Source organism: Exiguobacterium sp. S22-S28 (assembly GCF_043359615.1).
GTDB lineage: Bacteria > Bacillota > Bacilli > Exiguobacteriales > Exiguobacteriaceae > Exiguobacterium_A.
Window position 1 is genome coordinate 1 of record NZ_JBHFFC010000027.1, and the last position, 53799, is coordinate 53799.

Here is a 53799-nt window from a genome sequence, read left to right on the forward strand (position 1 = left end):
TCAGATGGGGATCGACCGTTTTTCATTTTTTAAGTTCATCAGGATCCGATTTAAAAATCTCATGATCCGTTCCTTCTTCACAATCAGTCAAGGTAAAGATGGATTGATCATTTTCAACCTGTTCCTTCAAGTTTTGACACACTTCTTTGTTCCGATCGTCCGTTTCGGAACCATACTCGTCGCGGGACGAATCAAGTGAATACTCAAACTCTTTTCCGTCAAAGGTGATGTCTTCGATAATCGCATCTCCCTCTGTCGTATAATTCGTCATTCGGATCGTATCTTTTTTCTGTGCGTCCACCTTTTTCAAAAAAATCTCGAACCGGTCGATGTTTGCCCGCTCCGGTGACATGACGATATCCCCGTTTTTGATCGCTTCTTCTGACGGGTAACTTGTTCCGCAACCGGTAAGTGTTAATAAAGAAACCGCCACCAGTCCGACGATTCGTTTCTTCATTTCAGTCCCTCCTTAGAGCGTCGTGGCAACAGTCTGTAGATCATCGGCCGTCTCCGCAATCGACTGGGCAATATGCCGTAACCCTTTAATCGTTCCTGACACTTGTTCCGTATCTTGGGACAACGTAATGATTTGCTGGGAGACATCCATCGTTTGCCTCGAAATTGTCGTAAACGCGTGCACGACACGCGTCAGTTCTTCCGTCGTCCGGACGACGGATTGTTCTGTCCCGTTCATCCGTTCTGAAACTTTTCCCATTTTCGAGGTGATTTCTTGTGCAATACTCGACGCTTCTGTCGCTGAACGTTTACTTTCTTCTGCGAGTTTCCGAATTTCTTGCGCGACGACAGTGAATCCGCGTCCCATTTCTCCTGCCCGTGCCGCTTCAATCGAAGCATTGAGGCTCAGTAAATTCGTCTGATCGGAAATCGCCGTCACCATTCCGGCAATCCGTTCAATCTCTTGCGACAAGAAGGCGAGTTGTGTCATTTGTTCCGTTGTCATCGTCATCTCGGCGACAACCTGTTCAAAACGCTTCGTTTCCGACTCAACCAAATCGACACCGGCTTCCGCTTCTTTCGCAGCACGACTCAGTTGCGTCGCAATCGTTCCCGTCGTAACCGACACCTGTTGGGCATGACGTTCCATTTCCTGAAAACTGGCGGATGACTGTTCACTCATTGCCGCCAATTCTTCCGTCGATTTTTGAACCGCTTGACCCACCCGTAATTTCGAGTCCGACACCAGTTGCCGTTCGTCCTCGACCGTATCTTCGTACATCGTCAAGACGATTTGTTGTTCAAGGTTAAACAACTTCCCGACCGACTGAACGATGCGGACTTGTTCCGATATTGGCAACGTACTTTGCTCGACTTGCCGGCTTAAGACGTTCAATACCTTCTGAAAGGCTGCGATGTACCATTTATTGTGGAGACCAATCCGGACATGACGGTCGGCGATTCGTTTTCGGACGTTGATGTAGTCCGGCGTGACCTGTCCGTCAAACATCTGGAGGATATGCTGTGCAAGCGTTCCTTTTAACCGTTCAAGTGTTGAATGTTGTTCAATCAATTGTTTCAGCTCTGGCACCCGAACTAATTCCGCATAAAACGCATCAACCATCTGCGGCATCCACTCCGCTACATCGTGACGAATCAAACGGACGACTTGTAAATCCTCGACCGTCAAATCAATTAACTGAAGTTGTTGCGTAAATGCTGCCCCCGCTTCTAAACGAACATGTTCGCGTTCCTGTTGCATCCGTTCTGAGAACGTCATCCCTTGTTGTTTCGACCACCATTTCACACTATCAATCTCCTTTTTCAATCATCTCATCTTGTATAACGGCTTCGTGCTGCTAAAGATGAAGCGTTTTCCTTTGAATTCCCAAAACGAAAGGCTTTTCTTCCAAAAGAGTGACTAATAGGGGTAGATATTAAAAAAAACAACCCGTCAGTGACGGATTGTCTGATACTTTAGGGAAGGGTTCGTTGCAAAAGCCAATGATCGAGACGATGCAATTGTGACGTAAACCCTTCTTTCATTCCCATCTCAAGGACTTGTTTTACGGCTTCCTCGGTCTTAAAGTCAGACCGGAACACCACACGGGTTTGATCACCGACTACTTCGAATATCGTCACATTTTCACTGCCCGGCAGTTCTTCGGAAATTGTACCTGACGCGTCCGAAAAATAGTCGGCGTGGGCGTAACGATGCGGCGCGTCGATCTGCCGGAAAATCGCTTTTCCCCATGACTCCATTCCGTAAAAATCGCCTTGTGCGGGATCCTTGCAACGCATGCAGTAATGCCAGATACCGCCTTCAACAAAGTCGAATGTCGTAATTTCCGTCTCCCAGCCTTCTGGTCCCCACCAGGCTTCGAGTTGTTCTTTTTGCGTAAACGCGGCGAACACCATCTCGCGCGGGGCGGCAAATGTCCATTCCATTTGTAAGACGGAACCATCCACGGTCGTTTTTAATTTATCCTCCATCTTTATTCACTCCTTCTGAATCGACTGATTTCTGCTGCTGTTCCAAGTACGCTTCAAGCCGGACCATCCGACTGACCATCTGCTGTTCAAACGATTGACTCCACGCAGTAATGCCTTGAAATACTTCCGTCCGTAAATGATAGATCCGGCGGTTCGCGACCGGCTCCATCCAGACAATGTCCGCTTCGAGCAAAACCTTTAAGTGTTTCGATGTCTGTGGTTGATTCAACTGCAGTTGCACCGCAATCTCACCGACCGGTAACGGACCCGTCTTCAACAGTTCAACGATCTTCAATCGATTGGCATCGGATAAAGCAAATAACGTTCGTGCAAGCCCATCTGACATGATTTCCACCTCTTCTGTATCTATATACCCTTTAAGGAATATTCCAAACAAGGAATATATAAAATTGAGCGGAAAAGTTGTCTTTTCGAGCTGACGTACAGTATCGTCAAGGCAGAACAACATGTAGAGAGAGTGAATTCTGATGAAAACCGAATGGCTTGAAGCCTTTCATGTCACGGCGGAAACAGCCAGCCTGACGAAAGCGAGCGAGTTGCTGCACATGACGCAACCTGCGCTCAGTAAACAAATCAAAAATCTTGAACAAGCCGTCGGAACTGCCCTGTTCACCCGGACGACGAGTGGCGTCTCCTTGACCCCGGCAGGAGAAATCATGTTCAAAGAAGGACAGCGGATCATCGAACAGCTCGACGAGATGCAACGGCAAATTGATCAATTGCAGGGTCAGACGTCGTTTACCCTCGGTTCCTGGCCGAGTGTCGCCATGTCTTACCTGCCGCAACACTTCGCCAACCATCCATCGGTGGACGGTCCGGAACTCAAGATCAAGACGGCCCATACGTACATCGAGCTGATGGCCGGGCTGGAGCAGCATCAGTACGATGCCGTGTTGCTCGATGACCGGCAGATTGACCATCCGTATCCGTCGACGCACCTGTATACGGAACCGTTTTTACTGTACTTCCACGAAGCCGACGAGCGGTTTGAAGGCTGTGTCGACGTCCGCTTTGATCAGATTGAAGCTTCGTCATTCCTGTCGTTGCCAATCGACTGTGACTCGACGAACATCTTAAAGGCGGCTTTCGCTGAGCGTAGCGCGACCTATACCATCGCGTCAGAAATGGAATTTGGCTCAAGCGTCCTCGGCTTCATCCGGGCAAAACTCGGGATTGCGATTTTACCGGCCATCTTCCAGGATGGTCTTCCTCCGGAAATCCGGACCCTGCCGATCACCGGCTTCGACGTGACACGCGAATTGTCTCTCGTGACGCGGGATGCGGAACACCATCAGACGTTACTCCGCCTGATTGGTCATCCCCGCAACCGTTGATCCAGTCGAATTCGAAGTGTATCGATATCGGCACGATCGAGTACCTGCTCGTCGATTTCACCGTATCGGACAACATGATACAGCATCGGATCAATCGTCAACCCAATCCGGTCATGCCAGTCCTTGAGGGTTTCTTCCGGGCGGCGCTTTGAGACGTCAGGCAATTGCCGGTCAAACGACAACATCAAGTGACGAACTTCGGACGCGGAGTCCGTTTGTTTTGCTTGCGGACGCCAGATAGATGGAACCGGGACCGTTCGTAAAACCTGCGAATCCCCTTCTTCCGTTGGATCAAGCGTCTGTTTACGCCAGCGGTATCTGGATAACCGGCGAAAAACAAAAACGGATAATCCGGCTGCGACCAGTGCTCCGATCGGTACCAGTATATCGGGCAGGAACAAGGAGGTTCCTTTGATCATTGGACCGCTCGGAAAATATTTAACTTTAATCGTCGCCGCCTTCAGTCCTTTACGCGGTTCGATCTGGTAATTGAATTCATAATCCGCCGGTTTATAGATGTATGTCTTATAAACATAACGTTCAAAAGCGACCAGCGATGCAGCCAGTACCAAAACAGAAAAAAGCATGAGCCCGAGCTTCCGTTGCATATCGCCCCTCCTTTTTTACCAAATAATAACATAATGTATCTTCATCCATCAGCATTTTTCTTTCTTTTCAGTCAATTTCAGCGTACAGTGAAACTACACTATCAGATGGGATGTGATCGTATGTATTTACCTTCTTTTCGGCTGGATCAAAAAACCGTTCTCGTGACCGGTGCCGGACGCGGAATTGGTCGCGCTCTCGCCATCGGGATGGCGGAAGCCGGCGCGGATGTCCTGCTTGTTGCCCGGACCGAATCCGACTTACAGGAAACAGCGAAACAAATCGAACAGCTCGGACAACGTGCCTTTGTTTTGACGTGTGACGTGACGGACCGGACGCAGGTCCAAGCGACGGTGGACCGTGCCTATACATATGTCGACCGGATCGATGTGCTCGTCAATAACGCCGGGATGAACATCCGCTCGAAAGCACTTGATGTCACGGATGATGAGTGGGAAACGATTCAACAGACGAACTTAAAGTCTGCCTTCCTGTTTTCGCAGGAAATCGGCCGCCGGATGCAGGACACAGGTGGCAGTATCCTCAACATCGCTTCGGTCGCGGGACATGTCGCGCTGCGGACCGGCGTTGTCTACGCGACGACAAAAGCAGCTTTGATTCAGATGACAAAAGTCCTCGCGCTTGAATGGGGTCCAAAAAACATTCGTGTCAATGCGATTGGTCCGTGGTATTTCAAAACGCCGCTGACGGAACCGTTACTCGCTGATCCCGCTTATTTACAGGATATCGTTGATGTGACACCGCTCGGACGGGTCGGTGAACTGACGGAACTCGTCGGACCGGCTGTCTTTCTCGCGTCGGATGCCGGAACATACGTCACCGGACAAACGTTATTCGTGGACGGCGGGATGACGATTAAAGGCTTTTAAGGCGAGACAAAAAGGACTTCCGATCTTGATCGAAAGTCTCTTTTTTCTGTCATTTCCTATTTTAAAGTAAGGTGGGAAATGTGTATGTCTTCATTAAAAGGTAAAATTGCTGTTGTCACCGGTGCTTCACGGGGTGCCGGTCGCGGCATTGCTTACGAACTCGGACGAGCCGGAGCAACCGTTTACGTCACCGGACGCAGTACGCAGGAAGGCTCCACCGACGATCGTCCGGAAACGATTGAACAGACGGCATCAGGTGTCACGGCTCGCGGCGGCAACGGAATTGCGGTCCGCTGTGACCATACGGATCCGGATGATATTAACCGGTTGGTTCAACAGATTCACGATCAGCACGGTCGGATTGATCTGCTCGTCAACAGTGTGTTCGGTGGTTCGGAAGCCTCGCTTCCTCCCGGACAGGGCAAACGGTTTTGGGAACGTCCCCCGGAACACTGGGACGCGATGATGGTCGCCGGACCAAAAGCCTATTTGTTGACGACACGGGCGGCTGTTCCGTTGCTTCAACAAAGTCCGGCTGCATTGATCGTCAATTTGACGTCGTTCAGTCCGAATCAAATGGCCGGCAACTTGTATTACGATTTGGCGATGCAGTCAATCAACCGGATGACGTGTGTGATGGGTCAAAAATTTCGAACGTCTCGCGTCACTTCGATTGCGCTCTGTCCCGGCTTTATGCGGACGGAACGGGTCGTCGACGCAGGATTCAGCAGTGATGCAACCGAGACCACCGCTTACGTCGGACGAGCTGTCGTCGCCCTGGCCCAGGATCCGGATATTCTGCAACGGACCGGGCAAGCTTTGTTCGTGTCGGACCTTGCACGCGACTACGGCTTCACGGATCAGGACGGGACGCAACCGGTATTGTTTCATGTAGAAACAAAATAAAAAAACAAGGTGGGAGTCGAGATGCCTCTTACATATATTTATAATTTGATTCACAAAGCTCTTGATCATTACGGTCTTATTTTTCAATCACTCAAAGTCGATTCCGACACTCTAACGACGTATGGTCAGCATGGTGATTTCCACTACAAAATCCTGGTCGATGAACGTCCGTATTCGATTCGTCTGTTACCAGAACAGCGTTATGCCAATTCTGATTTGTCTCAATCTACATCGGATATCCTTGCCCAACAGTTGCGATACACTGATTATTTGCGGGCACATGGTATTCCGTTCATGGAGCGTGTGAAGTTGGAACCAGATGCTCTTTTTACGACCATCACCGATTCAAATGGACAAAAGTGGACATGTTGTCTGTTTCACTGGATGGACGGACAACATGTGACGGCAAATACAGTACATACGGCCGCTCGGATGGGCACGTTAGCCCGTCGATTGCATGATGTCTCACTTCATCAAGAGGAAATCCGGTTTCCGTTCATTGACCATACGGTTGCCTATCAGCGTTGGCTCGACGATTTACAACGGCTTTCCATCTCACGGATGCCGGAACCGGTCCGAAGTTCCTTGCAAGAGTATCTGAATTTGGCACAACAACATCTCGACACCGCAAGACACCACAAATCTTCTTCCATTCAACCGGTCATCTCGACGGATTTAAATTCGCTCAACATCTTATGGAATCAAGATCAACAAATCATTGGAATCGTTGATCATGAACATATCGGCGTAACCGACCGTGTGCAGGATTTGGCCTGGCTGATCAAATGGTATGCCCGGACTGAAGGGATTGACTCGCATGACGTGTCCGGCCGTTTAGCGAAAATCTTACTTGCCCACTACAACTCTCCGACCGTCCTCGTACCGAAAGAGGATCCGCGACTGGCTTCGTTGCTGTGGCTCTCGGGCTGCTTCAATCTGCATTTCATTGAACGGACAAAACATTTGTTGCAGGAAGCCGGGCAACATCCGGAACAGTATAATCCGCTGCAGCTTCATTTGGAGACATACCATCTTCGGGGCGAGCGATTGACCGGTCTGCTTATCTAAAAAAAGAAACAAGTCGCAGGACTTGTTTCTTTACAACACACGGAACGGACTTAGGCTGTCGGATCTTTTTAAGCGGTACTCAGCAATCTTTTTAAACTTACTGTTCAACGTCATGACCCGGTAGTCATCTGTTTTCGTAGTTAGTTCAAGGACATGGTATGTTTTCGTCTTGGCGTCATACGTGTAGTCAATCAAATCATGATCATTGTCATATAGGAGACGGGCTTGTTTTGTGCGATGGTTGATTTCAAACATGCAGTCCATATTAAAAATCAGTTCGGTTCCTCTTGAAAGCATTTGTGTTTTCTCTACTCCGCCTTTTACGTACTGGTTCGATGTCATCATTTTCGTGCTACGTTGTTTCTTCGTGTCATAAGACAGGATAGTCAATTTATTATCATTTTTCAGAGAAGTACCATAAATCTTCAGCTGTGAACCGTTCTGTCGTATATGATCAGCATGAATTAACTGTTTGAAGGTTTCCTGGTGGAGAGACTTGAATGATGTTGTATCAAAAGTATGTAGTTTGATGGAGTAATCGATTCCTTTCATATGATCTGCCAGGACATATAATTTGTCACCAGTCACAATCAGGTCTCTTCCAAATCCGGTATAGCGTTTCGTCGCACCGATTTTCTTGAAATCCAATGTGTATTTCGAAAGTGAAAATTGATTAATCGCCGATAAACTCATTGCGTAATAGACATTTTTGTATTTTTTAATCCGCATCGGTCCCAGTTCGACCTGCTTGATTACTTTCTTGCTGTTCTTCAGATCGATGACACGGTCGCCGAAAGAGCTGTACAGTAATCCGTCATGCAGACGATCGACGCCACCTAATGTATAACGCACTGTCTCAATCCGTTTGCCCCCGATATAGGTCTCGAACGTTGTTAACGGTTGCCGATAGCTTGTTGATACGATTTGATATGTATCTTGTTGCGCTGATACCTGATGATTAAATCCAATTGAAGAACTGACAATCGTTGCTGCAAGCAGCAGCTTATAACCTGTCTGTATATTCTTGAACTCCTTTTTTTCAAAGCAGTATTGAGAATAAATTTCTCTATATAAATAATACCCATTTAATGTCACGTAGAAAGCCGCGAATCATTAAATGGGTCAATTCGTTTTTCATTAATCAGATCATTTTGTGACGACCGGGCGCATCGGATCAAAAACAGTTTTCGCATCAAAAAAAGGATCCAAAACGTTGGTCTTCCCGGCAATCGCTTGGCGGAGACGGATCCCGTCGACATTGATCCGCGCCTGTCGGTAATAGTCTTTCCCCGCCTGCTTCCAGGCATGCTGCGAGGCATCCACATTATAAAAATAGCGGAATCCTTTTTGCGTCAAGTACCGGTATTTGTCGCCGCTGTATCCATGCCAGTCCTGAATGTCACTGCCGTACGGATATATCAACTGACGGGTCGACCCGATCAGTGGCATGACGTCGCGGTTGTAACGGTCCGTATCCGCTTGAATGGTCGCCAGACTGACTTTACCGACTGAGATATGACCGTACGTGTGACTCGCAAACTGCCAACCGTCTTTTTTGAGCGCGGTTGCCGTTACTTTCGCTGCTTGACGCGCCCGTTCGACTTTGGCTGACTTGCCGTACTGGGCATACGATGACCGGTAACCGAGGACACCGTTGTATCCGGTGATGCCGAGCACTCCTTTGGCGCCGCGATACGAAAAATCGGGATGTTGCGCAACAAACTGATCGACGACCGGAACGAGATCGTAGGCCCCATCTGCTTTACCGGTCATCGTGTTTGTGATCTGTCCGTTGTGTTCTCGTAATGTCGTCGCAAATCCGTCACCCGTCATGTATTCATAGTAATTGACGTCATCTTGCGACAGGACGAGCGGATGCTTGCCCTTCGGAAACGCGAGTGCCGTCTCTGTCATCCGTCCGTCTTTCCACATTGCAAGATCTGTTGGTCGGACAAGGACGTAGTTCCGCTTATACAGTCCACTCAGAATTCGTTTAAATTCGCCGAGCGTCACCATGTAATCGTCATAGCCCTGCTCTTTCCGGTCTCCGTCAAAGGCATGCTTCGGCTCTGCAATCAACGAATGGAAAAACAGATGCGGCACGGCGGTTCCGGCTTTGATCGGAACGAGCTTTGCTTGTTTCGCCACGTATTCTGCCCGCTTTTGTTTCGCTTCCGCCGTCTGTAGCCGGTCAACAATCCGAATCGCCCGCCCGTAATCATACTGCGCGGCAATGCCGTCCGCCCGTTTCAGTTCCTGCTCTATGTAGGCTTCATCCGTCGCTTGCCGTTTTTTGGTCTGTTCCGTTCCCGTCTGCTTCGGTTTCGGAACCGGTTTTATGACGTCCTGCCCACACCCGCTGATCAATAAAACACTTACTACGCTTATTCCAACCCATCTGCTGTTCATTGAAACCACACTCCTTCTTATACGACTGAACACTAATACCACTTCCTTTCTTATTCCCGATTATTCAGCTGATTAACTATTTTGTCGGGGCATTCCATTTCGTTATGCCCCCCATCCAAAGCGGAAGTACACAAACCGGTCCGATGGGTGTTTAATAAGGGACGTAATGAAAACACACGGAGGTGCAACACATGATTGAACAAAACGTAATCAATGGAGTTTGGTATAACACAGAAGAAACGATTCCCGTCTTTAACCCGGCAACAAAAGAATTACTCGGACACGTCCCAAGCAGCACAGCTGACGATGCAGCACGTGCCGTCGATGCGGCAAGTACAGCTTTCGTTGACTGGTCACAGCGGACAGCCGATGACCGCGCTGATAAAATTGATGCCTGGTACCGGTTGATTCAGGAACACCGGGATGAACTGGCGGACATCATGACACGCGAACAAGGGAAACCGTTCGTCGAAGCACGCGGGGAAATCGACTACGGCAATCAATATGTCCGGTGGTACGCAGAAGAAGCGCGCCGGATTTACGGGGAAACGATTCCGGCATCTGTTCCCGGAAAACGGCTCTTCGTCGAAAAAGAACCGGTTGGTGTCGTTGCGGCAATCACACCATGGAACTTCCCGGCGGCGATGATTACACGGAAACTCGCGCCGGCCCTCGCTGCCGGCTGTACCGTCGTGCTGAAACCATCGGAAGAAACACCCTATACGGCACTTCGTCTCGTCGAACTTGCGATCGAAGCCGGTATTCCAGCTGGCGCAATCAACGTCTTGACGGGTGACGCGGCAACGATCAGCGGTGTCTGGCAAGCGGATTCGCGTGTTCGTAAAATCACCTTTACCGGCTCAACAGCTGTCGGTAAATTGATCATGCGACAAGCAGCGGATACGATGAAAAAACTGTCACTTGAACTCGGTGGACATGCCCCGTTCATCGTCACGGAAAATGCGGATCTCGATAAAGCCGTCCAAGGCGCCATCCGCTCGAAATTCCGCAACGGCGGACAAGCGTGTGTCGCAACGAACCGCTTTTATGTTCAGGCATCGGTTCTTGATGCCTTCACTGAAAAATTCGTCGCCGAAGTCAACCGTTTGAAAGTCGGCAACGGACTCGACGCGGATTCGACGATTGGACCGTTGATCAATGCGAAAGCTGTCGCCAAAGTTAAAGCACACATTGACGACGCCGTCGCAAAAGGTGCAACGATTTTAACAGGCGGAACGATTGACGACTCTGTCGGTTACTTCGTTACACCAACCGTGCTCGGTAATGTCACGGAAGATATGATCTGCATGCAGGAAGAAACGTTTGGTCCGCTCGCTCCGATCTCTGTCTTCGAAACACTCGACGAAGTCATCGAACGCGCGAACAACACACCATACGGTTTAGCGGCATATGCGTTCTCGGAAAAAATTGACGAAGCGCTTCAACTCGGTAAAAAACTCGAGTACGGCATCGTCGGCTTGAACGACGGTGCACCATCGGCTGCCCAAGCACCATTCGGCGGTTATAAAGAAAGTGGACTCGGCCGTGAAGGCGGCGTCTACGGCATCGAGGATTACCTCGAAGTCAAATACTTGTCACTCGGTTAATCACAAACAGCCCCTGTCCATTGGACAAGGGCTGCTTTTTCGTTTACTCGACGTATTCGTAGAGGACGACACTCTCAATATAGTGAATGAATCGGCGCAATTCTTTTTCTTCCTCGCCGGACAAATCGCCTTCGTTTGACATCGAAGCGATTTCTTGACGCTGGACTTCGATTGCCCGCAAACAGAGTTCTTCTTTTTGTTGATCGACGTCGGCTTTCCCGCCGACCGGTGACGACCAACGGGTATGCTTGAAGCGTAACCGTTTGTAGAATTCGAGCACGCTTTGCACGACATCGACCGGATAATCGCCGCGGCATCCTTCGAGTCGGGCGATGACTTCACCCATGACCTGTTCGTACAGTTCATGCTCGACTTGCGTCAGCCGGATCAACTGGTCGGATGACATGTTCGACCGTCTCCGTTTCCAAAGGATCTTCCGGATCGGTTGTGTCAGCCGGAAACGTGCCTCTTTGTCAATCGCTTCGCGTCGATTGTCGATTGACCGGAAAACTTCTTTTTTCAACTGGTCCGGTGTCTCATGATCGGCAAGGAACTGTTTCGTGAAGTCACGTTCCCACTGGACTGCTTCGAGACGCAGTTTTTTCAGTTGTTCATTGAAATGAGTCAATTCTTCTTCACTTTTCTCCTGTGCCCGTAACAGACGTAACATGACATGGTATTCGTTCAACAAATCAAAGGCGACGGTCGAGTTTTCTTCGTTGACGACCTGCTTGATTTCCGTGATGGCGCGAGTCACCATCCGTTGTTTAAACGAATTCAGATCCAGTTCCGGTTGGGCATCTGCCTCCCCGCGGTTGAGCAGCGGCAAGAGGACTGTCGCCAGAACGAGTGTGAAGATGATGACGCCGGCCGCAAGGAAAATGATCAGCGACCGTTCCGGGAACGCTTGTCCCGAGTTGGTCAAAAACGGTAACGACAAGACCCCGACCATCGTGATCGTTCCGCGGACGCCGACGAGTGTCGTGATGACATCCTGTTTAAAGGACGGTTTTTGATGATCCGCTTTTTTCAGGAAACGGTGGTCGAACCAATTGAAGAACATCGTCCAAACCAGACGAATCAAGAGGATGACCCCACCGATTTCAATGACAAACAACATCAAGCGCCAGTTGTTGATTGCGTCATCGGCAAAGATTTCCCGCGTCGCTTCCGGTAATGTCAAACCGAGCAACAAGAAGATGATCCCGTTTAAGATGTAGGCAATCATCGTCCAGATGTTGTCGGTCAACGTCTGCTCCTGGGCAAAAAACGTTTCTGTCCGTTCCTTGATCAAGGCGTGGAGAATCCCGCCCGTAACGACGGCGATGACACCGGAGGCATGCAAGACTTCTTCTGCGACGAAGAAGATGATGAACGGCGTCAAAATTTGCAACAAGGCATAAAAGACGACATCTTCAATCCCTGTCCGGCGTAATTTCATTTTCAACCAGTTCATTGCGATACTGATTGCCAGACCCACGACGGCTCCGACGGCGAACATGTAGATGAATTCCGTCGTCGCTTGTTGAATCGAAAAGTAACCGGTGACGACCGCTGCGACCGCATAGCTGAAGGCGACCAGTCCCGACGCGTCATTGATCAACGACTCTCCGCGGACTAAGTTGAGAATCTGTTCCGGTATCTGGACCCGTTTCGCAATCCCGTTGACGGCAATCGGATCGGTCGGCGAAAGAATCGCCGCAAGCGCAAAGGCTGCCGCGAGTGGAATCACCGGTACAAGCCAGTTGATGAAATAACCGCCGATGATCGTCGTCAGCAACACGAGGACGATTGCATTTCCGAAAATCGCAGCCCGCATCTTCCAAAGTTCTTCGCGCGGGAAATGTGAACTGTCGTTATAAAGGAGCGGTGCAATGAATAACAGCAGGAACCATTCCGATTCGACTTCAATCTTCAGCCCGCTGATTAACAACGCGGCAATCGTTCCGACGAGAATTTGAATCAAGGCGGTCGGGATGAAGCGAATGTAATGCCCGAGTACTTGCGTCAAGATGATTAAGGCAAGCATTAATAAAATCAGTGATAACGTTTCCATAGAAAACCCCTTCCATTCTTTCACTGTTTCTCTGGTTATATCGTAACATAATTTCTCACTGACTTAGGGGATTCTCCCCTTTTCAGTCGTCATATGCCGCAAGCAACGCGCGCGCTTGGTTTTGAAGATCGTCGATCAGTGACGTTGGTTCCAGCACCTTGATCTCCCGACCGAGCCCAAACAATTGCCGGCCGAGAAACGGTAATTCAGAAATGGGGACGGACCATGTGCGTTGTTCGTTCAGCGGCAGGATTCCTTCGAGCAACCGTTCTCCGAGCGTTGTCAATTCCAAGCGGACCGTCACCTGTTCCCCTGCCTGTCCGTGTTGGTCGGCCTCTTCGAACGTCATCCGGTCTGATGGGAGGGTCGTCTGTTGCACCTGCTCCACCCGGTCGACCCGGTACTGGCGCAGTCCACGGTCTGTCTGCGCGAGCAGATACCAGCGGTTGCGCTCAAACGTCAGACCGATCGGATCGATTAGAATTGTCCGTTGACCGCTTGTCGTCTGGTACGTGATTTCGCCTTTGACTTCCGCTTCCATCAAACGCAGCAAGTCACGCGTCAAGGGAGACGGTGGTGTATCCGGTCGTGCAAAGCGAACCCGTCCTTTCAAGCGGTCCATCTTGGCTTCGAGATCGGACGGCAGTTCATGCAAATACCACTCGGCAAGATTGCCCCGCAACGCACCAAACGGCAAGTCAGGAATCTGTCCGACCCAGTCGAGCATCAAAAACAGCGTGATGGCTTCCTGTTCCCGTAAGGCAAGCGGCGGCAACAACCGGTTCGGCAGGACACGGTACCCGCCGGCCGCTCCCCGTTCACTGTAAATCGGGTACCCGTTCGCTTCGAGTTCAAGCAAATCACGCTGGATCGTCCGCAAGGAAACTCCGCAGGCGTCCGCCAGTTCCCGTGCCGTCAGCAGTTGCTGCCGGTTCAGCAGACGCATGACTTTTAAATGACGACTTTTCATAAAAAATCCCCTCTTTAATTACGACATCTTTTGTCATGATTATACCGTAGACTAAGTATAGAACAAACAACAGGAGGAGTTACGATGACAAAAACCGTTTTATACATCGCCTGCAGTCTCGATGGAAAAATCGCCCGCTCAAACGATTCGCTCGATTGGCTGTTTGCCGTCGAAGGGGACGGTGACAACGGCTACGCGACGTTCATGGAGGATGTCGGAGCTGTCATCATGGGTCGGAAGACGTTTGATGAAGTGTTGATCCTCAGCGAGGACTACCCCTATCCCGAAATCGACAACTATGTCTTGACCCGGCAACACGGTAAACAGTCGGAACACGCAATATACACGAATGAACCACTCGATGCCCTAATCAACCGGATTGGTCCGACGATTGACGGTAAGATTTGGCTCGTCGGCGGCGGCGAACTGATTCAAGAAGCCTTACGCTTGCAACGGATTGATCAGATGGAACTGGCGATCGCCCCGGTCGTCCTCGGCAGCGGAATTCCGCTGTTTCCGGAAGGGACGCTTGAGACCCGATTCCGTCTGACCGGTTGCCGTCCGTCCGGACAATTCATCATGGCAACGTATGACGTCTTGAAATGACCTGCCAGACAGAAAAAAACCTTTGAAACAATGCAGTTGATTCATGCATGTGTTCAAAGGTTTTTTCTTAAAACGGTATTTCATTTTATCCGATCAGCCATGATCGTCGGCAACCGACACAATGACATTGCCGTGTTTCTGTCCGGAATCGACGTAACGGTGAGCGGCGACGATCTCCTCAAGCGGATACACCGTATCGATGACCGCTTGGATTTTCCCCGCTTCAAACCACTCATTCAGCCGGGTTAAATCGTCCTTTAGCGCCCGGGCGACACCTTGTCCGGCGACTGAACGAAACGCTCCGTCCGCCTTGACATGCTGCCGGGCTGTCCGTTTCTCCACCTTGCCGGACGCATCAAACACCGCGTCATACGTTGTCAGTTCAGTGTCGTAACCATCTGTCGTATAGTCGACGACGACATCCGCGCCAAGCCGTTTGACCAATTGCGCATTCCGCCCGCTGCAGACGGCCGTCACATGAAGACCATATTGTTTCGCAATCTGGACGGCAATTGAACCGACGGCTCCGGACGCCCCGTAAATCAAGATCGTCTTCGCCTGCTCGAGGTTCAGTTTCCGGAAAAAATGCAGGACGGTCGTTCCGCCAAACGGAAGGCTGGCTGCTTCTGCAAAGCTTGCGTTGCGCGGCATCTGCTGGACACACTTGTTTTCCTTGATGCAGGCATATTCGGCATACCCGCCAAAACGCATTCCGGTCAGGGCGTAGACCCGATCGCCGACTTTAAAGTGCTGGACACGACTGCCAGTCGCGACGACTTCACCCGCTAAGACGACTCCTAAAATCGGTTGCCGCGGTGCGTTCCATCCGACGACGAGACGCATCGGGAGCTTTCCGGCTGCCGGGACGTCGAGCGCCCGCAGACGCCGGTCCCCGGAGTGCACGGCGGAAGCATGTACCTGAATCAGCAGATCAGATTCTTTCGGGACAGGCTGTTCGACTTCTTGTAACTTCAATACATCCGGCGGACCATAAGCAGTACAAATGACGGCTTTCATTTTATCCCTCCTCGTACAGATTGGTTACTTAAAGGAATACGACAGTGGAGCCCCGAAAGCCTGCTTGATGCGGGTCTGTTTTACCTGACACCTGCCAGCCATCATGCTTTTGGTTTTGTCTTTTTCGGTTTCGGTTCCGTCCATTTAAAGATCCCGTTCATGAAGTTATAAATCCGTTTGGATTCTTTCGTCATCAGTGGTCCGAGGATTGCCAAAATCAAGACGTACAAGGCGGAGAACGGCGACAGGATGTCCATCAGTCCACCAGCGATCCCTAGATTCGCGACGATTATTGAAAACTCACCACGGGAGACGATTGTCAGACCGATGTTCGATGACGCTTTGTGCGACAGTCCGGCTCTGCGTCCGGCAATCATTCCGGCGACATAGTTCCCGACAATCGTGATGACGACGGCACCAAGTGCGAGCCACACGGCATCGAGCAGCATCGTCGGATCAATGCTCAGTCCGAAGCTGAAGAAGAAGATCGCACCAAAGAAATCACGGAACGGAACGACAAGATGTTCAATCCGTTCTCCTTGATCCGTTTCCGAAAAGACGAGTCCGAGCAGTAAGGCACCGATCGCTTCCGCGACGTGAATCGTTTCCGAGAAACCGGCAACGAAGAACAGTGACGCAAAGACGACGATGATAAAGACTTCGTCCGAGGCGATTTTCAACATCCGATTCAGAAGTGGTGTCGCTTTGCGGGCGATGATGAAGAACAACAGCATATAGCCGAGGGCAATCAGAATCGAGGTTAACGAACCGAGTAACGTGGTTCCACCGCCAAGAAGGAGTCCTGATAAGACGGACAGGTAGACGGCGAGGAAGATATCTTCAAACATAATGATGCCGAGAATCAATTCCGTTTCCGTGTTCCCGGTCCGGCGCAAGTCGACCAGGACTTTCGCCACGATGGCACTGGATGAAATCGTGATGATTCCGGCGATGATCAACACTTCATATAATGGGAATCCGGCGATGAAGCCGTACAATAGACCACCGGTAAAGTTGATCGAGAGATAAATCGTTCCGCTCGTGACGATCGATTTACCCGACCGAATCAACTTGCCGATTGAAAATTCCAATCCGAGATAAAACAAGAGGAACAGGACGCCAATTCGTCCGAGAAAACTGATGAACTCTGCACTTTCAATGAACTTGAAGTCTAGTATCCCGATTGTCGGAGCGTGCGGCCCTACGATCATTCCTAAAATGATTAAAAACGGAATGATCGAAAAATTCAATTTATTCGCAAGCAATGCTGCGATCGCCACTAAGATAAGCGCGGTACCAACTTCAAATATTAAATGATCCATCTATTATCCGCCTCCTTCGATGGAGAATAGGGCTTTCGTGATATGGCGGATATGTTGACGTTCACCGGACAAGACGATCGTATCGCCTGCTTCAAGACGTGTATCCGGTCCCGGATTCAATGATTTTGATTTATCGTGTTTCAGAACAGCGATGATCGAGATGTCATACTGATTGCGAACATCCAGTTCACCGATCGTCCGGTTATTGACGGCGGAATCTTGCCCGATCTTGAACCATTCGATGACGAGATCGTCAAACGCCAGTTCAATTTTTTCGAGATCTTTCGGTTTGTACGCAAGGCCGCCTAAAATACCGGCCATCTGACGGGCTTCGGCGTCGTTAAACGTCACGCTCGAGATGCTCTCATCAAAATCGTCGTCGTCATAATGGTGCATTTCCCGGCGACCGTCGTCATGGACGATGACGACCACCTTGTCTCCTCGAGTTGTGATGCCTTCGAACTTCCGTCCGATTCCTGGTAAATCCACTTCGCGCATATCCATCTGTAGTTCCTCCTTTAAATTGGTCAATCGATTGGTTTATAGATGATGATTCGCTTTTTGGATGAGCGACTTGAACTTTTCGTCACTCAAGATATCTTGAAGGTCATGCAGCTGTTTTAAATCCGCTTTCGCCATGATGACAAACCCGTCTTCCTCGATGAATGCAACGCGATCTCCTTCCTCTACCTGTAACGCTTGTCTGATTTTTTTCGGGATCGTAATCTGTCCCTTGGACGTCAACTTGGATAGCTCCATTCCGAACTTCCTTCTTTCTTTTTCTGATTTTCCTTACTTCCTTACTTTTCTTATTTATAGCATAACATACGTCCAAATTAATTCCGAGTATTTTGCTTTGAATTAATCAAAAGAAAATTAAGATCTGTTTTCTAGCATTTTCTTAAGCACACAAAATATATGTATTATACTGAATGTATCTGCATGGAAAGGCGGGGTTGGATGTACCGTTGGAAATTAATTTATTTACAGGCGATCGTCATCACCAGCATCATCAGTCTATGCGGTTTGGCCGGAATTGCAATCTCCGTTTTGGCAACCGGTATTCAGTCCGGCTTTACGTTCGATTTATTGACGGATAAACCGGGTTACTTGATTTTATTCGCGGGTCTTTTGGCCTGGATTCCGACGACGATTGCGTTGCTCCACGGATTAAAAATCATTCGTGTCTTAAAAAATAATGCTTTGGCTCATACGGTCCTCGTCCCCTCTTTTCAAATCATTCAACGGTGTTTTAATGTCATCAGTATCATTACCATTGGTTTGTTTCCAGTCTTATTCGTAATTGCTGATCAAGATGACGCACCCGGTATCGTCCCACTCGCATTTGTTTTGATTTTAATTCCCGTCACTTTGAGCGCCGTCAGTTCCGTTTTACAGACTCTTTTGAAAAAGTATCAGACCACCTTTCAAAAAGAACAGGATTGAACGCAAAATAAGAAGTGCATAATCAATCATACCTTCGTATAATTAATGGTAATAAATGGTTCGTAGGGGTGCAATGTCGGCCTCTTCACGAGCCTGCATGGTCTTGGTCAAAGTGTTGTACACATCCTGTTTATTTTAGCGGTCGTTTTTACAGGCGATGTGTTCCCGCTTCGGTTCAGTATCTTCGTTGAAGCCGTGCTTCTTGCCGGACTGAGTATCGTGCTGATCCATAGTATTTTGCGACCAGACAAGAGGCATTATTTTCAAGAAGACCAGACGACCGAATGGATTTCTTAATCCTTCCACTACATACAAAGGACGTGCATACATGAAAGTTTTAATCGGACAGCCGAAACAGGAAACACAACTCGAACAATTACGATATGAGATTGCTGCTCATGCTGACATCGATCTGCTGTTGTATCCGGAAGGCTATTGCCGACACACGGATCTTGAGACGCTTTGTCAACTCGCCAAACAGTATGCGACCATCATCGTCACCGGTTACCGGGACGCGGACCGGTTGGATCGAGCACTTGTCATCAATGAACAGGGAGATGTCCGGCTCGATCGGGCCAAGACACCGGAAGCCGGTCCGCTCTATACACCGTCGACTGCCGTCATTGACGGACAATCGGTCGGTTATCTCCTCTGCCGCGAGGTTTTTCTCGGACATGATGGTCTGAAGAATGACACGGTTGATATTATTTTTAATCCGATCGGCGTCGGAATGTTCAGCGAAGAACAATATACGGAATGGTCGGGGGAAGCTCAAAAAGTCAGTTGCCAGCAATCGGCGCTGTTTATCGGAACGAGCCACGCCGACGGGTCTTATCGAAACTGTGGATTCTCAATTCCGACGGCATTTGCGTTTGACGAAACCGGTGAAGCAATCTTCCTCTCAAAAGATGATCCGCGGACACGGATTCTTGATACGGTGACGCATACGGTCGAATTCGTAGATGCTTCATCCGTTGAACAGACGATTTAATTAAAATAAGCTCTCCAAACCATTAAATCGGTTAGGAGAGCTTATTTCCATCTGTAGTCAACCGTTGAAAGGCTTCATGATTGTCGTTACACTGTACTCGTTTACGTACAGTTTATGACTTAACTCTTCAATCCAGTTGCGGGTACTCATTTGATATGTTCCGCTTCTATCTTGATATACAAGGCTTTTCAGATTAATAATAATCGGATCTGAGGTTTCGATAATTCGTGTTACTCCATGACTCAAATCATGTTGATTTGAAAAATAGGCGAGCTCCACGCTGTCCCCGTCTTCTAAATACGTTTTAATATAATGTATGAATTGGTTGTGCTGAATCGTTGAAATCTCATAAATATATGGTAAAGAGAATACTTTTTTAAGTGAGTTTCTCCATTCGGGAAAAGTAACTTCACTTACCCAAAATTCGTTGATTTCCTCATTCGTCTGATGCAGTGGACTTTCAGACTCTAACGTATCGCGCATAATAATGAATGGTTTCGATGACGCCAAGAAAGTAATTTCTGACATATCTTTTCTCCCTTTATCCGTTATACCATCTATCATTCGAAACAAACCTATTTTACTGGTGTTGTTTCTTCTGTTGTGTCGACTCTTGACGCAATACGGCGTATTCGTCACGTAAGATCGAATACATCTTGACGTCATGGAATGCTTCTTTGATAAAGATCAACCGGCGCAACGTTCCCTCGTACGTCATGCCGACTTTTTCCATCACCCGGGCAGAACCGATATTCGCCTCCATGCACCGTGCTTGGATCCGCTCGAGCTTGAGTTCCTCAAAACCGAATGTCATGACGCATTCGACCGCTTCCGTGACGATGGCTTTACCCCAGAACTGACGTGATAACGCATAACCGAGCTCTGCTTGTTTATTCTCATCCAGCAACAGATGAATGAAATCGATTGTCCCGATCATCTTGCCGGTTTCCTTCCATTCGATCGCCCACGGTGCTTCTTTTCCCTGCGCGTAGTTCGACAGGACGTAGTTCAAAAACTGTTCCGCCTGTTCGATCGTCTGATTGGCATTCCAGGTCACATAACGGGCGGTTTCCTCGTCTTGTGTATATTCAAATAAGTCATCGCGATCACTTGCTTGAAGCGGCCGCAGGATCAATCGTTTGGTCTCAAGGACCGGTAAGTGCTGATAAAATTCCGTTGTCGTCATGTCAGTTCCCCCGTTTCTTTTTACCATTATACGGAAAAAATATCGGGAATGCGATATAGTGAAGACAGAATCTTTTAGGGAGTGTTTTGAAATGATCCGAAAATGCACAGCCTGTCAATCGGATATGGTTGAAGATTGTGAAGTCCATGTCAAAGGAGCCATGTATGGCTTAAAAATTAAAATACCAGGATGGCTGTTCAGCAAAGCATCAGCTGAAGCAAAAGCTGCTGTCTGCCCCCGTTGCGGTCATGTTGAGCTGTATGTCGAAAATCCCGGTGACTTCCTCATATCTTAAAGGAGATGAACTATGCCAACTACAACCCGCATCGTCAGTCTCATTACGCTGATTTCAATTTTGCTGCTTCTTTTATGGAACACAGGAACCATTTATCCGACACTATTCGTAATCGGATTTATTCCTCTTGCCTGTGCCATGTTATTTATCGGCATCTTCGAACTGAGACAAGTACTTAAGTCATAACGAGGTGAAAAAAATGAGCAAACACCATCTATCAAGTATCCGCTTGTTGGTTATTATCACGATTACTACTCTTGTCTGTGTCTATGGCTTTGATATGGAGCTCGGATACGGCATCGTCATCATTCCGGTCACGGTCGGCTACACGATTTACTTGAACTTCAAAGCAGCTCAAGCCGAAAAAATCGAGTCCGAACAGAACTAGGAGGCGGTACATATGCATCTGCAAGTCACAACCCTGACATTCGATCAGGCAACGGCAATCCTGCACTGGACCTATCCATCCCCCCATGACTTTTACAATATGGAAGTGTCGGACGAAGCGTATGCCGATTTACTCGACGGTTCCTATCAGGCGGTAGTCGATCAGGAGCAACTGGTCGGCTTCTTCTGTACCGGTCGATCCGCTCAAGTACCATCCGGTCGTCCGCTCGGACTGTATGCTGATGATTATTTGGATATCGGACTCGGCCGCCATCCAGAACTGACCGGGCAAGGAACTGGTTTTACCTTTTGTTCGTTTGTCCTCGATACCGCCAAATCCCAGACTTCCTTACCCCTTCGTTTGACGGTCGCTTCGTTTAACGAACGGGCGATTCACCTGTACGAACAGCTTGGATTTCGGCGTCAATCAACTTTCCCGACGGCTCATGCCACCTTTCTCGTCATGACGAAATTTCATACGTAAAACGCCATTCCGGTTTTATGCCGGAATGGCGTTTTTTGTTACTGCCGTTGTTTGTTCTTTACCGTTTCCACCGTTTGAAAGACATTCGAATACATGGCGGTAATGTGTCCCTTCGTTTTGACATCGTTGTATAGACCGTATGTCCAAAACGAAGTGGTTTTCCCGTTCAGATAACCTGCCGCATAGTCTGTCGATGCACCACCTGTTTTCTGATAAGGAATCCAATCTGCAATGAACGGTAACGCACCTTTGTTCGTTCCGATGAAAAATGTTGGAATTCTCATCTTCAGATAGATGTCAGCATACTCCCCTTGATCCGCTTCCAGTAACTTGTTTGGCATGATCATGACAGCATCGAACGTTGAAGCGATTTGCTTGCGATTCTTTAATTCACCGAACGAAATCTTCGTTAGACGGACGTTATCTTCCCGGACTTTCGGTGCCTTCCCGATATAGGCAATGTTCAACGGTTCGCCCGTATAATGAGGTAAGTTTGGCTCGTTTGGTTGTCCGATCCCACACCCACCGAGCATGAGGGTCAGCGGAATCGAACAAAGAAGTCGTATTTTCATTACGTCACTCCTTCATATAAATACTTTAAGATAATCGTCAAAAATCCGTGTCATGACTTTTGGTGTGTTTTCGATGTAGACATTGATCTGTTTCTGGTTCGACTGGAGCGGATCAAGATCCGTCTCATCCGTCGGAACGTCCGAAATCCCCTTGATGATAATGCATTCGACTTCATTTTTCCGACAGATGTAGGCGATGGTCCCGGCTTCCGTATCAGCAACCGTGATGCCGTTCTCCTGCAGTTCCAGATAATCGCGCCACATGACGACGGCGCGGTCCGCCGTTCCAATCGTCCCGGTCCGACAATCAATGCCGTATTTCGCGACATCGATTTCAACGATGAACGACGGTTTCAGCAACGGTTCGACTTCTTTCACCGTACAGTCATATTGAACGGCGCGATTCGGAATAATGATGTCGAGTACGTCAAACCGTTCATCGATGCCGGCGCACGTTCCGACGACGAGCACTTTCGAGATCGGAAAATGCGACAGCATGTACTGATTACCACCGACACCATTCACTTTCCGGACACCGGTGCTGTAAAAAACGACAGGTTTCCCGTTGATTGTCCGGCAAAAGTATTCTCCGTACGGGTACATAATCCGTTCCGTTTCTTGTACATGAAAGTAATCCAGCGTCGCCTCAAATTCCCATACCGTCGCGATGCTGACGCCCACCATCAAGCGATTCTTGGCAACCGTCTCCGAACTCAATCCCATTTTTCCTCTTCATCCATCCAAATCTGCCGCTTCAAATCAAACGTTTCTCCTTCGTCGTGGACATTAAAATAGGCTGGTAGTTGAACCTGCTCTCCACCTGCTTGTTGCCAACACGTGCTGAACCAATCCGTAAAGAGTTGTCGTTCCTGCTCAATCAAGATTTCTTCGTTTTCCTCGTGGAATACATCAAAGTCATCCGATGACTTTCGAGTAACGTGATAATACACCGCCTCGTCGAGCACCGATTTACTGCCGGCAAAGCCCGGTGTCCCGGCTTCTTCAAACACTTCATTGGCTTCTCGGTCCATCGAAAAGAACATGATGGATAGATCATGCCGCGACGGTTCGATGAACGCAGAAAAATCTAGCAGTTCGACATCCGGTGCAAAGGTTGCCTCTGTGATTGTCTTCAAATTGTTGACCAACACGTCTGTATGCTGCGCAAGATTCGTTTTGATTGAAGCTAAATACTCATCCACTTTAAACATGTTTATAACCTCCATTACGATTCTGAACATCCTGTATTTAGGATGCTATTCGACTATCCATACAAATATTGGATGCTATCTTCTTTATCATACGTCTTTTCGTTGTTCAAGCAAGCCTTTTTTAGACACAAACAACCTCCACCCGATTCGGATGGAGGTCTGTTTGATTAACGTTGTGCTGCTTTGTCATACGCCAAGTCTTGTCCGTTTGTCGCAATGACCTGTTTGTACCAGTCGAACGAATCCTTTTTCATCCGCTCCATTGAACCGTTGCCTTCATTGTCCCGGTCAACGTAAATCATGCCGTAGCGTTTTTTCATCTCACCCGTCGTAAACGACACGATGTCGATGATGCCCCATGGTGTGTAGCCCATCAATTCGACGCCGTCTTCCGTGACCGCTTCCGTCAACGCTTCGATATGCGTCTTCAGATAATCAATCCGCGCTGCGTCATGAATCTTACCGTCTTCAATCGTATCGACGGCCCCAAAGCCATTTTCGACGATGAAGAGCGGCAATTGGTACCGGTCATACAGACGGTTCAGGACGTAGCGGAGTCCAACCGGATCAATCGCCCAGCCCCAGTCGCTCGACTGGATGTATGGATTCTCGACACCGTTCGCGAGTCCGCCGTTGACGATGTTGCCTGTATTGTTGACCGTCGCGTCGTGTTTGACCGTCGTTGACATGTAATAACTGAAGCCGATGTAGTCGACCGTTCCGTTTTTCAGGATCTCGTCGTCACCGTCAAGAATCGGAATCTGATACCCTTCGCGTTCGAACTCTTTTAAGGCATAGTTCGGATAATAACCACGCGCCTGAACGTCCGGGAAGAAGTAGCGCTGACGCATCGATTTTTCCGCCAGCATGACATCTTCCGGATGCGACGAGTACGGATAGATCGGGACGTGTGAAATCATCGCCCCGATTTGGAAGTCGGGATTGATTGCTTTTCCTTTTGCGACGGCAAGGGCACTGGCAATCAACTCGTGGTGACCGGTCTGATACATGACTTCCATCGCGTTTTCACCCGGCTCGACTTTGACACCGGAGTTCGTCCAGAGGAACAACGGATTCTCGACATCCATCTTGTTGTTGATTTCGTTGAACGTCATCCAGTACGTCACTTTGTCTTTGTAACGCGTGAAGCAGACTTCAGCGAATCGCTCGAAGAACTCGGCGACTTTCCGGTTGCGGAACCCGCCGTATTCGCGGGCCAGGTGCAACGGCATTTCGAAGTGCGACAAGGTGATGATCGGTTCGATGCCGTGTTTCAATAACTCATCAAACACATCATCATAAAACTGCAGTCCTGCTTCATTCGGTTCCGTTTCGTCGCCGTTCGGAAAAATCCGGCTCCAGCCGATTGACGTCCGGAGACATTTCAGACCCATCTCGGCAAACAAGGCAATGTCTTCTTTATAGCGGTGATAAAAATCAATCGCTTCATGGTTCGGGTAAAACGTCCCGTCTTCAATCGTATCGGTGATCCGGCGGGCCACCCCGTGTTCACCTGCCGTCATGACGTCGACGACGCTTGGTCCTTTGCCGCCGGCGTTCCAGCCGCCTTCAAATTGATGGGCAGCCAGTGCCCCGCCCCATAAAAAATCGTTTGGTAATGTCTTCATCTTCATTTCCTCCTTGTGTCTCTCTCTTATTTAACAATCGTTAAAATCGCTGTATTGGCTTCGACCGTTTCCTGTTTCCCGATGATCACTTCCGCATAACTCGACGCGTTCGTGACGATGACCGGTGTGATGGTCTGTAAGCCGTGCTGTTCGATGGCAGATGCGTCAAACGTCAATAACGTTTGTCCGGCATCGACACTCGCCCCGTCTTCGACATGTAACGTAAATGGAGTCCCGTCTAGTCCAACTGTCTCCAAACCGACGTGAATCAAAACTTCGACACCGCTCGTTGACCGGAGACCAATCGCGTGTTTCGTCGGCGCAATCATGACGACCGTACCGGTGAACGGTGCGACGACCGTGTTTCCGGTTGGACGAATCGCGATACCTTGCCCCATCGCTCCCGATGCAAAAACTTCATCCGGTACGTCCGACAGTGGCACGACTTGTCCCGCAAGTGGTGCTTGAATCGTTTCTTCGTTCGTCAACGTTGCACTGACTTCTTGTGCCGGAGCCGGTGTTGCCGGTGTCGTCGTCACCGGGACGACTTTCTCTTCGCCAAAACCGAGAAGTTGAATCAAGACGATCGGTAAAATCAAGGCAATCGCCGTTCCGATCAATAATCCGACGATCGAAGACGGATAGTCGGAACTGATGCCGTTGACGAGCGTCAATGGTCCCGGCAGACCGGCGTAGGCGAAGTAATACGGTTTGAAGAAACTCGCGACGACGGCTCCAACCGCGCCCGAGATACAGCCGTAGATGAACGGTTTCTTAAAGCGTAACGTCACCCCGTAGATCGCCGGTTCCGTAATCCCGAAAATTCCGGTCAGACCGGCTGAGACACCAACCTTTTTCGTTTCCTTGTTCCGCGTTTTTAAAATGACACCGATGACGGCACCGACTTGAGCGATGACGGCAATCGTTTGATAGGCTTGGAACGAATCCCGCCCGTACTGTTCAAAGTTTGCCAGGACCATCGGTGTGACGCCCCAGTGAACGCCGAAGATGACGATGATTTGCCAAAAGCCGCCGATGATCAGTCCGGCGAGTGCCGGTGCATTTTCGGCCAGATAATTGTATCCGTTTGCAATTCCTTCCGCTCCGAGTGTCGTGATCGGACCGATGACGAGAATCGTCAGCGGCACCATGATGACCATACAGAAGAACGGGACGAACAACGGTTTGATGACGTCATTGATTGTCCGGTTCAGGAATTTTTCAAGATAAGACAACAACCAGACGAGGAACAACGGTGGTAAGACCGATGACGTGTAGGTTGTTCCCGATAAGGCGATGCCGATGAATGAAATTGATTCACCGGACGTGATCCGTCCTGCCATCTCGGCCCACGTCGGGCTGACGAGTGCCGCACTACAGGCGACTGCGATGAACTGATTAACTTTAAAGTGATTCGCTGCCGTGATTGCAATGAAAATCGGCAGGAACGTGAACGGTGCCCAAGAGATAAAGCTGAACACTTCATATGTTCCCGTCGCGGCAAAGTTTTTAAACACAAGTGAAATTAAGATGAGTGCCCCTTGCAGGATACCGGCTGCCGCCAAGATATAGACAAACGGTGCAAAGACGGCGGACATCGTTGCAATGATCCGGTTCAAGATGGTTCCTTTGGGTGTTTCGGTTCCCTGATCCGAATTCCCGTCCTCTAATGAAACAAGTGGTCGAAACGCTTCATAGACTTCCCCGACATGTTGCCCGATGACGACCTGAAACTGACCGCCTGATTCGACGACCGTGATGACACCCGGTAAAGCAGCGACCTGGTCTTTTGCCTTCGCATCCGATCGTTTCAACACCAGCCGTAGCCGAGTCGCACACCGCGCGACACTGATGATATTGTCCTCGCCGCCGACCGCTTCCAAAATCGAATGCGCCAGTTGCTGATAATCCCGCACTTTACTCATCCCTGAACCCCCTTTATTCTGTTGACCCCAAATCGTACATCCTCATTATAATTGTACATGTACAATTTATCAATCCATATTTAATTTAATTATTCGTATGATTTAGTTCAAATCAGTCGTATGCTATAGTAAAAAAGTAGAACAATTACTGGAAAATGAGGGTGAACCATGCTGAAATACCAACAGACGGCGACGGAAATCGAAGCCTATATCGAACAACACGCGTTACAGCAAGGCGATAAACTACCGGTCCTCGATCAACTGATCCGTCAATTTGCAGTCAGTAAAACGACGATGACAAAAGCACTGGAACTATTGGAGCGAAAAGGTACCATCTTTCAAGTCCGCGGCAGCGGGATTTTTGTTCGGAAGACGAATCGGAAAGGCTATATTGAGCTGTTTTCGACGCAAGGGTTTAAACAGAATCTCGTCGAGCACGACATCCAGTCCAAAGTCCTGTCGTTTGAGCTGATCCCCTGCCCGGAAGAAATCATCGAAAACCTGGGTAGCGCTCCCGGGGAAATGGTCTATGCCATCAAACGGATCCGCTATATCGACGGCAACATCATGTGCCTTGAAGAATCGTATTACCGTCAAACGATTGTTCCTTATCTGAACCGGGAAATCGTCGAACAATCGATTTTCGAGTACCTCGAGACGGCGCTCGGACTGAACATCGGATTCTCGGACATGTACATGCATGTCGGTAAGTTACCTGACTCGATTGCAAAACACTTGGAGCTTGAAGCCGGTGATCCGGCATTGACGGTCGAGACAATCTTCCACTTGACGAACGGTCGGCCGTTCGACTATTCCGTCATCACCTATCATTACGAGCACTCGCAATTCGTCGTGCAGGCGAACGGCTTGTATTTATGAGGGGACTTCGCACATGAATGAAGAAGTGCTTTTCTATTACGCGATTCTCGCTGGCGGTATCATCTGTATGGTGCTGAGTGTATTATTATATTTCTGGCTCCGTGAAGATAACGGAATCGAATTTTCCCTGTTTTTCCGACTCGTTTTACTGTGTTTATTCGGTGTGGGACTGGTCTGGTATTCGGCTCCGAGCCTGAAGTACGTCGTCTCTCATGACTATGCGACGACTAAAGGAATGTGTACGGTGGAATACGATGATCAATCTAGCCCGCGGACAATAGCAACGAATCGCACTTCGATTCGGGTCTTGGAGAAAATCGGATTCCAAAAAACTTGTGCATCCGATACCACCTTTCATTGGTCCCGCCATCAGACGGACGTATCCAGATGAATGCTGAAATCTTCACTTACTTTTTCATTTTTTTGTTAGGTGTTTCATTTGTTTTACCGGCCTGCTATCTTCTTGTCCTTCATTTTGACAACAAGCAGTATTCCTTTTTCAAAAAACTCAAATGGAGCGCGTTGCTTCTGCTCGGATTACTGTTACTTTGGATGACCCTGCCAAGCTTTACCGAGATGGTGTTTCGTGATTATCGTGTAATGGAAGGTTCATGCTTTCTAGAACCGTCTGAATCAAAAGGAACATCCATCGAAATTACGTTAACGGAAACCAACAACACGTTTTCCTTCCGTGACGCACCTGATCTTGATGCCTATGGTAAAAAGATTCCGTACTATTGTCAGGTAACGACGACACGAAACGGAGAATTCGAAATCAATTATCGGGTCTATGATCAAGACACGAAAAAGCTGCTCTATGCGAATTGAGGACACAAATAAGCGGAGTTCCTGTGAATAGGAACTCCGCTTATTTTACTGTTCGATACCCGCTTGCACAGCCGGTTCAAGAAACAGTTCATCATCAAATGTCGTCAGTTCGATCATTTGTCCATCTTTTTCATACCTGGCGGCCAGCCCTTCACGGTCGACCACTTTCCAACCCGCCTGACGGATTCGCGCCGCGTACAATAAACCCGGTCCGTCGACTTCTGAGACAAGCCGGGTTTTAATGTTCAGTCCATCAGGTTTTCCAAGAACTACACCTGTTCGCGGAACAGGAAATCCTTTAATCGACGGCTCAAATAAGTAAAACCAGCTCGCTCCGCAGATGAGGAGGATTCCGAATACCATCACCATTACTCTAATCATCCGTCGCTTTTTGATCATATAGACTCCATTTCTTCTCCTGTATGAGTACCTCTTTGATTTACCTGGAATCCCCTTCTCTTGTCCTCCTGCCTGAGACGGATTCTTTTGATTAAAGAAATATGAAAATAAATGAAAAACGTGTCATTTTTGTGAAAAGAACTGAAAAAAATTATTTTTTTTCCATAAATCTTTACGACAAGACGTCCTGCCTAGAGCATCAACGGTTTGACAACTCCCGGCATAGAGCCGTTTTCATTCGTTTTCAAGTCGTTAAGCCACTTAACGACTTGACTTCATTTCCTGCTATGTTACGATACGAACTTATTAAAGGGAGTGAATAGAACTTATGAAATTCAGAAAAGAAAAAGTCAATGTCGTCGACATGAAGCAAACCAAAAAAAGTGTCTACGCGACCGGAATTGGGAATGCGATGGAATGGTTCGATTTTGGTCTTTATTCGTATCTCGCAATCATCATCAGTCAAAACTTCTTTAGTGCCGTCGAGAACGATGAACTGAAGCTCGTCTTTACCTTTGCGACGTTTGCGATCGCTTTTTTAATGCGACCAATCGGCGGAATCGTCTTTGGACGCATCGGGGATCGGCTCGGTCGAAAGGTTGTCTTGACGACGACCATTGTCATGATGGCCGGTTCGACTCTCATCATCGGATTATTACCAACGTATGATCAAATCGGGATTTGGGCACCGATTTTACTGTTACTGGCCCGGATTTTACAAGGTTTTTCAACGGGCGGTGAGTATGCCGGTGCAATGGTCTACATCGCTGAATCGTCACCTGATAACAAACGGAGCGCCCTCGGAAGTGGTCTTGAAATCGGGACACTCGCTGGTTATATTCTGGCGTCAATTCTCGCAACTGTCCTGTTCGTAACGTTATCTGATGATCAAATGGCATCATGGGGTTGGCGGATTCCGTTCATTTTAGGGGCACCGCTCGGACTGTTTGGTCTGTACTTGCGCCGCCATCTCGATGAATCACCGATCTTCGAAAACGAAATCAACGAAAATACGGAAGAACCAGCGTCGTTCCGGGAAATCATCCGCGACCATAAACGCGATATCATCGTTTGTTTCATCGCTGTTGCTTTCTTCAACATTACGAACTACATGTTGCTGTCGTATATGCCGTCTTACCTGAATGAAGTCATGGGGATTTCCAGTTCAACGAGTACGATCTTGATTACCGGTGTCATGGTCATCATGATTCCACTCGCTTACTTCTTCGGGAAACTCAGCGACAAAAAAGGTAACCGGAACATCGTCTTGTTTGCCTTGGCAGGTCTGTCGATCCTATCGATTCTCTCGTTCTACCTGATTGGTCTGAAACCACTCTTGTTCGTCGGAATCGGCATCTTCATTCTTGGATTCTTCCTCGCCATTTTCGAAGGAACGATGCCAAGTCTCTTGCCGAGTATCTTTTATACAGACGTCCGTTACCGGACACTTTCTGTTACGTTTAACGTGTCCGTCTCGATTTTCGGCGGAACGACACCGCTTGTCTCGACTTGGCTCGTCCATGCGACACAAAACCCGCTCGCACCGGCTTATTATTTGACGGCGGTCAGCGTGATCGGCTTCATCACGTTCTTCTTCTTCTTCAAGAGTACGTCAGGCAAGGCCTTAAAAGGTTCGCACCCGACCGTCTCGACAGAAAAAGAATTACACGCTGTCGCGAAAAAACCGGAAGATGCCTTATGGTGGGCAGAATAATTAAAGAACGACAAAAACGGTCTCTCATTCGAGGGACCGTTTTTAGTATTAGGAAATTTGTTTCAACACAAGTTTGACTTGCTGGATTTGGTAGTTCTCGACGTGCAACAGTTCAAGATCATACGTCTCCGTCTCAAGTGTTTCACCGACTTGATAGTCCGTTCCTTGCGCCTGGATGAAACCGGCAATCGTATCGATTTCCTCGGCGTCAGCAAACGTCAGGTTAAACCGTTCTTTTAAATCTGCCAGTAATACGGTCCCCGACAGATGATATTCTGTCTTCGAAACCGTTTCGATGTCGGCTTGTTCATCTTCGTCGAATTCATCACGGATTTCACCAACGATTTCTTCAAGCAAATCTTCCATCGCAATCATACCGGCAGTTCCACCGTACTCGTCGATGACGAGCGCGATGTGGGAACGCGTCACCTTCATCTTCAGCAACGTTTCCTGAAGTGGTGTCATCTCGGACACAGCCGGGATCTCTTTCATATACTTCTGTAAGTCCCGTTGTTGATCGTTCGCTTGATCCGTCAAGACTTCCTTGACGTTGACGTACCCGAGGATTTTATCTTTATCAAAATCCTCGATGACCGGGTAACGCGTGTATTGATTGTCCGTCATGATCTGTAAGACTTCGGTCCATGTCATGCTGAGCGACAGTGTCGTTACGTTCATCCGGGGCACCATGATATCCTTTGTCACCCGCTCGTCGAACGCAAAAACGTTTTGCATCAACGCGAGTTCTGTCTGATTGATCTCACCGCTCTTGAAGCTTTGCGACATGATGATCTTCAACTCTTCTTCCGAGTGGGCTTGTTCGTGCCCTGCCGGCTGAACGCCGAACAGACGTAAGAAGATCCGTGCCGAACCGTTCATCACCCAGATGAAGGGATACATGATTTTACCGAACACATACAACGCTGGTGCGAGAAGTAATGTCATCCGTTCTGCATACTGGATCGCCAGTGTCTTTGGTGCGAGCTCTCCGATGACAACGTGTAGGAATGTGACCGAAACGAAAGCAATCGTGTACGACAGGATCGTCGACAGCGCCGCTGCGACACCAAATTCATCAAAGACCGGTCCGAGCAACTTTTCGACGGTCGGTTTCCCGAGCGCTCCAAGTCCAAGTGCCGTGATCGTGATTCCGAGCTGACAGGCTGACAAGTAGTAGTCCAAGTCACTGGCGACTTTCTTTGCCAGGACCGCGCCCTTGTTTCCTTCCTGAATCATCTGATCAAGCCGCGACATCCGAACCTTTACGACAGCAAACTCCGAGCCGACGAAAAACGCGGTTAATACGATCAACAATACAAGCAACGCCAAATTCAATACCAACAATATGTCCAATTCTTTCCCCTGAAACAGGGGGTCACCTCCGAGTAATATAATTTGAATCGTTAAAATGATTCCATAATCTAAAACCGTACAGTAAGACGTTATAGTTTATATCATAGCGGACAGGTTTCTGAATATCAACTGTTTTGCCTGTGGTAATGACGAGATTATTCTGAATAATCTAATTATAGTCTCTAAAAGGAGTACTTTTGATACTAGGTTTGTTTGAGCAATTTAGCGGCTATATAAGAGCTATGCACATCAACATCTCAAGTTAAAGCAGTTCAACACAAAGCTTCTTGAAGTCAAATGATGTTCGTAAAATCGTAAGTGGAGAGGTAGTGGATTTTTATGGAAAAAACAAGAAAAGGTTTCTCGTCGTACTTACGACCGGAAGCAGATGGTGCAGGTCGAAACATTTCCTGGAGTTCGATCATCGCCGGAGTCGTTTCATTTTTCGCACTCTTAATTACATTCAGTTTAATCGGTTCGGCAATCGGTCTCGGCGTCACCGACGTCACATCCAACAACCCGTTTGAGGGTGTCGGAATCGGTCTTGCCATCTGGGCAATTCTTTCATTACTCATTTCACTGTTTGTCGCTGGATTCGTTTCAGGTGTCACATCATCACGCGCCGGACTCGTTCATGGTTTTCTCACATGGTCAACAAGTGTCATCCTCTTGTTCGCCCTGCTGACATTCACGACAATCAACACATTCCAAACAGTTGGTTCAGTGCTCGGAACAGTCGGCGGCGCAGCCGGTCAAGGGGTCGGTGCCATTGCCAGCACGACACAAGATGCGGTCTCTAAAGGATTCGGTTCAATCACAGATAACGTCTCAAACGTTGATACAAAAGAACTTGAAGGTAATGTCGATGAGATCCTTAAAGATACGGACATTCCTGAATTGCAACCAAACTACTTGCAAGGTCAGCTCGATGCCGTTCAAGATGACGCGACGCAAGCCGGGAAAGACGCGTTAACAAAACCTGAAGACTTCGACAAAATCGTCAGCGACCTTGGCGATTCGTTAACAGCTCGTGCAGAAAAAATCGAGAAATCCGTGGATGAAGATAAAATTGCAGAAGCGGTTGCTCAAAATACCGACCTCTCACAAGCTGAGGCAGATGAAGCAACACAAAACATCGTCGATGGTCTGAATCAGGCGACAAGCGAAACAAGCAAACAAATCGAAAATGCCAAAACAACGCTTGACGAAACATCAGCTGATCTGAAGAAAACCGTTGAAGATGTTCGTCAACAAACAGAACAAGCCACACAAACAGCATCAAAAGTTTCAATCTGGGGCTTCGTCGCTCTGATTTTAACCATGATCGTCACATCAATTGCTGGTATCACTGGTTCACGTGTCGCGACACGCGGTCGGATTGCCAACAAGTAATTAAACATATTAAGCCGAAGGTACCCGCGACCTTCGGCTTTTTTGTTTGACAATCGTTTTAAATCTGTTAGGCTGTTAACTAACGACCGTTAGGAAGGTGAATCAATGAGAGCGACTTTATTACTCCAGACCGCGTTGCGCCATTTTGCCCAACATGGTTACGAAGGGGCATCCTTACAGGAGATTGCGCAAGACGTCGGGATTAAGAAACCTTCGATTTATGCCCACTACCGCGGGAAAGACGAATTGTTTTTAACTGCGATGACGTATGCGCTTGAAACCCAAAAAAAACATCTCGCCACGTACTTCATCTCGACCCGCCATCTTTCACTCGAACAGAGTCTGAAAGGTTTTTTTGATTGGTTTCTCGAAGAAAGCACCGAAAACGATCAACTGAAGTTCATTTTACGCATCGCTTATTTCCCGCCGGTCAAGCTCGAACGGGAAGTCACGAATTTAATCAATCCTTTTTTCGATACGATGCAACGTCACTTAACACGTCTCTTGCGGGAGCGTGACCGGACGGAACAAATTCTTTACTCCGACGACTACCAGAGTGCCGCCCTCGCCTACTTGACGGTGACGGAAGGAACGATGACCGAGTTCGTCTATAACGGAGTCGCCGCATATGAACGGCGTTTCACCGCCATATGGCCGATTTTTTGGCGGGGACTCGTCCGGTAACAAGTCAAAACAGAAACAGAGGATCCTATCATGCAAAACAATAAGCTCATCTTAAGTACACTTTTACTCAATCTTTTCATCGCATTTTTAGGGATTGGTCTTGTCATCCCGGTCACACCGACCATCATGAACGAACTGAATATTTCCGGTTCGACCGTCGGGTACATGGTATCGGCATTCGCCTTTGCCCAGCTCATTTTGTCGCCGCTCGCCGGGCGGGCGGTCGATAAATACGGCCGGAAACCGATGATCATCATCGGTCTGTTCATCTTCAGCATGTCGGAATTGCTGTTTGGACTCGGGCAGTCCGTTGAAGTGTTGTTTGCGTCGCGGATTCTAGGAGGCGTCAGCGCCGCCTTCATTATGCCGGCCGTCACCGCCTTCATTGCTGACATCACAACAAACGAAACCCGACCAAAGGCACTCGGCTACATGTCGGCTGCGATTTCGACCGGTTTCATCATCGGACCCGGCATCGGTGGTTTTTTGGCGGATATCGGCACCCGTGTCCCGTTTTTCTTTGCCGCTGCATTCGGTCTCTTCGCGATGATCTTGTCCGTGTTTACGTTACGTGAACCGAAACGGCATTACGAAAACACGACCATTCCGAAACAGAAAACCGGTTTCCGGAAAGTCTTTTCTCCGCTTTACTTTATCGCCTTTATGGTGTTGTTGATTTCTTCGTTCGGACTCGCTTCGTTTGAGTCGCTGTTTGCCCTGTTCGTCGACCGGAAATTCGGCTTTACGGCAAAAGACATTGCACTCGCGATTTCGCTTGGGGCAATCGTCGGTGTCATCGTCCAGGTCGGACTGTTCGAACGTCTGACGCGATGGTTCGGCGAGATTCGCCTCATCCGTTACAGTTTGATTGGTTCAACCTTGCTGGTCCTCGTCATGACCTATGTGACTAGTTACTTGGCCATCATCCTCGTCACGATGGTCGTCTTCGTCGGCTTTGACTTGATGCGCCCTGCCGTCACGACCTATTTGTCGAAGATCGCCGGAAACGAGCAAGGTTTCGTCGGCGGGATGAACTCGATGTTTACGAGCATCGGGAATATCCTCGGACCCATCATCGGCGGGATTCTGTTTGATGTCGATCTCAACTATCCGTTCTATTTTGCGACGGTCATGCTTGCAATCGGGATCGCCTTGACGTTTGTCTGGCGGGAACAGCAACCGACTGAACAAACGTTTGAACAAAAATCATCATAATAAAATAAGCCCGAACCGCTTGTGTATCCGAGTAGGCATACGCAAGTCGTTCGGGCTTTTTGGGGTTAAGTCTTAGCACACAAAAGCTCTAACAACTGATTGAACGTCTGGATGGTATAGGTCGCAACGGTCTCGTCCGGAAGTCTCTCCGTAATGAGACACGAGTCGATTCCTGCACGCTGCCCCGCTAAGACATCCAGTTCGCGGTCTCCGATCATGATCGTTTCTGCAGGAGACAGATCGTATTTTTCCATCAAATAACGAATCGCCGACGGATCCGGTTTCCGGGCAAAGGATTGCTCCGCCGTCACGACTTCCCGCAACATCTGTTGAAACACGGATGCCATGACGGGATACGTATCAAACAACGTCCCGTCAAAATCCCAAATCACATGCCGGTACATGACGCCACATCATGTTTTACGATCCAGTCCTCGACGAGCATGACAGGTGCGGTTTCAGGATTCGTCAAATACTCAAAGGCTTTTAAGACGAGCGGCGAGGCGTTGTCCGGATTGACCTGTTCTTGACTGACCCAGGACGAGCCGATGGAATCCTGTCCGTCAAATTTGTCAGGTACCGTGCGTTCACCGGAAGTTTGGATGATTTTATAAAAGATACCAATATGATGGAGATGCGACGCACGGTGCCAATCGGAATGTACGACGAACTCGAATGTCCCGAGTGCACGTTTCTGAAGAACCGTCAGACCGGTCTCTTCCTGAAACTCACGATCCAGCGCTTCCGGTATGGTCTCAAAGTCTTCCAAGCTGCCGCCTGGAAGATCAAACCGGTTCGTGTACGGTCCTCCTTTTTTATCAATCACGAGTAGTTTTCCTTCATTAAAATATAATCCATATGTACCGAATGCGCGGTGAAAGGTTTTTGCCTCAATCATGAAAGTGTATACCCCCTTTTGAATTATATCGATTGTTTCCCTAACCAACGTTCGACCGATTGTAACGCCCCTTCTAGATGTCCTCCAAATGTCGAATCACTCTCGGTTCCGAGCAGCGTCACGCCGTCGCGCCACGGCTCCTCCAACTGCATCGGGCGATACGCCGGAAAATCTGTTAATGGTGCAGCGTCAGCAACAGTCGCCGTCAACGGCTCAGCGGCCCAGTCCTGATACAACACAGCAATCGGATGCCGGGCGGCTTCTCCGAACAACACCGTCAACTGCTCGATGACCCGTCGTTTGATTTCTGTCTCTCCTAATGCTGCACGCTCCGTTGCCGTCAGACGGAAAAAACCAAATAATGCACCTAGTCCCGGTTGCGGGGAAGCATCGTGTATTTCCTGCAAAATTCCTGACCAGCTGATCGCAAACCCGGACCGGTCCATCTGTTTCCAAAATGGTGTTTTGTACACGACGACGATTTTAGCCTGTCCGGCCATCCAGGTCGGTGTCCCCTCAAGCTGACGATGTAGCTGCTCTGACAGCTCCGGACGCCAGGATACCTGTGCCGCAAGTCGTGGCGGAGTCGTCATCAGCACATGATCAACCAGTTGGCGTACGCTTGTCCCGTCCTGCTCGATCGTCAGTTCGACCTGATCGTTTTTAGTCAGAGCGGTGACACGACTCAACAGTTGAACCGTCCCCGGTGCGAGTCGGCTTGCAATCGCATCTGTCAGGCCTTGCATCCCCGTCACGAGACGATGGGAACGCACCGTTTGGTCCTCCGGCAACCGGTGTTCCTCGATTTGACCCGGTGTCCGCTCAAGTACCATCTTCCCGTTTGTTGACTGGACAAGCGTCGGAAGGCACAGTTCGTCCACTAATTGCGTTATCAGCCGTTCGGAGTCCGGCCAATACCAGGTCGGACCAACGTCAAAAGCATAATCCCGTCCTGCCTCGTTCAAGGTTTTCGTCAACACCCGTCCACCAATCCGGTCCCGTGCCTCGAAGACCGAAACGTTGTATCCTGCTTCCTGCAGACGCCAAGCGGCATACAGTCCGGTGATACCGGCACCAATAATGGCGATTCGTTGCATGGATCATCCCTTCTTTCCAGTGTTTTCCTCCTTTAGTGTACCGAAAATCATTCCGAACGCCTATTCTTGGAGACCGACGGACAAAAAAACAGAGCGTCGCCTGACACTCTGTTTCCTGCTTCTTAAGATGATTGCGCATGCTGCCAGTCGTCTTCATCAAAGACCGACTGGACCCACTCGATGGACACAAATAATGATCGGGCGATGGCATCGTCGGATTTCCCGAGTTTACGCAGCGTATGGACGATTCGAATCCTTCGCTCTAATTCACGCTCGTCAGGCAACAATTCCGGCATCATGTCGGCGCCTCCTTTCTCTCTTTAAGCCAACCATCATCGTTTTGTCTAGATTACCCGTTTATCGACTGAATATTCCGATAATTGAACAGTTTCAATGATTTTTGATAAATTGTCTAAAAAAAGTAACAGCATCTTCTCGACAAGGAACTCTGTCTCAGCTGTCGAACACCATAATTATCCGGTCAAAAAAGGAGTGTTCCGACATGTCTGCCTCTTCTCTGCGTATCGTCCGATTCGGTTTTGGTCTGCTTGGTCTTTTGGCCGTCAGCTATCAGTTTTATGCCAGCACGAGTCGACCCGGTTTCAATCCGGTCAACTACTTCAGCTATTTTACGATTTTGAGTAACTTGTTTCTCGCACTTGTCTTACTGATCACCGCCAGTTCCAACAAGATGTTTCAACGCGCAACCAGCGTCCGTGGAGCTGCGGCTTTGTACATGACCATTACCGGCATCGTTTACTTCGTATTGCTGCGCGGGCTCGAAGAAAGTTTACAAACACCGATTCCCTGGGTGAACACGGTCCTTCATTACGTCATGCCGCTTGTTGGGTTACTTGACTGGTTGCTGGTTCGATCGACGATTCGTCTTTCGCGAAACCAACTGGTCAGCTGGCTCCTCTTTCCGCTCCTGTATCTGGTCTACAGTTTGGTTCGAGGGAACTTGACCGGTTTCTATCCGTATCCCTTCCTCAATGTCTCAAAACAAGGACCGCTCATCGTGACTGTCATCTGTCTCATAATCATGTTCGCTTTCATCACAGTCGGAAGCCTAATACGCTGGTTGAACAATCGCCGTCACCACGAAATATGATTCATATTTGATAAAAGGGATGATCCGTTCTTCAGATCATCCCTTTTTTGATCAAGCCAAATGTAAAATCAACTTTACAAATTGTAAAGCAGACTATACAATTTACCTTATAATGGATGAAGGAGGTCCGAAATGAAACTGATCAACCGGGTCAAATCGTTGCGCAGCAGCAACGGGTGGACACAGGAGCAGTTTGCTCAGATGATCGGAGTTACGCGTCAAACGATCATTTCACTGGAGAAAGGGAGTTACACGCCTTCGTTACTACTCGCCATGCAAATTGCCCGTGTCTTCGAACGTCCTGTCGAATCGATTTTTTACTTAGAGGAGGAATCGGAATGAAACGTGTCATCATTCAATCGTGTTTAAATATTTGTATGTACTTTTTAGGAGCCGCACTAATCAGTTCCATTACGGATCAGATTCGTTTTTTTGATAACGATCCGGTTCAAGGAACTGGATTTAATCTCACACTTGAGCTTCCATTGGTTCTGCCTTTGATTTTCATTATCGTCACCTTAACAGTCATGGGCTACTTAAATCGGACAAATAAAGAAAGCACCTTTTCAGAATGGTCCGTCGGCATGACGGAATTCTCCGATCAAGACGAACGGGAGGAAGTCATTACCGGTAAAGCGACACGCGTCGCTTATACCACACTGTTAACTTCCTTAACCGTATCGATGATCCCATTCTCGCTGTACACGCGTTTTCCTGAGTGGTTACCGAATTTTCCGTTTTATGCGATTGCCGCCATTCTCTCACTTGGAACGTTTTCCTACATGGCGGCTTGGGTCTATCATTACCAACGTTAAATACTTTTATACGTACTTCACAAAAAAGTACTGCGTTTGACCTGCAGTCGGATGATCAGCCAGACGACCATATTCCTCAAACCCAAGCTTTTCATAAAAGCCGGGTGCCTGAAAACTGAACGTATCGAGTAAAATCTTACTGCATGATTTTTCTTCCGCAAGCGATTCGATCTGTTCCATCAGCTGCTTTCCGATACCCTCCGCCCGTTGTTCCGGGTCGACCCATAGGAAATGAACTTGCAGATGATTCCAAACATAGCTTGCGGTCACACCACCAAGGAGTTCCTCGTCTTCGTCCCATGCCAAAAAGCAAAATTGTTCCGATTCCGTGTAGAGTGCTGCCGGGACGTGTTGGCGGTTATATGTAATCAATTGTTCCCGAATCCACTGCCCGTCTTCCGTTGTGCCGATTGTGATTTCCATCTACCAAAACTCCTTTTGAAATATTTTACAAATGTGTATCGTCCTGTCATAATGATACCATTAATATTAAAGGAGCGAAAATCATGCAGACGACCCACCGACCGTTTGATGCCGACACCTATCACGTACGCTGTGCCACCGTATCCGATGCAGCCGAACTGGCACGGTTACGTGTACAGCTCGATGCGGAGACCGAACACTTTGATCGTTTTCCCGGCGAAGCAGTCCTCGACGAAGAGACGTTTCGTACGATACTTACCGGTTCATCCACTGTCCCTGATCGGATTCTCGTCGTCGAACGGTCTGGTCAACTCGTGGCCTACAGCCGGTGCACAGGCTTTTCGTTGCGTCGTTTTGCCCATAAAGCGGAATTCGGGATTGGTGTTCAAAAAGATCACTGGGGACAAGGCATCGGCAATCAGTTGCTGACGCAGACAATCGATTGGGTCAAGACTTCACAGCTCAAGAAAATCCAACTGTCTGTCATCGAGACGAATCACGGGGCGATTCGGTTGTATCAACGGCATGGCTTTCAAGAAGAAGGTCGGTTGCGGCATGACCGGTTGCTTCAAGACGGTTGCTACTATGATACCGTCTTGATGGGTTTACAATTGATCTAAATAAAGAGGTGCCGCGGCACCTCTTTTTACTTCATAAATTCTTTTTCCGTTCCGTCAGCGAACTCGATCTCGACTTCGAGTCGGGTCGCATCCTGAATATCAAACACCTTCTCGATTTCAGCAATCGCGTCATCGTTTGACGTGTTGGCATCGATGTTAAGTTCATCCAGTTTCGGATCAAGGATCTTCATCGCATCATTCCCTTGTGCACGTTCACCGTCCATTTGATAATCGGCTTCCGTTCCGTCATTGTCCCGGTCATAGCTGATATCGACAAGATCCATCGTATCCGCATCATCTGCCTCAATCGACAAACTGACGAATCCGTAGTCCTTATCTGCATTATCCGTCACCGTATCTTGATCTTGTGTATTTGACGAATCATCATTCATCGTGCTGTCATCATTCGTGGAGTTATCATCACTCATCGTGTTGTCATCCGTTGTTGTCGTTTCCTCGACCTTTTCCGTTTCTTGGTTGTCTGAATTGCCGCATCCTGCCGCAAACAAGGCAAGACCAAGAACCGGTACTAAATATGTTTTCTTCATTTAATGACCCCCTTCTTTTTTTAATATCCCCACTTCAGGACTCGATGAATCAGACCAATGTGTTCTCATGCATTACTTGACGATCAAAACCGGACTTTTGACCCGTTTGGCAATCTTATGACTGACACTGCCAAGCACCATTTCTTGCAACCCGTTTAGTCCCCGGCTGCCGATAATCGTTAAGTCGACCTGTTTTTTATTTGCATGGTCAACAATCATTGGACCCGGTTCACCCCGGAGAATCGTTACGTAATACGAGACATCGGCCGCTTCTAATCTTTCTTCGACTGGGGCGAGTTTTTTTCGACGTGCCACTTCAAGCGCTTCTTTGCCTTCCGAATGTAGAACGTCGTCTTTAACTTTCGAAAAATCAGCGACGAATACGACTTCAATCTTACTTTCTGAACTGAGAGTCGCTATTTTAATCGCTTCTTCCGTTGCCCGAATCGAGTGTTCCGAACCGTCGACGGCTAATAGGATATGTGGATACATTGTGTTCACTCCCTTATTTTAATGGGTGGAAATCTTCGGTGTTGGATCGTTATGAATCGCCAAACGATCGATTAATTTTTTACTTTCTGGATTCAATCCCATCATCTCGACATTATTCTGATTCGCCAGCAAACGAATCATTACCTTGTCAATCGCACCGACTGCAGAATCATCCCAGATTTGAGTGGATGAAAAGTCGATCAGGATATCTTGTTCGTTTAGTTCATAGTCAAATGAAGCAATGAAATGATCGACGGAAGCAAAGAACAAGGGCCCTTTCACCGTATAGATGGTTTTCCCAGACTCGAGACGTTGTTTGACGTTAATTTTCGAGACTTTCGCGACAAAGAACAAGGCGCTTAAGATGACACCGGCGATGACACCAATCGAGAGATCGTGTGTCGCGACGACGATGCTGACCGTTGCAAGCATGACGAAGGCATCAGCTTTCGGGGCTTTTCGGATATACGTAAACGACGACCAGTCAAACGTTCCAATCGAGACCATGATCATGATTCCGACGAGAACCGGCATCGGAATCTGAACGACCCAGTTGCCGAGGACGATGATCAGAAACATCAGGAACAATCCGGCAACCAGCGTCGACAGACGACCACGACCACCTGACTTGACATTGATGACCGATTGACCAATCATCGCGCAACCTGCCATACCACCAAAAAACCCGGTGATGAAGTTCGCAATCCCCTGTCCCCGTGCTTCCTTGTTTTTTTCACTTTCCGTGCCAGTCATATCGTCGACGATCGTTGCCGTCAACAAAGACTCAAGCAACCCGACGATCGCAAGGGCCAGTGAATAGGGGAAGATAATTTGAAGCGTCTCGAAATTGAACGGAACGTTCGGTAAGAAGAATGACGGTAACGACCGTTGAATGGCGCCAAGATCTCCAACCGTTCGTAAATCAAAGTTCAAGTAAATCGCGGCAATCGTCAGGACGACAATCGCAATCAGTGGTGCAGGAATTGCCTTGAAAAACCGGGGCAACAGATAGACGATCGCAAGCGTAATCGCGACGAACACATAGGTCATCGTTGAAATCCCGACAAAATGCGGGACTTGGGCCATGAAAATCAGAATGGCGAGTGCATTGACGAAACCAATCATCACGGCACGCGGAATGAATTTCATGATTTTTGCGACTTTCAAGACCCCGAATACAATTTGAATGATTCCGGTTAAAATCGTTGCGGCAAGCAGATAGTCGAGCCCGTGTTCTTTGACGAGCGGAACCATTAAGAGTGCCATCGCCCCGGTCGCTGCTGAAATCATGCCCGGTCGTCCGCCGACGAAGGCAATGATGACGGCGATACAGAACGAGGCGTACAATCCGACCATTGGATCGACACCGGCGATGATCGAGAACGCAATCGCTTCCGGAATCAACGCAAGCGCAACGACAATCCCGGCTAAAATATCTCCTCTGACATTTGAGAACCATTGTTCTCGTAAACTCATTTTCATTTGTTTCTTCCACCTTTCTGTTGAGAACTGTTCTTTTCTCAACATCCTGTCCTGTTTTGAATATCCACAGTCTAGCACCATTAGTTTCAAAAAGGAACAATTTTGGTCTTTTTATTTCAAAAAAATGTTTTGGCTCATACTCAAAAGGAGTTCATCCGAATCGATGAACTCCTTGTGTAGTAACGGATTTGGATTTGAGTGGGTCGCTTACACGTTTTGAGAAATCCTATCCTGAGAATACAGCGATAATGACCAAGAAATGATTCATTTCAGAGCGCTTGTTTGCTAAGCTGAATGTAATTTTAAAGAATCATTAGTTTGTACAGGAGGAATTTCAAATGATTGAATCCGTGCTCTCGCTCCTCTCCCCACTCTTTGCCTCTTCTCACGTCAGATGGGGCATCGGTGGTTCGGTTCTCCTCACCCACCATGGGTTGGTGGAGCATCCAAACGATTTAGATCTGCTGTTGCATCCGGACGATTTTGTTGTGGTTGAGCAGATGTTGCAGCAGCTCGGTGAACGGCAACCCTCTCAAGATAAAGGCATTTTTTTGACCCGCCGGTTTGAAGAATATACGATTGGACAGGTTGAACTGGACCTCATCGCCGATTTTAAAATTCAACATACAGCGGGGATCTTCTCATTTTTGTTTGATGAGACGGCAGTGACGGAACAGGTCAGTTTCGGAGGACAACGCTATCCGTTCATGCATCTTGAGGATTGGTACGTCTTCTATTTATTGATGCCGGGACGCGAATCCAAAGTCCGTCTCCTTGAAAACTACTGGACGTCACACCCGCTCGACGCGCCGGAACGGTTACAAACCGCACTCGCTGCTTCCTTGCCGGACAGCATCCGTCAACGGATTGAACATACTTACCGGTATGCGCAGTAAAAAAGCGGCTCTTCTGCGAAGAAGAACCGCTTTTTGTCGTCAGACGTTTACTGGGTCAGACACTTTTTACAATGTTGATAGTTTTTATTGCCGCCGGATAAGTTACAGACATCCGCAAAGCCTAGGTTTTTGAGCACGTTTTGGGCGGCGTTCCCTGTTACCCCTTTGTTGCAATAGACAATTGTCGGCAACGTCGGATCAAGCTCTTTCGCCCGTGTCCGCAGTTCACCAAGCGGGATGTGAATCGCACCGTCGACGTGATTTTTTTCGAACTGAGCTTTCGAACGGGTGTCGATGATTTGGAACGACTTGCCGCCGGCGACTTGTTCGATCAACTCATTTGGTGTCATCAAACGGGCTGTTTTTTTAATCGCATTGTCGAGTGCCATTCCGGTATAGAGCACCGGATCCTTTGTCGTCGCGAACGGCGGCGCATAGGCAAGATCCAGGTGGAACAAATCTTCTGCTTTTGCCTTAAACGTAATCGCCGTCGCGAGGACATCAATTCGTTTGTCGACTCCTTGTGGACCAACGATTTGTGCGCCAAGGACCCGTCCTGTCGCCCGGTCGGCAATCGCCTTGATGACCATTTCTTTTCCGCCCATATATTCCGGACGATCCGGTTTAATATTGTGGAGAATTTCGATGTCGTATCCGGCTTCCCATGCTTCTTTTTCCGTCAAACCGGTCTGTGCGACCGTCAGATCAAAAGCTTTGAAGATCCCGGTTCCAAGAATCCCGCGGTGTTCCGCTTCTTCCCCGGTGATGACCATCCCGGCAATCCGACCCATCTTGTTGGCGGTTGAGCCAAGCGGACGATAAATGGCTTCTCCGGTAATGACAGAGAAACTTTCCGCGACGTCACCGACGGCATAGACATCAGTCAGATTCGTCTGCATCTTCCGGTTGACGGCAATCGCACCTGTCTGACCAAGCTCAACGCCAATCTGTTTGGCGAGCTCCGTATTCGGTTTAACCCCAACGGACAGAATGACGAGGTCTGTTTCAATCGACTTGCCACTCTCAAGAGCAACTTCCGTCACACGCTCCGTCCCGTTGAATGCCGTCACTGATTCACCGAGTAACAGTTTAACGCCTTTATCTCTTAAATGATCAGCAACCCGTTCTGCCATATCACGGTCAAGCGGCGGCATGACTTGCGGCAGGCGTTCGACGAGCGTCACCTGAATTCCGCGGTACGTCAACTGCTCAGCCATTTCAAGACCAATGAAACCGCCGCCGACAATCGTTGCCGTTTTTGGCTCATGAGCGTCGATGTACGAGCGGATCGCATCGGCATTTCGGACGTTCCGGACCGTAAAGACGTTGTCGTGATCAACACCCGGCAACGGCGGGACGATGCTTGACGCACCGGTCGCAAGCACCAGCGTATCGTACGTATCCGTAAACTTGTCACCGGTCGTCAGATTAACGATTGTCGCCGTTTTCGTTGCGTGATCAATCGATTCGACTTCGTGTCTTGTGTGGATGTCGATGTTATACCGTTTTTTGAAGAATGCGGCATCGCGCGGTGTCAATTCATCGATGTCGGCAATCTCACCGCCGACGAAGTACGGAATCCCGCAACCGGAATAGGAGATGTCCTGATCGCGGTCGTAGATTGTAATCTGTAAATCTTCACTGTTCCGGCGTGCTTTTGCACCGACCGATGTTCCGGCAGCGACTGAACCGATGATCAACAATTTCATGATAGTTTCCTCCTAAAAATCAATAAAGTAACAAGCTGATGTATAACCCGAGTAACGTGATGGTCAGGGTTGGAATCGTCAGAATCGTTCCGATCTTAAAGTATTGTCCCCAACCGATTTTGACACCTTTTGTCCGGAGAACGTGTAACCAGAGTAAGGTCGCCAGACTGCCGATCGGTGTAATCTTTGGTCCAAGATCGGACCCGATGACGTTGGCATAAATCAAGGCTTCCCGAATCGTTCCGGTCGCTTGACTGAGATCAATTGCCAGCGCATCAATCATCACGGTCGGCATATTGTTCATGACCGATGACAGAATGGCGGCGAGGAAGCCCATGCCGAACGTCGCAGCGGCCAGATTCGTCGCAAAACCGTCAATGACATCGGCGAGAACTTGCGTCAATCCGGCATTTTGCAGACCATAAACGACGATATACATTCCGAGTGAGAAGAAGACGATTGCCCATGGTGCACCGGCGATGACTTTTTTCGTCGGTACGCTTGGTGAACGACGTGCCATCAACAGGAAGAACAAGGCGATGACACCGGCAACCAAACTGACCGGAATCCCGATGAGATCACTCGTGAAGTAACCGACGACAAGCAACACAAGCACGAACCACGATAACTTGAACATCCGCTGATCCTTGATTGCTGTATGTGGGGCGACAAGTTGCGAGGCGTCATAAGTCTTCGGAATACTTTTCCGGAAGTACAAATACAACACAAGCAGACTGCCGATGACGGAAAAGACGTTGACGAACACCATGCGTGACGCATACTCCGTAAAGCCGATGTCAAAGAAGTCAGCCGAGACGATATTGACGAGGTTCGAGACGACAAATGGCAGACTCGCCGTATCGGCAATGAAGCCGGAAGCAAAGACATACGCCAAGACGACATAGTCCGGTAATTTTAAGTAGCGGACGATTGCGAGAACAATCGGCGTCAAAATCAAGGCTGCGCCATCATTCGCAAACAAAGCCGCGACAATGGAACCAAGCAGTGTCAGATATACGAACAGTTTGACACCGCCGCCTTTTGCGATACGTGCCATATGAAGCGCCGCCCATTCGAAGAAGCCGATTTCATCCAAAATCAATGAGATGATGATCAGGGCGATGAAGGTAAACGTCGCGTTCCAGATGATGCCCCAAACAGTCGAGACATCATCGAGATTCACAACGCCGGTCAGTAAGGCAATCAATGCCATCCCCATGGCGGAGTAGCCGATGCCGAGACCTTTTGGTTGTTTGATGATTAAAAATAACGTGATCAAGAAAATCCCGATCGCAAGTAGATGTGTGCCGGTCAATGCGTTCACTTCATTTCTGGATTAATTTTGTTCTCTATTTTTCAACAGCTGTATACATTTTTCTTGTAAATAACATTTCTGTTATATATAGAACCTGCTCGTTTACCCAAAACTCAGCAACTCTTCGGTGCAGGAACCGGTAATGGTTCCATTGAGGTTAAGATCGTCAACAACAAGTCATGTTGCGGATGATCCGGATTCAATCGGAAGTAAATCCATTGCCGTTCACGCCGTTCCAAAATCACCTGTGCTTGACGCAACAATTTTAAGTGACGGCTGACGGCGGGTTGTGAGATATCAAACATTTCGACAAAATCACAGACACAATGTTCCCGGGCATGCAACCGACGTAACACTTCAAGACGTGTACTGTCACTGAGCAGTTTTAAGAACTGGCTCATCTCGTCAACACGGTTCGTTGTTTCTATCATGTATGTTCCTCCTTTCCGGATTGATCTTCAACGGGAAAATCGTCAGCCGACACGTTCGGACTGACGATTTTCTCTATATAACCAATTTATTATATAACCTCTTTGTTATTCAAGTCTTTTTTTAGCTGACGTCTATTAAAACGTGGATACAGTAGATTCACGATTAAAAAATAGGCAAAGAACGCGGAAAAATAAAAGGTGATGAATTTGTTCATTTCCGTTGTACTCAGCCAAATCGATTCATCATACATCAACCGTCCCGATGCCATGATGACGACAGGATGTGTCGCAAGCGTCAGACCGATCAGGACGAATAAACAAACACCAAGATCATTGAGCCAGACTTGCGTGCTGCCTTTTGAATTACGAAACATCTTTTCCCTCCTTTAGTTTAAGACGGCTTCCGCTATTTCCAATATGATGCCTTCCGGTCCCCTGACATAACAAATTCGGTACGTTTCTCCAAATTGCTCTGCCGGACTGATCGAAGTATAGCCCTGCTCGTTGACGATTGTCATCATCGCGTCAAGCGACTCGACATTGAGACAAAGATGACGAAGACCTGCCGCGTGAACTTCGTTTGATGATTGACCAGTATCGACTGGAGTCTGATATTGAACAAGTTCCAGCCACGTCTCTCCATCGGGTACGCCGAGAGCGGCACACGAAGTCGTGACGTTACGCAGACCGGTAATCCGGTCGAGTTGCGGTCCGGACGATTCCCATTCACCTTTTACGACAAATCCCAAGCTGACGAAAAAACGTGTCGCTTCCACTAAACTCAGTACGTTGATACTGACGTGATCAATCCGATTCACTTTCATACCGGTTTTCCCACTTCGTGTTGTTCCCGTACCAGCAACTGATAATCTGGTCGCAGCAACGAAAAAATCCGTCCGTCGTGCGACGTGCCGCCTTGATAAAGATAACCGCGCAAAATCCCTTCCTCTTCGAACCCGAGTCGTGTCAGCAATTGAACGGATGCCTCGTTTTCTAAAAACGTCACGGCACCCATCCGGTGTAATGCCAGTGTCTCAAACGCATATTCCAACACAGCTTGAATCGCTTCTGCTGCATAACCACGCCGCCAGTGCGCAGGATCCAGCTCAAAGCCAATCTCCGCCTTTTTGCTGTACAGGCTCAAGTGATTCAGACCAAGCGTCCCGATGAACTTCCCGCTGTCACGAATCATGATTCCCCATCGGATCCCTTGTCGTGTGTCGTACGTCTGTTTGAAAGACGCGATGATGTTTAAGGCATCGTGTTGCTCACGCAACGGATTCATTCCGTAAAAACGGGTCACGGCTTCGTTTGACAAAATGTTAAATAAAGCTGGTCCATGCTCAGGTGTCACCTCAATGAGCTGTAAACGTGTCGTTTCTAAAGTGGGAAAGGGCATCTGAATTCCTCCATTTTGATGTTTTGGTTTCTTCGTCCCGAACGGTTCAAAAAGTGCGTCCAACTTGTGTCATCAAAGTATGAAACAGCACATTTCCTAACGATTGGAACAACTTGTTCTTGCGTCCATCGCTCTATACTAGACATATAGAAGCGCGTGTTTTGTGTAATGAAGGAGTGACTGATCATGGAAGAAGTCAATTTACTCGTTCTTGCCACGCAGTATATGTTTTGGGTCGGATTCGTCGGAATGGCTGCCGGGACACTCTATTTCCTGGTCGAGCGAAACTCGCTTGCACCGGAATACCGCTCCACGGCAACTGTCGCTGCACTCGTCACCTTTGTCGCTGCCATTCATTATTACTTCATGAAGGATGCCGTCGGAACGTCCGGTCTGTTATCGGAAATCGATGGTTTCCCAACGGAAATCCGCTATATCGATTGGCTCGTCACGACACCGTTGTTGCTCGTCAAGTTTCCGTTGCTGCTCGGTCTGAAAGGTCGGCTTGGCCGGTCCTTGTTAACGAAACTGGTCATCGCCGACATTATTATGATCGTCGGCGGCTACATCGGCGAATCATCGATCAACATCGCCGGTGGGTTCACGCAACTCGGACTGTGGTCGTATCTGATTGGTTGTCTCGCCTGGATTTATATCATCTATCTGCTGTTTACGAACGTCACGAAAGCCGCTGAAAACAAACCGGCTCCGATTCGCGATGCCCTCTTAAAAATGCGGTTGTTCATCTTGATCGGTTGGGCAATCTATCCGATCGGTTACGCTGTCACGCTGTTTGCGCCGGGGGTTGAAATCCAGCTCGTCCGCGAATTGATTTACAACTTTGCCGATTTGACGAACAAGGTCGGGTTCGGTTTGATTGCCTTCTTCGCCGTCAAAACGATGTCGTCCTTATCGTCGCAAAAAGATAACACGTTAACCTCTTAACAAAAGTTTTGAACCAGTTTCGCCGTCAGGCGGAGCTGGTTTTTTTGATTGAGTACTTTCCTTTATTCAGGATCTTGACCAAGGGAGTCAACCTATCCGATATGTCTTGAAAGTAACGTACGATGGACAGGTCCGTCGAAGACTGACAGATTGGCTGGAACGTTATCAATTCTATTCATGTGGACCTTTTACAAAAATCACAAAAGCGATCCGGGACCGTAAGGAAGCGATGCGTCAACCCATCGTATCCAGGCGTATCCAGGCTATCGAACGAGAAAATGGAAGGAACGAACAATAAGATTAAGCTCGTCAAACGTCATGCTTATGGTTACCGAAACCTCGAGCGATTCTTTTTGAACTTACTCCTTGAGCCTGGTCGTAAAATAGCAACCACGTGTTATGGTGATGAACCATATTTTTGTTATATAGTTATTTTTTTGTACGCTAATTAAGAAGGTGGCCCGAGTATCGTCATCTGTCCTATGATTTACACTGCCATTTTAATTTAATTTAATCAATGGAATTACTCTGCACTAAAGTGCCAAGATGCCTAAGCTATTCACCTCTAAGCGACGCATAGGTGGAGGTAGTTCAATATTCAAAACTACTATTTTATATAAAAATGTTTTGATGCTACTACTTTGTGATAATTAAGGATTTGATTCGTTTATTGACAAAAGAAATTAAATACGGTAAATTAGTAATAAATATTTACTATCTATAAAAATTACTAATTTATTTTGGGATTTCCATAAAGAATAATTTTAAAAATCAAGTCTCTTTAAAAAGCAAAAGGAGGAACAGTAAAGTGGAAAAAAATCCAGTTAAAACAAAATTCAATCGTTTTTTGGAAAAATCCAGGTCTTTGGAAAGAATTTATGAAAATTACGCGCTTTCAAAGGGGTTAACGTATATGAGTTTTACGGTGATGAGCATTATCTACGATAACCCCGAAAGTTGTACCCAAAAGCTGATATGTGAAAGTAGCTTATACACAAAGCAAAGCGTCAACCTGATCATTAAGTCTTTTTGGAAAAATGGATATGTGGAATTGAAAGAAGATCCGATCGATCGACGTAACAAGAAGATATATTTCACTAGCAAGGGACGAATATATGCCGACGATGTCATTGGCAATCTTTTAAGTGTAGAAAAGCAAGCAATGGAACAGTTAAGCGATGACCAGTGGGAACAACTTCTACAAATGGTAGAAGTGTTCGAGAAAAATTTTTTAACCGGCATGACGGATCTTCTTCCACCTCACGAATGACACGGTTACCTATCCTTGCATCTTGAAAGGAGAACAAACAATCATGTGGCCACTCATAACGTCTGGAATCGGCTTAGGGCTAATTGACAGTCTTAACCCCTTTACTATATCAGCTCAGGCTGTTTTACAAGCACTTGTAAAAAAAACGCATCATATTTGGTATTACATTTTCGGTACTTTCATCTCCTACTTCATCGGCGGGTTATTGGTAATATATGGGATGGATAAAGTATTCTCATCCTTCTATCGTCACATTATGGCTACGTATAGTAGTGTAATCTTTTCTATAGAAATAACAGTGGGGATAGGTCTTGTGTTCCTAGGCGCTTTCTTTCTTTATAAGCGAAAAACAGCATCTCCAACGATCAAGATAAAAGAGAAAAAAATAACACCACCTAAATCGGTGACCCCTTCATTCTTGCTTATTCTCGGTGTATCGAACACCATAGGTGATTTACCAACGGCCATCCCATATCTGATTTTTATTGCACAACTTGTGGAAGCAAGTATTTCAATGACGTCAGTAATATTTTTACTTTTGATCTATAATGTCATTTATATCCTTCCTCTTGTTCTTTTATTCCTTCTGTACCTTTCCAATCGAAATAAGGTCGATGAATTTATCGAAAAATTCCGAAAAAAATCTGAAAAGATTAGTGAATGGGCGGGCATTATTGTACCAATAGTTGCAGGTTTATTTTTAGGAATTCATGGATACATCAATTTATTCTAATAGACGGGAAGATTAGGCATAGTCATTAGCTGTAATCACGGGTCTTAGACCATTTTCTATCAATTCTTAACTCTTGTATCTTCATAAGGAACATAATAAATGAAATAGGATAGCATCAATTGCTGACGTTATCCTCTCTTGCCTTGTCATTTGGTTGATGGGTGACCGGATAATCAAGGGGCAGACAATGAAATTATTCATGTTGCGCTCTTCTCCGTCTTAATGTTGGCGCAGGCGAATGATTCTCTCTCCTTTGTGCATGCATAGCATTTTCTGTGGATTTAGTAGACCTGTTGATTAAATCGGAAATACAAAACGGAATGTCAACGATTTGCCCCCTTCTTTTCATTTCATATGTTTAAACCCATCCAACCGATCATCTGGCGTGCTCGGAAATCCGCTCAATTCGACTGTTCCGTTATCCTCAACTGAATAGGTGTAGGTGGCGTCAACTTCATTCGCGAACACGACGTCAATTTTATACGGATTCAAGTGTTTGTATCCTTCTTTCCAGTACGGGACCGTCGTCAACGTAAAACGTTCATCCGGATAGGTCTTCTCGAGATACGACTCGACTTGTTTCGCATTATAGGCAACTTTCTGATCGACGAAATAAGGATGGACCATCAAGTAGACGCCATACGCGATACAGATGACACCCGCGAGAGTGAACATCATTGCGCGTCCGCGTGACTTCAACTTTATTCCGAGCAGAACGATTGGCAACACGATTGCAGACAGCATTATCCATTCAATGAGTTCATGTGGTCCCATATCCGTACCCTTCTTTTCATTCTTTCTACACTATTACGGTTTCACCTTCGAAATCCCTGCTTTTTCCATAAAAAAGCAGGCATCCATTTGGATACCTGCCTGATTCGTTATACATTAAAACGACTTGATAATCGTTTCAAATCTTCCGCCATCGTCGCCAGTGATTGCGACGCCGATGAGATTTCCTGCATCGAGGCCATTTGTTCTTCCGTCGAAGCGGAGATGTTCTCCGTTCCGGCAGCCGTACTTTCCGTCACCGATTGAATCTCCCGCATGACGGCAGCAATCTGTTCACTGCCGGCGGCCATCTCTTGGACGGCACCGGATACTTCTTCGACTTGATCTGTCACATCCCCAATCGATCGTTCAATCGCTTGGAACGAAGCCCTCGCTTCTCCGGCAACTTGAATCCCGTTCGTCATCTGTGCCGTCACTTTCTCCATCGACGTAACGGATTGCTCCGTTTCGCGCTGGATGACTTGAATCAAGCTTTCGATTTGTTTCGCAGCAAGCGCCGATTGCTCAGCGAGTGTCTTGACTTCCGCTGCGACGACTGCAAATCCACGTCCTTGTTCGCCGGCCCGGGCCGCTTCGATGGCAGCGTTAAGCGCCAACAGGTTCGTCTGCGCCGCAATCCCGGTGATTGAATCGGTAATCTGTCCGATTTCCTGCGACCGGTTGCCGAGTCCGACGATGACTTGACCCAGCTCCGTGAAATCAGTGTTGATCCGTTCCATCTGCTGACCGAGTTGGCTGACGACCTGTCCGCCGTGCATGACTTTCCCCATCGCGTCACTCGTCACGTCCGTCATTTGTTGCGCGTTGCCGGCAACTTGGTTGACACCGGACGTCAAGTCTTGCACCGTCCGTGATGCACCGGACACTTGATTCAATTGTTGACCAGCGCCACTGGCGATTTCCTCCATCGTCACGGCGACCATTTCCGTCGCTTTCGTCGTCGCTTCCGCATTGGTACTTAATTCGTCTGACGC

General features: G+C 48.1%; 65 protein-coding genes and 1 pseudogene (1 of these 66 only partly in view). 28 read left to right on the forward strand and 38 right to left on the reverse strand.

The window, feature by feature from the left end; genetic code table 11:
* Positions 1 to 22 precede the first annotated feature (22 nt).
* The 4 genes from ACHA8N_RS09945 to ACHA8N_RS09960 all read right to left on the reverse strand — a co-directional run bounded on the left by ACHA8N_RS09945 (position 23) and on the right by ACHA8N_RS09960 (position 2794).
* Entirely contained in the window at positions 23 to 457 is a 435-nt protein-coding gene (locus tag ACHA8N_RS09945) for a DUF4362 domain-containing protein (RefSeq protein WP_393965567.1), read from the reverse strand.
* Positions 458 to 469: 12 nt separating this feature from the next.
* The gene (locus ACHA8N_RS09950) at positions 470 to 1762 is read right to left on the reverse strand and encodes a protoglobin domain-containing protein (protein WP_147511311.1); all 1293 of its coding nucleotides are present in this window, start codon (positions 1760 to 1762) and stop codon (positions 470 to 472) included.
* Positions 1763 to 1932: 170 nt separating this feature from the next.
* Positions 1933 to 2448 (reverse strand): SRPBCC family protein, encoded by a 516-nt coding sequence (locus ACHA8N_RS09955; protein WP_393965568.1) that lies wholly within the window; start codon positions 2446 to 2448, stop codon positions 1933 to 1935.
* Positions 2438 to 2794: an ArsR/SmtB family transcription factor gene (locus ACHA8N_RS09960; protein ID WP_393965569.1), complete on the reverse strand. Its 357-nt coding sequence runs from the start codon at positions 2792 to 2794 to the stop codon at positions 2438 to 2440. The genes ACHA8N_RS09955 and ACHA8N_RS09960 overlap by 11 nt, the downstream gene beginning before the upstream one ends.
* 142 nt (positions 2795 to 2936) lie before the next feature.
* Between ACHA8N_RS09960 and ACHA8N_RS09965 the strand changes: the two genes are divergently transcribed.
* Positions 2937 to 3803, forward strand: a complete 867-nt coding sequence (locus tag ACHA8N_RS09965; RefSeq protein WP_393965570.1) for a LysR family transcriptional regulator — start codon at positions 2937 to 2939, stop codon at positions 3801 to 3803.
* Here ACHA8N_RS09965 and ACHA8N_RS09970 read toward each other — a convergent pair.
* Entirely contained in the window at positions 3785 to 4411 is a 627-nt protein-coding gene (locus ACHA8N_RS09970; RefSeq protein WP_393965571.1) for a hypothetical protein, read from the reverse strand. The genes ACHA8N_RS09965 and ACHA8N_RS09970 overlap by 19 nt on opposite strands.
* A gap of 120 nt (positions 4412 to 4531) precedes the next feature.
* Between ACHA8N_RS09970 and ACHA8N_RS09975 the strand changes: the two genes are divergently transcribed.
* The 3 genes from ACHA8N_RS09975 (at position 4532) to ACHA8N_RS09985 (ending at position 7273) form a co-directional block, all read left to right on the forward strand.
* Entirely contained in the window at positions 4532 to 5299 is a 768-nt protein-coding gene (locus ACHA8N_RS09975) for an SDR family NAD(P)-dependent oxidoreductase (protein WP_393965572.1), read from the forward strand.
* A gap of 84 nt (positions 5300 to 5383) precedes the next feature.
* Entirely contained in the window at positions 5384 to 6205 is an 822-nt protein-coding gene (locus tag ACHA8N_RS09980) for an SDR family NAD(P)-dependent oxidoreductase (protein WP_393965573.1), read from the forward strand.
* Between the two features lie 21 nt (positions 6206 to 6226).
* Positions 6227 to 7273: a phosphotransferase gene (locus ACHA8N_RS09985; RefSeq protein WP_393965574.1), complete on the forward strand. Its 1047-nt coding sequence runs from the start codon at positions 6227 to 6229 to the stop codon at positions 7271 to 7273.
* Positions 7274 to 7303: 30 nt separating this feature from the next.
* Here ACHA8N_RS09985 and ACHA8N_RS09990 read toward each other — a convergent pair whose 3' ends face one another.
* A complete protein-coding gene (locus ACHA8N_RS09990) occupies positions 7304 to 8368 on the reverse strand; it encodes a hypothetical protein (protein WP_393965575.1) in 1065 nt (354 codons plus the stop codon).
* A gap of 51 nt (positions 8369 to 8419) precedes the next feature.
* Positions 8420 to 9682, reverse strand: coding sequence for a polysaccharide deacetylase family protein (locus ACHA8N_RS09995; RefSeq protein ID WP_393965576.1), 1263 nt, complete (start codon positions 9680 to 9682; stop codon positions 8420 to 8422).
* 191 nt (positions 9683 to 9873) lie between these two features.
* On the opposite strand from ACHA8N_RS09995, the gene ACHA8N_RS10000 reads away from it, so the two are divergent.
* Positions 9874 to 11289 carry an NAD-dependent succinate-semialdehyde dehydrogenase gene (locus ACHA8N_RS10000; protein ID WP_028106327.1) on the forward strand — a complete coding sequence of 472 codons (1416 nt, stop codon included), beginning with the start codon at positions 9874 to 9876 and terminating at the stop codon, positions 11287 to 11289.
* A gap of 43 nt (positions 11290 to 11332) precedes the next feature.
* Here the strand turns inward: ACHA8N_RS10000 and ACHA8N_RS10005 are convergent, their stop codons facing one another.
* Positions 11333 to 13345 (reverse strand): Na+/H+ antiporter, encoded by a 2013-nt coding sequence (locus tag ACHA8N_RS10005; RefSeq protein ID WP_393965577.1) that lies wholly within the window; start codon positions 13343 to 13345, stop codon positions 11333 to 11335.
* A gap of 82 nt (positions 13346 to 13427) precedes the next feature.
* On the reverse strand, positions 13428 to 14315 hold the full coding sequence (locus ACHA8N_RS10010) for a helix-turn-helix transcriptional regulator (RefSeq protein WP_393965578.1): 888 nt from the start codon (positions 14313 to 14315) through the stop codon (positions 13428 to 13430).
* A gap of 84 nt (positions 14316 to 14399) precedes the next feature.
* On the opposite strand from ACHA8N_RS10010, the gene ACHA8N_RS10015 reads away from it, so the two are divergent.
* Positions 14400 to 14921 carry a dihydrofolate reductase family protein gene (locus tag ACHA8N_RS10015; protein WP_393965579.1) on the forward strand — a complete coding sequence of 174 codons (522 nt, stop codon included), beginning with the start codon at positions 14400 to 14402 and terminating at the stop codon, positions 14919 to 14921.
* Between the two features lie 93 nt (positions 14922 to 15014).
* Here the strand turns inward: ACHA8N_RS10015 and ACHA8N_RS10020 are convergent, their stop codons facing one another.
* The 4 genes from ACHA8N_RS10020 to ACHA8N_RS10035 all read right to left on the reverse strand — a co-directional run bounded on the left by ACHA8N_RS10020 (position 15015) and on the right by ACHA8N_RS10035 (position 18019).
* Positions 15015 to 15938, reverse strand: a complete 924-nt coding sequence (locus tag ACHA8N_RS10020) for an NAD(P)-dependent alcohol dehydrogenase (RefSeq protein WP_393965580.1) — start codon at positions 15936 to 15938, stop codon at positions 15015 to 15017.
* A gap of 101 nt (positions 15939 to 16039) precedes the next feature.
* Entirely contained in the window at positions 16040 to 17260 is a 1221-nt protein-coding gene (locus ACHA8N_RS10025) for a cation:proton antiporter (RefSeq protein ID WP_028106331.1), read from the reverse strand.
* 3 nt (positions 17261 to 17263) lie between these two features.
* On the reverse strand, positions 17264 to 17764 hold the full coding sequence (locus ACHA8N_RS10030) for a cation:proton antiporter regulatory subunit (RefSeq protein WP_026833034.1): 501 nt from the start codon (positions 17762 to 17764) through the stop codon (positions 17264 to 17266).
* A gap of 36 nt (positions 17765 to 17800) precedes the next feature.
* Positions 17801 to 18019, reverse strand: a complete 219-nt coding sequence (locus ACHA8N_RS10035) for an AbrB/MazE/SpoVT family DNA-binding domain-containing protein (RefSeq protein WP_026833035.1) — start codon at positions 18017 to 18019, stop codon at positions 17801 to 17803.
* 201 nt (positions 18020 to 18220) lie between these two features.
* On the opposite strand from ACHA8N_RS10035, the gene ACHA8N_RS10040 reads away from it, so the two are divergent.
* Together ACHA8N_RS10040 and ACHA8N_RS10045 are read left to right on the forward strand one after the other, a co-directional pair.
* Positions 18221 to 18706, forward strand: a complete 486-nt coding sequence (locus tag ACHA8N_RS10040; RefSeq protein ID WP_393965581.1) for a DUF2975 domain-containing protein — start codon at positions 18221 to 18223, stop codon at positions 18704 to 18706.
* A gap of 328 nt (positions 18707 to 19034) precedes the next feature.
* Positions 19035 to 19697 (forward strand): carbon-nitrogen hydrolase family protein, encoded by a 663-nt coding sequence (locus ACHA8N_RS10045; RefSeq protein WP_393965582.1) that lies wholly within the window; start codon positions 19035 to 19037, stop codon positions 19695 to 19697.
* A 57-nt stretch (positions 19698 to 19754) separates the two neighbouring features.
* Here the strand turns inward: ACHA8N_RS10045 and ACHA8N_RS10050 are convergent, their stop codons facing one another.
* On the reverse strand, positions 19755 to 20225 hold the full coding sequence (locus ACHA8N_RS10050) for a hypothetical protein (protein ID WP_393965583.1): 471 nt from the start codon (positions 20223 to 20225) through the stop codon (positions 19755 to 19757).
* Between the two features lie 52 nt (positions 20226 to 20277).
* Positions 20278 to 20883: a GNAT family N-acetyltransferase gene (locus ACHA8N_RS10055; protein ID WP_393965584.1), complete on the reverse strand. Its 606-nt coding sequence runs from the start codon at positions 20881 to 20883 to the stop codon at positions 20278 to 20280.
* A gap of 91 nt (positions 20884 to 20974) precedes the next feature.
* On the opposite strand from ACHA8N_RS10055, the gene ACHA8N_RS10060 reads away from it, so the two are divergent.
* The 4 genes from ACHA8N_RS10060 to ACHA8N_RS10075 are packed head-to-tail and all read left to right on the forward strand — an operon-like array spanning position 20975 to position 22049.
* Positions 20975 to 21178 (forward strand): hypothetical protein, encoded by a 204-nt coding sequence (locus ACHA8N_RS10060; RefSeq protein ID WP_051524838.1) that lies wholly within the window; start codon positions 20975 to 20977, stop codon positions 21176 to 21178.
* 12 nt (positions 21179 to 21190) lie between these two features.
* Entirely contained in the window at positions 21191 to 21364 is a 174-nt protein-coding gene (locus ACHA8N_RS10065; RefSeq protein ID WP_393965585.1) for a hypothetical protein, read from the forward strand.
* A 13-nt stretch (positions 21365 to 21377) separates the two neighbouring features.
* Positions 21378 to 21566, forward strand: coding sequence for a hypothetical protein (locus ACHA8N_RS10070; protein ID WP_393965586.1), 189 nt, complete (start codon positions 21378 to 21380; stop codon positions 21564 to 21566).
* Between the two features lie 12 nt (positions 21567 to 21578).
* A complete protein-coding gene (locus ACHA8N_RS10075) occupies positions 21579 to 22049 on the forward strand; it encodes a GNAT family N-acetyltransferase (protein ID WP_393965587.1) in 471 nt (156 codons plus the stop codon).
* A gap of 38 nt (positions 22050 to 22087) precedes the next feature.
* On the opposite strand, the gene ACHA8N_RS10080 is transcribed toward ACHA8N_RS10075, so the two are convergent.
* The 5 genes from ACHA8N_RS10080 to ACHA8N_RS10100 form a co-directional block, all read right to left on the reverse strand.
* Positions 22088 to 22621, reverse strand: a complete 534-nt coding sequence (locus ACHA8N_RS10080) for a hypothetical protein (RefSeq protein ID WP_393965588.1) — start codon at positions 22619 to 22621, stop codon at positions 22088 to 22090.
* A 12-nt stretch (positions 22622 to 22633) separates the two neighbouring features.
* Positions 22634 to 23344, reverse strand: coding sequence for a 5'-methylthioadenosine/S-adenosylhomocysteine nucleosidase family protein (locus ACHA8N_RS10085; RefSeq protein ID WP_393965589.1), 711 nt, complete (start codon positions 23342 to 23344; stop codon positions 22634 to 22636).
* Positions 23335 to 23832 carry a hypothetical protein gene (locus ACHA8N_RS10090; protein WP_393965590.1) on the reverse strand — a complete coding sequence of 166 codons (498 nt, stop codon included), beginning with the start codon at positions 23830 to 23832 and terminating at the stop codon, positions 23335 to 23337. The genes ACHA8N_RS10085 and ACHA8N_RS10090 overlap by 10 nt, the downstream gene beginning before the upstream one ends.
* 167 nt (positions 23833 to 23999) lie before the next feature.
* The gene (bglA, locus tag ACHA8N_RS10095) at positions 24000 to 25460 is read right to left on the reverse strand and encodes a 6-phospho-beta-glucosidase BglA (RefSeq protein WP_393965591.1); all 1461 of its coding nucleotides are present in this window, start codon (positions 25458 to 25460) and stop codon (positions 24000 to 24002) included.
* Between the two features lie 26 nt (positions 25461 to 25486).
* Positions 25487 to 27385 (reverse strand): beta-glucoside-specific PTS transporter subunit IIABC, encoded by a 1899-nt coding sequence (locus tag ACHA8N_RS10100; RefSeq protein ID WP_393965592.1) that lies wholly within the window; start codon positions 27383 to 27385, stop codon positions 25487 to 25489.
* A 168-nt stretch (positions 27386 to 27553) separates the two neighbouring features.
* On the opposite strand from ACHA8N_RS10100, the gene ACHA8N_RS10105 reads away from it, so the two are divergent.
* From ACHA8N_RS10105 to ACHA8N_RS10115, 3 genes are read left to right on the forward strand one after another with little or no spacing between them, the layout of a single operon-like run.
* The gene (locus tag ACHA8N_RS10105) at positions 27554 to 28264 is read left to right on the forward strand and encodes a GntR family transcriptional regulator (RefSeq protein ID WP_393965593.1); all 711 of its coding nucleotides are present in this window, start codon (positions 27554 to 27556) and stop codon (positions 28262 to 28264) included.
* A 13-nt stretch (positions 28265 to 28277) separates the two neighbouring features.
* Positions 28278 to 28655, forward strand: coding sequence for a hypothetical protein (locus ACHA8N_RS10110; protein WP_393965594.1), 378 nt, complete (start codon positions 28278 to 28280; stop codon positions 28653 to 28655).
* Positions 28652 to 29092 carry a hypothetical protein gene (locus tag ACHA8N_RS10115; protein WP_393965595.1) on the forward strand — a complete coding sequence of 147 codons (441 nt, stop codon included), beginning with the start codon at positions 28652 to 28654 and terminating at the stop codon, positions 29090 to 29092. The genes ACHA8N_RS10110 and ACHA8N_RS10115 overlap by 4 nt, the downstream gene beginning before the upstream one ends.
* 45 nt (positions 29093 to 29137) lie before the next feature.
* Here ACHA8N_RS10115 and ACHA8N_RS10120 read toward each other — a convergent pair whose 3' ends face one another.
* Entirely contained in the window at positions 29138 to 29473 is a 336-nt protein-coding gene (locus ACHA8N_RS10120) for a hypothetical protein (RefSeq protein ID WP_393965596.1), read from the reverse strand.
* Positions 29474 to 29819: 346 nt separating this feature from the next.
* Here ACHA8N_RS10120 and ACHA8N_RS10125 point away from each other — a divergent pair, with 346 nt between their 5' ends.
* The gene (locus ACHA8N_RS10125) at positions 29820 to 31205 is read left to right on the forward strand and encodes an MFS transporter (RefSeq protein ID WP_026833053.1); all 1386 of its coding nucleotides are present in this window, start codon (positions 29820 to 29822) and stop codon (positions 31203 to 31205) included.
* Positions 31206 to 31253: 48 nt separating this feature from the next.
* Here the strand turns inward: ACHA8N_RS10125 and ACHA8N_RS10130 are convergent, their stop codons facing one another.
* The gene (locus ACHA8N_RS10130) at positions 31254 to 32558 is read right to left on the reverse strand and encodes a hemolysin family protein (RefSeq protein WP_393965597.1); all 1305 of its coding nucleotides are present in this window, start codon (positions 32556 to 32558) and stop codon (positions 31254 to 31256) included.
* 339 nt (positions 32559 to 32897) lie between these two features.
* On the opposite strand from ACHA8N_RS10130, the gene ACHA8N_RS10135 reads away from it, so the two are divergent.
* The 3 genes from ACHA8N_RS10135 (at position 32898) to ACHA8N_RS10145 (ending at position 35849) form a co-directional block, all read left to right on the forward strand.
* A complete protein-coding gene (locus ACHA8N_RS10135) occupies positions 32898 to 33950 on the forward strand; it encodes a hypothetical protein (protein WP_251135406.1) in 1053 nt (350 codons plus the stop codon).
* Positions 33951 to 34055: 105 nt separating this feature from the next.
* Positions 34056 to 34634, forward strand: coding sequence for a TetR/AcrR family transcriptional regulator (locus ACHA8N_RS10140; RefSeq protein ID WP_393965598.1), 579 nt, complete (start codon positions 34056 to 34058; stop codon positions 34632 to 34634).
* Between the two features lie 30 nt (positions 34635 to 34664).
* Entirely contained in the window at positions 34665 to 35849 is a 1185-nt protein-coding gene (locus ACHA8N_RS10145; protein ID WP_393965599.1) for an MFS transporter, read from the forward strand.
* Between the two features lie 65 nt (positions 35850 to 35914).
* Here ACHA8N_RS10145 and ACHA8N_RS10150 read toward each other — a convergent pair whose 3' ends face one another.
* From ACHA8N_RS10150 to ACHA8N_RS10165, 4 genes are all read right to left on the reverse strand, one after another.
* On the reverse strand, positions 35915 to 36253 hold the full coding sequence (locus ACHA8N_RS10150; protein ID WP_393965600.1) for an HAD-IA family hydrolase: 339 nt from the start codon (positions 36251 to 36253) through the stop codon (positions 35915 to 35917).
* Positions 36238 to 36747 carry an NUDIX hydrolase gene (locus ACHA8N_RS10155; protein WP_393965601.1) on the reverse strand — a complete coding sequence of 170 codons (510 nt, stop codon included), beginning with the start codon at positions 36745 to 36747 and terminating at the stop codon, positions 36238 to 36240. Before ACHA8N_RS10155 ends, ACHA8N_RS10150 begins: the two co-directional genes overlap by 16 nt.
* Positions 36748 to 36770: 23 nt before the next feature.
* Positions 36771 to 37844 carry a flavin monoamine oxidase family protein gene (locus ACHA8N_RS10160; protein ID WP_393965602.1) on the reverse strand — a complete coding sequence of 358 codons (1074 nt, stop codon included), beginning with the start codon at positions 37842 to 37844 and terminating at the stop codon, positions 36771 to 36773.
* A gap of 122 nt (positions 37845 to 37966) precedes the next feature.
* Positions 37967 to 38143 carry a hypothetical protein gene (locus ACHA8N_RS10165; RefSeq protein WP_167331058.1) on the reverse strand — a complete coding sequence of 59 codons (177 nt, stop codon included), beginning with the start codon at positions 38141 to 38143 and terminating at the stop codon, positions 37967 to 37969.
* Positions 38144 to 38346: 203 nt separating this feature from the next.
* Here ACHA8N_RS10165 and ACHA8N_RS10170 point away from each other — a divergent pair, with 203 nt between their 5' ends.
* The 3 genes from ACHA8N_RS10170 to ACHA8N_RS10180 all read left to right on the forward strand — a co-directional run bounded on the left by ACHA8N_RS10170 (position 38347) and on the right by ACHA8N_RS10180 (position 39770).
* Positions 38347 to 38955: a Pr6Pr family membrane protein gene (locus ACHA8N_RS10170; protein WP_393965603.1), complete on the forward strand. Its 609-nt coding sequence runs from the start codon at positions 38347 to 38349 to the stop codon at positions 38953 to 38955.
* 132 nt (positions 38956 to 39087) lie between these two features.
* Positions 39088 to 39297 (forward strand): helix-turn-helix transcriptional regulator, encoded by a 210-nt coding sequence (locus tag ACHA8N_RS10175; RefSeq protein WP_026833061.1) that lies wholly within the window; start codon positions 39088 to 39090, stop codon positions 39295 to 39297.
* A complete protein-coding gene (locus ACHA8N_RS10180) occupies positions 39294 to 39770 on the forward strand; it encodes a hypothetical protein (RefSeq protein ID WP_393965604.1) in 477 nt (158 codons plus the stop codon). Before ACHA8N_RS10175 ends, ACHA8N_RS10180 begins: the two co-directional genes overlap by 4 nt.
* Positions 39771 to 39776: 6 nt before the next feature.
* Here the strand turns inward: ACHA8N_RS10180 and ACHA8N_RS10185 are convergent, their stop codons facing one another.
* Positions 39777 to 40193, reverse strand: coding sequence for a GNAT family N-acetyltransferase (locus ACHA8N_RS10185; RefSeq protein ID WP_393965605.1), 417 nt, complete (start codon positions 40191 to 40193; stop codon positions 39777 to 39779).
* Positions 40194 to 40276: 83 nt separating this feature from the next.
* On the opposite strand from ACHA8N_RS10185, the gene ACHA8N_RS10190 reads away from it, so the two are divergent.
* On the forward strand, positions 40277 to 40813 hold the full coding sequence (locus ACHA8N_RS10190; RefSeq protein WP_393965606.1) for a GNAT family N-acetyltransferase: 537 nt from the start codon (positions 40277 to 40279) through the stop codon (positions 40811 to 40813).
* Between the two features lie 26 nt (positions 40814 to 40839).
* Here the strand turns inward: ACHA8N_RS10190 and ACHA8N_RS10195 are convergent, their stop codons facing one another.
* From ACHA8N_RS10195 to ACHA8N_RS10205, 3 genes are all read right to left on the reverse strand, one after another.
* Positions 40840 to 41361, reverse strand: a complete 522-nt coding sequence (locus tag ACHA8N_RS10195) for a YusW family protein (protein ID WP_051524841.1) — start codon at positions 41359 to 41361, stop codon at positions 40840 to 40842.
* Between the two features lie 72 nt (positions 41362 to 41433).
* Positions 41434 to 41853: a universal stress protein gene (locus ACHA8N_RS10200; protein WP_393965607.1), complete on the reverse strand. Its 420-nt coding sequence runs from the start codon at positions 41851 to 41853 to the stop codon at positions 41434 to 41436.
* A gap of 18 nt (positions 41854 to 41871) precedes the next feature.
* Complete coding sequence (locus tag ACHA8N_RS10205; protein WP_393965608.1) at positions 41872 to 43335, reverse strand: SulP family inorganic anion transporter; 1464 nt, start codon at positions 43333 to 43335, stop codon at positions 41872 to 41874.
* A gap of 338 nt (positions 43336 to 43673) precedes the next feature.
* Between ACHA8N_RS10205 and ACHA8N_RS10210 the strand changes: the two genes are divergently transcribed.
* Positions 43674 to 44231 carry a hypothetical protein gene (locus tag ACHA8N_RS10210; RefSeq protein ID WP_393965609.1) on the forward strand — a complete coding sequence of 186 codons (558 nt, stop codon included), beginning with the start codon at positions 43674 to 43676 and terminating at the stop codon, positions 44229 to 44231.
* Between the two features lie 47 nt (positions 44232 to 44278).
* Here the strand turns inward: ACHA8N_RS10210 and ACHA8N_RS10215 are convergent, their stop codons facing one another.
* The 6 genes from ACHA8N_RS10215 to ACHA8N_RS10240 form a co-directional block, all read right to left on the reverse strand.
* A complete protein-coding gene (locus ACHA8N_RS10215) occupies positions 44279 to 45940 on the reverse strand; it encodes an FAD-dependent oxidoreductase (protein ID WP_393965610.1) in 1662 nt (553 codons plus the stop codon).
* Between the two features lie 19 nt (positions 45941 to 45959).
* A complete protein-coding gene (locus ACHA8N_RS10220) occupies positions 45960 to 47264 on the reverse strand; it encodes an arsenic transporter (RefSeq protein WP_393965611.1) in 1305 nt (434 codons plus the stop codon).
* Between the two features lie 104 nt (positions 47265 to 47368).
* Positions 47369 to 47686 carry an ArsR/SmtB family transcription factor gene (locus tag ACHA8N_RS10225; RefSeq protein WP_393965612.1) on the reverse strand — a complete coding sequence of 106 codons (318 nt, stop codon included), beginning with the start codon at positions 47684 to 47686 and terminating at the stop codon, positions 47369 to 47371.
* Positions 47687 to 47775: 89 nt separating this feature from the next.
* Positions 47776 to 48060: a hypothetical protein gene (locus tag ACHA8N_RS10230; protein ID WP_393965613.1), complete on the reverse strand. Its 285-nt coding sequence runs from the start codon at positions 48058 to 48060 to the stop codon at positions 47776 to 47778.
* Between the two features lie 12 nt (positions 48061 to 48072).
* Positions 48073 to 48510: a VOC family protein gene (locus tag ACHA8N_RS10235; protein WP_393965614.1), complete on the reverse strand. Its 438-nt coding sequence runs from the start codon at positions 48508 to 48510 to the stop codon at positions 48073 to 48075.
* The gene (locus tag ACHA8N_RS10240) at positions 48507 to 49085 is read right to left on the reverse strand and encodes a GNAT family N-acetyltransferase (protein WP_393965615.1); all 579 of its coding nucleotides are present in this window, start codon (positions 49083 to 49085) and stop codon (positions 48507 to 48509) included. Before ACHA8N_RS10240 ends, ACHA8N_RS10235 begins: the two co-directional genes overlap by 4 nt.
* Positions 49086 to 49271: 186 nt before the next feature.
* Between ACHA8N_RS10240 and ACHA8N_RS10245 the strand changes: the two genes are divergently transcribed.
* From ACHA8N_RS10245 to ACHA8N_RS10260, 4 genes and pseudogenes are all read left to right on the forward strand, one after another.
* Positions 49272 to 50030, forward strand: a complete 759-nt coding sequence (locus ACHA8N_RS10245) for a bacteriorhodopsin-like (protein WP_026833079.1) — start codon at positions 49272 to 49274, stop codon at positions 50028 to 50030.
* Between the two features lie 254 nt (positions 50031 to 50284).
* Positions 50285 to 50401: pseudogene (locus ACHA8N_RS17575) on the forward strand (transposase); the annotation flags it as partial.
* A gap of 437 nt (positions 50402 to 50838) precedes the next feature.
* Positions 50839 to 51300: a MarR family winged helix-turn-helix transcriptional regulator gene (locus ACHA8N_RS10255; RefSeq protein ID WP_393965617.1), complete on the forward strand. Its 462-nt coding sequence runs from the start codon at positions 50839 to 50841 to the stop codon at positions 51298 to 51300.
* A 43-nt stretch (positions 51301 to 51343) separates the two neighbouring features.
* Positions 51344 to 52033: a GAP family protein gene (locus ACHA8N_RS10260; protein WP_393965618.1), complete on the forward strand. Its 690-nt coding sequence runs from the start codon at positions 51344 to 51346 to the stop codon at positions 52031 to 52033.
* Positions 52034 to 52378: 345 nt separating this feature from the next.
* Here the strand turns inward: ACHA8N_RS10260 and ACHA8N_RS10265 are convergent, their stop codons facing one another.
* Together ACHA8N_RS10265 and ACHA8N_RS10270 are read right to left on the reverse strand one after the other, a co-directional pair.
* On the reverse strand, positions 52379 to 52807 hold the full coding sequence (locus tag ACHA8N_RS10265) for a hypothetical protein (RefSeq protein WP_393965619.1): 429 nt from the start codon (positions 52805 to 52807) through the stop codon (positions 52379 to 52381).
* A 107-nt stretch (positions 52808 to 52914) separates the two neighbouring features.
* Positions 52915 to 53799: the 3' portion of a methyl-accepting chemotaxis protein gene (locus tag ACHA8N_RS10270; RefSeq protein ID WP_393965620.1), read on the reverse strand. It continues 822 nt past the right edge of the window; the window shows 885 of its 1707 coding nt (coding positions 823-1707); its start codon lies off the right edge, out of view; it ends in the stop codon at positions 52915 to 52917.

Excerpts from the sequence above, each read along its gene's own strand:
- ACHA8N_RS09945 (WP_393965567.1), bottom strand. The coding sequence starts at position 457 with ATGAAGAAACGAATCGTCGGACTGGTGGCGGTTTCTTTATTAACACTT.
- ACHA8N_RS09955 (WP_393965568.1), bottom strand. The coding sequence starts at position 2,448 with ATGGAGGATAAATTAAAAACGACCGTGGATGGTTCCGTCTTACAAATG.
- ACHA8N_RS09960 (WP_393965569.1), bottom strand. The coding sequence starts at position 2,794 with ATGTCAGATGGGCTTGCACGAACGTTATTTGCTTTATCCGATGCCAAT.
- ACHA8N_RS09965 (WP_393965570.1), top strand. The coding sequence starts at position 2,937 with ATGAAAACCGAATGGCTTGAAGCCTTTCATGTCACGGCGGAAACAGCC.
- ACHA8N_RS09970 (WP_393965571.1), bottom strand. The coding sequence starts at position 4,411 with ATGCAACGGAAGCTCGGGCTCATGCTTTTTTCTGTTTTGGTACTGGCT.
- ACHA8N_RS09975 (WP_393965572.1), top strand. The coding sequence starts at position 4,532 with ATGTATTTACCTTCTTTTCGGCTGGATCAAAAAACCGTTCTCGTGACC.
- ACHA8N_RS09980 (WP_393965573.1), top strand. The coding sequence starts at position 5,384 with ATGTCTTCATTAAAAGGTAAAATTGCTGTTGTCACCGGTGCTTCACGG.
- ACHA8N_RS09985 (WP_393965574.1), top strand. The coding sequence starts at position 6,227 with ATGCCTCTTACATATATTTATAATTTGATTCACAAAGCTCTTGATCAT.
- ACHA8N_RS09995 (WP_393965576.1), bottom strand. The coding sequence starts at position 9,682 with ATGAACAGCAGATGGGTTGGAATAAGCGTAGTAAGTGTTTTATTGATC.
- ACHA8N_RS10000 (WP_028106327.1), top strand. The coding sequence starts at position 9,874 with ATGATTGAACAAAACGTAATCAATGGAGTTTGGTATAACACAGAAGAA.
- ACHA8N_RS10005 (WP_393965577.1), bottom strand. The coding sequence starts at position 13,345 with ATGGAAACGTTATCACTGATTTTATTAATGCTTGCCTTAATCATCTTG.
- ACHA8N_RS10010 (WP_393965578.1), bottom strand. The coding sequence starts at position 14,315 with ATGAAAAGTCGTCATTTAAAAGTCATGCGTCTGCTGAACCGGCAGCAA.
- ACHA8N_RS10015 (WP_393965579.1), top strand. The coding sequence starts at position 14,400 with ATGACAAAAACCGTTTTATACATCGCCTGCAGTCTCGATGGAAAAATC.
- ACHA8N_RS10020 (WP_393965580.1), bottom strand. The coding sequence starts at position 15,938 with ATGAAAGCCGTCATTTGTACTGCTTATGGTCCGCCGGATGTATTGAAG.
- ACHA8N_RS10025 (WP_028106331.1), bottom strand. The coding sequence starts at position 17,260 with ATGGATCATTTAATATTTGAAGTTGGTACCGCGCTTATCTTAGTGGCG.
- ACHA8N_RS10030 (WP_026833034.1), bottom strand. The coding sequence starts at position 17,764 with ATGGATATGCGCGAAGTGGATTTACCAGGAATCGGACGGAAGTTCGAA.
- ACHA8N_RS10035 (WP_026833035.1), bottom strand. The coding sequence starts at position 18,019 with ATGGAGCTATCCAAGTTGACGTCCAAGGGACAGATTACGATCCCGAAA.
- ACHA8N_RS10040 (WP_393965581.1), top strand. The coding sequence starts at position 18,221 with ATGTACCGTTGGAAATTAATTTATTTACAGGCGATCGTCATCACCAGC.
- ACHA8N_RS10045 (WP_393965582.1), top strand. The coding sequence starts at position 19,035 with ATGAAAGTTTTAATCGGACAGCCGAAACAGGAAACACAACTCGAACAA.
- ACHA8N_RS10050 (WP_393965583.1), bottom strand. The coding sequence starts at position 20,225 with ATGTCAGAAATTACTTTCTTGGCGTCATCGAAACCATTCATTATTATG.
- ACHA8N_RS10055 (WP_393965584.1), bottom strand. The coding sequence starts at position 20,883 with ATGACGACAACGGAATTTTATCAGCACTTACCGGTCCTTGAGACCAAA.
- ACHA8N_RS10060 (WP_051524838.1), top strand. The coding sequence starts at position 20,975 with ATGATCCGAAAATGCACAGCCTGTCAATCGGATATGGTTGAAGATTGT.
- ACHA8N_RS10065 (WP_393965585.1), top strand. The coding sequence starts at position 21,191 with ATGCCAACTACAACCCGCATCGTCAGTCTCATTACGCTGATTTCAATT.
- ACHA8N_RS10070 (WP_393965586.1), top strand. The coding sequence starts at position 21,378 with ATGAGCAAACACCATCTATCAAGTATCCGCTTGTTGGTTATTATCACG.
- ACHA8N_RS10075 (WP_393965587.1), top strand. The coding sequence starts at position 21,579 with ATGCATCTGCAAGTCACAACCCTGACATTCGATCAGGCAACGGCAATC.
- ACHA8N_RS10080 (WP_393965588.1), bottom strand. The coding sequence starts at position 22,621 with ATGAAAATACGACTTCTTTGTTCGATTCCGCTGACCCTCATGCTCGGT.
- ACHA8N_RS10085 (WP_393965589.1), bottom strand. The coding sequence starts at position 23,344 with ATGGGATTGAGTTCGGAGACGGTTGCCAAGAATCGCTTGATGGTGGGC.
- ACHA8N_RS10090 (WP_393965590.1), bottom strand. The coding sequence starts at position 23,832 with ATGTTTAAAGTGGATGAGTATTTAGCTTCAATCAAAACGAATCTTGCG.
- bglA (WP_393965591.1), bottom strand. The coding sequence starts at position 25,460 with ATGAAGACATTACCAAACGATTTTTTATGGGGCGGGGCACTGGCTGCC.
- ACHA8N_RS10100 (WP_393965592.1), bottom strand. The coding sequence starts at position 27,385 with ATGAGTAAAGTGCGGGATTATCAGCAACTGGCGCATTCGATTTTGGAA.
- ACHA8N_RS10105 (WP_393965593.1), top strand. The coding sequence starts at position 27,554 with ATGCTGAAATACCAACAGACGGCGACGGAAATCGAAGCCTATATCGAA.
- ACHA8N_RS10110 (WP_393965594.1), top strand. The coding sequence starts at position 28,278 with ATGAATGAAGAAGTGCTTTTCTATTACGCGATTCTCGCTGGCGGTATC.
- ACHA8N_RS10115 (WP_393965595.1), top strand. The coding sequence starts at position 28,652 with ATGAATGCTGAAATCTTCACTTACTTTTTCATTTTTTTGTTAGGTGTT.
- ACHA8N_RS10120 (WP_393965596.1), bottom strand. The coding sequence starts at position 29,473 with ATGATTAGAGTAATGGTGATGGTATTCGGAATCCTCCTCATCTGCGGA.
- ACHA8N_RS10125 (WP_026833053.1), top strand. The coding sequence starts at position 29,820 with ATGAAATTCAGAAAAGAAAAAGTCAATGTCGTCGACATGAAGCAAACC.
- ACHA8N_RS10135 (WP_251135406.1), top strand. The coding sequence starts at position 32,898 with ATGGAAAAAACAAGAAAAGGTTTCTCGTCGTACTTACGACCGGAAGCA.
- ACHA8N_RS10140 (WP_393965598.1), top strand. The coding sequence starts at position 34,056 with ATGAGAGCGACTTTATTACTCCAGACCGCGTTGCGCCATTTTGCCCAA.
- ACHA8N_RS10145 (WP_393965599.1), top strand. The coding sequence starts at position 34,665 with ATGCAAAACAATAAGCTCATCTTAAGTACACTTTTACTCAATCTTTTC.
- ACHA8N_RS10150 (WP_393965600.1), bottom strand. The coding sequence starts at position 36,253 with ATGTACCGGCATGTGATTTGGGATTTTGACGGGACGTTGTTTGATACG.
- ACHA8N_RS10155 (WP_393965601.1), bottom strand. The coding sequence starts at position 36,747 with ATGATTGAGGCAAAAACCTTTCACCGCGCATTCGGTACATATGGATTA.
- ACHA8N_RS10160 (WP_393965602.1), bottom strand. The coding sequence starts at position 37,844 with ATGCAACGAATCGCCATTATTGGTGCCGGTATCACCGGACTGTATGCC.
- ACHA8N_RS10165 (WP_167331058.1), bottom strand. The coding sequence starts at position 38,143 with ATGATGCCGGAATTGTTGCCTGACGAGCGTGAATTAGAGCGAAGGATT.
- ACHA8N_RS10170 (WP_393965603.1), top strand. The coding sequence starts at position 38,347 with ATGTCTGCCTCTTCTCTGCGTATCGTCCGATTCGGTTTTGGTCTGCTT.
- ACHA8N_RS10175 (WP_026833061.1), top strand. The coding sequence starts at position 39,088 with ATGAAACTGATCAACCGGGTCAAATCGTTGCGCAGCAGCAACGGGTGG.
- ACHA8N_RS10180 (WP_393965604.1), top strand. The coding sequence starts at position 39,294 with ATGAAACGTGTCATCATTCAATCGTGTTTAAATATTTGTATGTACTTT.
- ACHA8N_RS10185 (WP_393965605.1), bottom strand. The coding sequence starts at position 40,193 with ATGGAAATCACAATCGGCACAACGGAAGACGGGCAGTGGATTCGGGAA.
- ACHA8N_RS10190 (WP_393965606.1), top strand. The coding sequence starts at position 40,277 with ATGCAGACGACCCACCGACCGTTTGATGCCGACACCTATCACGTACGC.
- ACHA8N_RS10195 (WP_051524841.1), bottom strand. The coding sequence starts at position 41,361 with ATGAAGAAAACATATTTAGTACCGGTTCTTGGTCTTGCCTTGTTTGCG.
- ACHA8N_RS10200 (WP_393965607.1), bottom strand. The coding sequence starts at position 41,853 with ATGTATCCACATATCCTATTAGCCGTCGACGGTTCGGAACACTCGATT.
- ACHA8N_RS10205 (WP_393965608.1), bottom strand. The coding sequence starts at position 43,335 with ATGAAAATGAGTTTACGAGAACAATGGTTCTCAAATGTCAGAGGAGAT.
- ACHA8N_RS10210 (WP_393965609.1), top strand. The coding sequence starts at position 43,674 with ATGATTGAATCCGTGCTCTCGCTCCTCTCCCCACTCTTTGCCTCTTCT.
- ACHA8N_RS10215 (WP_393965610.1), bottom strand. The coding sequence starts at position 45,940 with ATGAAATTGTTGATCATCGGTTCAGTCGCTGCCGGAACATCGGTCGGT.
- ACHA8N_RS10225 (WP_393965612.1), bottom strand. The coding sequence starts at position 47,686 with ATGATAGAAACAACGAACCGTGTTGACGAGATGAGCCAGTTCTTAAAA.
- ACHA8N_RS10230 (WP_393965613.1), bottom strand. The coding sequence starts at position 48,060 with ATGTTTCGTAATTCAAAAGGCAGCACGCAAGTCTGGCTCAATGATCTT.
- ACHA8N_RS10235 (WP_393965614.1), bottom strand. The coding sequence starts at position 48,510 with ATGAAAGTGAATCGGATTGATCACGTCAGTATCAACGTACTGAGTTTA.
- ACHA8N_RS10240 (WP_393965615.1), bottom strand. The coding sequence starts at position 49,085 with ATGCCCTTTCCCACTTTAGAAACGACACGTTTACAGCTCATTGAGGTG.
- ACHA8N_RS10245 (WP_026833079.1), top strand. The coding sequence starts at position 49,272 with ATGGAAGAAGTCAATTTACTCGTTCTTGCCACGCAGTATATGTTTTGG.
- ACHA8N_RS10260 (WP_393965618.1), top strand. The coding sequence starts at position 51,344 with ATGTGGCCACTCATAACGTCTGGAATCGGCTTAGGGCTAATTGACAGT.
- ACHA8N_RS10265 (WP_393965619.1), bottom strand. The coding sequence starts at position 52,807 with ATGGGACCACATGAACTCATTGAATGGATAATGCTGTCTGCAATCGTG.